This window comes from Pseudomonas sp. MWU13-2105 (assembly GCF_023242315.1).
Classification (GTDB): domain Bacteria; phylum Pseudomonadota; class Gammaproteobacteria; order Pseudomonadales; family Pseudomonadaceae; genus Aquipseudomonas.
This window is the reverse complement of the sequence record NZ_JALLIY010000001.1, coordinates 224817-282112: the sequence shown is the minus strand read 5'-3', so window position 1 is coordinate 282112 and position 57296 is coordinate 224817. Positions and strand designations below refer to the sequence as shown.

Annotated in this window: 52 protein-coding genes and 1 pseudogene (2 of these 53 cut by a window edge); 32 read left to right on the top strand and 21 right to left on the bottom strand. The window is 62.5% G+C overall.

The genetic code is table 11. The annotated features are described in order from the left end of the window. The 5 genes from M5B96_RS01350 to M5B96_RS01330 form a co-directional block, all read right to left on the bottom strand. A protein-coding gene (locus M5B96_RS01350; RefSeq protein WP_248794713.1) for an SIS domain-containing protein crosses the window boundary here: on the bottom strand, window positions 1-168 show its start. The gene continues 855 nt to the left of window position 1, outside the view; the window shows 168 of its 1023 coding nt (coding positions 1-168); it begins with the start codon at window positions 166-168; the stop codon falls past the left edge of the window. Continuing rightward, window positions 149-1255 (bottom strand): N-acetylglucosamine-6-phosphate deacetylase, encoded by a 1107-nt coding sequence (nagA, locus tag M5B96_RS01345; RefSeq protein WP_248794712.1) that lies wholly within the window; start codon window positions 1253-1255, stop codon window positions 149-151. Before nagA ends, M5B96_RS01350 begins: the two co-directional genes overlap by 20 nt. A gap of 19 nt (window positions 1256-1274) precedes the next feature. Then, window positions 1275-2006, bottom strand: a complete 732-nt coding sequence (locus M5B96_RS01340; protein ID WP_100944711.1) for a GntR family transcriptional regulator — start codon at window positions 2004-2006, stop codon at window positions 1275-1277. A 174-nt stretch (window positions 2007-2180) separates the two neighbouring features. Then, on the bottom strand, window positions 2181-2684 hold the full coding sequence (locus M5B96_RS01335) for a L,D-transpeptidase family protein (protein WP_248794711.1): 504 nt from the start codon (window positions 2682-2684) through the stop codon (window positions 2181-2183). Window positions 2685-2726: 42 nt separating this feature from the next. Beyond that, the gene (locus M5B96_RS01330) at window positions 2727-3281 is read right to left on the bottom strand and encodes an NUDIX hydrolase (protein ID WP_248794710.1); all 555 of its coding nucleotides are present in this window, start codon (window positions 3279-3281) and stop codon (window positions 2727-2729) included. Between the two features lie 147 nt (window positions 3282-3428). Here M5B96_RS01330 and M5B96_RS01325 point away from each other — a divergent pair, with 147 nt between their 5' ends. From M5B96_RS01325 to purT, 5 genes are all read left to right on the top strand, one after another. After that, a complete protein-coding gene (locus M5B96_RS01325) occupies window positions 3429-4028 on the top strand; it encodes a CoA pyrophosphatase (protein ID WP_248794709.1) in 600 nt (199 codons plus the stop codon). A 40-nt stretch (window positions 4029-4068) separates the two neighbouring features. Then, entirely contained in the window at window positions 4069-4593 is a 525-nt protein-coding gene (locus M5B96_RS01320; RefSeq protein ID WP_248794708.1) for a gamma carbonic anhydrase family protein, read from the top strand. Beyond that, window positions 4590-4799 (top strand): DUF1289 domain-containing protein, encoded by a 210-nt coding sequence (locus M5B96_RS01315; protein ID WP_248794707.1) that lies wholly within the window; start codon window positions 4590-4592, stop codon window positions 4797-4799. Before M5B96_RS01320 ends, M5B96_RS01315 begins: the two co-directional genes overlap by 4 nt. A 102-nt stretch (window positions 4800-4901) precedes the next feature. Further along, on the top strand, window positions 4902-5369 hold the full coding sequence (locus tag M5B96_RS01310) for a VUT family protein (RefSeq protein WP_248794706.1): 468 nt from the start codon (window positions 4902-4904) through the stop codon (window positions 5367-5369). 116 nt (window positions 5370-5485) lie between these two features. Next, on the top strand, window positions 5486-6667 hold the full coding sequence (gene purT, locus M5B96_RS01305; RefSeq protein ID WP_248794705.1) for a formate-dependent phosphoribosylglycinamide formyltransferase: 1182 nt from the start codon (window positions 5486-5488) through the stop codon (window positions 6665-6667). 53 nt (window positions 6668-6720) lie between these two features. On the opposite strand, the gene M5B96_RS01300 is transcribed toward purT, so the two are convergent. From M5B96_RS01300 to M5B96_RS01290, 3 genes are all read right to left on the bottom strand, one after another. Continuing rightward, entirely contained in the window at window positions 6721-8037 is a 1317-nt protein-coding gene (locus M5B96_RS01300) for an MFS transporter (RefSeq protein ID WP_248794704.1), read from the bottom strand. 322 nt (window positions 8038-8359) lie between these two features. After that, window positions 8360-9604: an HlyC/CorC family transporter gene (locus tag M5B96_RS01295; RefSeq protein WP_248794703.1), complete on the bottom strand. Its 1245-nt coding sequence runs from the start codon at window positions 9602-9604 to the stop codon at window positions 8360-8362. A gap of 15 nt (window positions 9605-9619) precedes the next feature. After that, window positions 9620-10432, bottom strand: coding sequence for an inner membrane protein YpjD (locus tag M5B96_RS01290; protein ID WP_248794702.1), 813 nt, complete (start codon window positions 10430-10432; stop codon window positions 9620-9622). Between the two features lie 197 nt (window positions 10433-10629). Here M5B96_RS01290 and ffh point away from each other — a divergent pair, with 197 nt between their 5' ends. From ffh to M5B96_RS01235, 11 genes are all read left to right on the top strand, one after another. Then, entirely contained in the window at window positions 10630-12006 is a 1377-nt protein-coding gene (ffh, locus tag M5B96_RS01285; RefSeq protein ID WP_248794701.1) for a signal recognition particle protein, read from the top strand. A 252-nt stretch (window positions 12007-12258) separates the two neighbouring features. After that, window positions 12259-12510, top strand: coding sequence for a 30S ribosomal protein S16 (rpsP, locus tag M5B96_RS01280; protein WP_017124058.1), 252 nt, complete (start codon window positions 12259-12261; stop codon window positions 12508-12510). Window positions 12511-12515: 5 nt separating this feature from the next. Further along, window positions 12516-13052, top strand: coding sequence for a ribosome maturation factor RimM (gene rimM, locus M5B96_RS01275; RefSeq protein ID WP_248794700.1), 537 nt, complete (start codon window positions 12516-12518; stop codon window positions 13050-13052). Window positions 13053-13055: 3 nt separating this feature from the next. Beyond that, on the top strand, window positions 13056-13808 hold the full coding sequence (gene trmD / locus M5B96_RS01270; RefSeq protein WP_100944698.1) for a tRNA (guanosine(37)-N1)-methyltransferase TrmD: 753 nt from the start codon (window positions 13056-13058) through the stop codon (window positions 13806-13808). 45 nt (window positions 13809-13853) lie between these two features. After that, window positions 13854-14204, top strand: coding sequence for a 50S ribosomal protein L19 (rplS, locus tag M5B96_RS01265; RefSeq protein ID WP_191485515.1), 351 nt, complete (start codon window positions 13854-13856; stop codon window positions 14202-14204). A gap of 228 nt (window positions 14205-14432) precedes the next feature. After that, window positions 14433-15329, top strand: a complete 897-nt coding sequence (gene xerD / locus M5B96_RS01260) for a site-specific tyrosine recombinase XerD (RefSeq protein ID WP_248794699.1) — start codon at window positions 14433-14435, stop codon at window positions 15327-15329. A 132-nt stretch (window positions 15330-15461) separates the two neighbouring features. Further along, window positions 15462-16193: a DsbC family protein gene (locus M5B96_RS01255; RefSeq protein WP_248794698.1), complete on the top strand. Its 732-nt coding sequence runs from the start codon at window positions 15462-15464 to the stop codon at window positions 16191-16193. 138 nt (window positions 16194-16331) lie between these two features. Beyond that, window positions 16332-17636, top strand: coding sequence for a homoserine dehydrogenase (locus tag M5B96_RS01250; RefSeq protein WP_248794697.1), 1305 nt, complete (start codon window positions 16332-16334; stop codon window positions 17634-17636). 31 nt (window positions 17637-17667) lie between these two features. Further along, entirely contained in the window at window positions 17668-19077 is a 1410-nt protein-coding gene (gene thrC, locus M5B96_RS01245; protein WP_248794696.1) for a threonine synthase, read from the top strand. A gap of 121 nt (window positions 19078-19198) precedes the next feature. Continuing rightward, the gene (locus M5B96_RS01240; protein ID WP_248794695.1) at window positions 19199-22810 is read left to right on the top strand and encodes an ATP-binding protein; all 3612 of its coding nucleotides are present in this window, start codon (window positions 19199-19201) and stop codon (window positions 22808-22810) included. An 88-nt stretch (window positions 22811-22898) separates the two neighbouring features. Further along, window positions 22899-24164, top strand: coding sequence for an EAL domain-containing protein (locus tag M5B96_RS01235; protein ID WP_248794694.1), 1266 nt, complete (start codon window positions 22899-22901; stop codon window positions 24162-24164). Between the two features lie 13 nt (window positions 24165-24177). Here the strand turns inward: M5B96_RS01235 and M5B96_RS01230 are convergent, their stop codons facing one another. Continuing rightward, complete coding sequence (locus M5B96_RS01230; protein WP_248794693.1) at window positions 24178-24858, bottom strand: response regulator transcription factor; 681 nt, start codon at window positions 24856-24858, stop codon at window positions 24178-24180. Between the two features lie 169 nt (window positions 24859-25027). Here M5B96_RS01230 and M5B96_RS01225 point away from each other — a divergent pair, with 169 nt between their 5' ends. Then, window positions 25028-25318 carry a DUF3509 domain-containing protein gene (locus M5B96_RS01225; protein WP_248794692.1) on the top strand — a complete coding sequence of 97 codons (291 nt, stop codon included), beginning with the start codon at window positions 25028-25030 and terminating at the stop codon, window positions 25316-25318. A gap of 161 nt (window positions 25319-25479) precedes the next feature. On the opposite strand, the gene M5B96_RS01220 is transcribed toward M5B96_RS01225, so the two are convergent. After that, the gene (locus M5B96_RS01220) at window positions 25480-26379 is read right to left on the bottom strand and encodes a TIGR02285 family protein (RefSeq protein ID WP_248794691.1); all 900 of its coding nucleotides are present in this window, start codon (window positions 26377-26379) and stop codon (window positions 25480-25482) included. Window positions 26380-26430: 51 nt separating this feature from the next. Then, complete coding sequence (locus tag M5B96_RS01215; protein ID WP_248794690.1) at window positions 26431-27630, bottom strand: CaiB/BaiF CoA transferase family protein; 1200 nt, start codon at window positions 27628-27630, stop codon at window positions 26431-26433. A gap of 139 nt (window positions 27631-27769) precedes the next feature. Between M5B96_RS01215 and M5B96_RS01210 the strand changes: the two genes are divergently transcribed. From M5B96_RS01210 to M5B96_RS01190, 5 genes are all read left to right on the top strand, one after another. Then, on the top strand, window positions 27770-28312 hold the full coding sequence (locus M5B96_RS01210; RefSeq protein WP_100944687.1) for a YaeQ family protein: 543 nt from the start codon (window positions 27770-27772) through the stop codon (window positions 28310-28312). 8 nt (window positions 28313-28320) lie between these two features. Then, window positions 28321-30030 carry a single-stranded-DNA-specific exonuclease RecJ gene (gene recJ / locus M5B96_RS01205; RefSeq protein WP_248794689.1) on the top strand — a complete coding sequence of 570 codons (1710 nt, stop codon included), beginning with the start codon at window positions 28321-28323 and terminating at the stop codon, window positions 30028-30030. Window positions 30031-30298: 268 nt separating this feature from the next. Next, window positions 30299-31405: an NADH:flavin oxidoreductase/NADH oxidase gene (locus M5B96_RS01200; RefSeq protein WP_248794688.1), complete on the top strand. Its 1107-nt coding sequence runs from the start codon at window positions 30299-30301 to the stop codon at window positions 31403-31405. A 194-nt stretch (window positions 31406-31599) separates the two neighbouring features. Continuing rightward, window positions 31600-32112 (top strand): AAA family ATPase, encoded by a 513-nt coding sequence (locus tag M5B96_RS01195; RefSeq protein WP_191485502.1) that lies wholly within the window; start codon window positions 31600-31602, stop codon window positions 32110-32112. A gap of 162 nt (window positions 32113-32274) precedes the next feature. Further along, entirely contained in the window at window positions 32275-32466 is a 192-nt protein-coding gene (locus M5B96_RS01190) for a hypothetical protein (RefSeq protein ID WP_191485501.1), read from the top strand. Between the two features lie 459 nt (window positions 32467-32925). On the opposite strand, the gene M5B96_RS01185 is transcribed toward M5B96_RS01190, so the two are convergent. The 7 genes from M5B96_RS01185 to M5B96_RS01155 form a co-directional block, all read right to left on the bottom strand. Beyond that, window positions 32926-34350, bottom strand: a complete 1425-nt coding sequence (locus M5B96_RS01185; protein ID WP_248794687.1) for a gamma-aminobutyraldehyde dehydrogenase — start codon at window positions 34348-34350, stop codon at window positions 32926-32928. Between the two features lie 256 nt (window positions 34351-34606). Further along, window positions 34607-35434, bottom strand: a complete 828-nt coding sequence (locus tag M5B96_RS01180; RefSeq protein WP_248794686.1) for an ABC transporter permease — start codon at window positions 35432-35434, stop codon at window positions 34607-34609. Then, window positions 35424-36371, bottom strand: coding sequence for an ABC transporter permease (locus tag M5B96_RS01175; RefSeq protein WP_248794685.1), 948 nt, complete (start codon window positions 36369-36371; stop codon window positions 35424-35426). Before M5B96_RS01175 ends, M5B96_RS01180 begins: the two co-directional genes overlap by 11 nt. 1 nt (window position 36372) lies before the next feature. Continuing rightward, entirely contained in the window at window positions 36373-37398 is a 1026-nt protein-coding gene (locus M5B96_RS01170) for an ABC transporter ATP-binding protein (protein WP_248794684.1), read from the bottom strand. A 215-nt stretch (window positions 37399-37613) separates the two neighbouring features. Continuing rightward, complete coding sequence (gene ydcS / locus M5B96_RS01165) at window positions 37614-38765, bottom strand: putative ABC transporter substrate-binding protein YdcS (protein WP_248794683.1); 1152 nt, start codon at window positions 38763-38765, stop codon at window positions 37614-37616. Between the two features lie 86 nt (window positions 38766-38851). Next, window positions 38852-40342: a gamma-aminobutyraldehyde dehydrogenase gene (locus M5B96_RS01160; RefSeq protein ID WP_248794682.1), complete on the bottom strand. Its 1491-nt coding sequence runs from the start codon at window positions 40340-40342 to the stop codon at window positions 38852-38854. Window positions 40343-40448: 106 nt separating this feature from the next. Next, window positions 40449-41363: a LysR family transcriptional regulator gene (locus M5B96_RS01155; RefSeq protein WP_248794681.1), complete on the bottom strand. Its 915-nt coding sequence runs from the start codon at window positions 41361-41363 to the stop codon at window positions 40449-40451. A 142-nt stretch (window positions 41364-41505) separates the two neighbouring features. Here M5B96_RS01155 and M5B96_RS01150 point away from each other — a divergent pair, with 142 nt between their 5' ends. Beyond that, entirely contained in the window at window positions 41506-42141 is a 636-nt protein-coding gene (locus M5B96_RS01150; protein ID WP_248794680.1) for a class I SAM-dependent methyltransferase, read from the top strand. Window positions 42142-42289: 148 nt separating this feature from the next. On the opposite strand, the gene M5B96_RS01145 is transcribed toward M5B96_RS01150, so the two are convergent. Both M5B96_RS01145 and M5B96_RS01140 read right to left on the bottom strand, forming a co-directional pair. Next, entirely contained in the window at window positions 42290-43489 is a 1200-nt protein-coding gene (locus tag M5B96_RS01145) for a DUF4157 domain-containing protein (protein ID WP_248794679.1), read from the bottom strand. A 124-nt stretch (window positions 43490-43613) separates the two neighbouring features. Further along, window positions 43614-45269 (bottom strand): diguanylate cyclase domain-containing protein, encoded by a 1656-nt coding sequence (locus tag M5B96_RS01140; protein WP_248794678.1) that lies wholly within the window; start codon window positions 45267-45269, stop codon window positions 43614-43616. 86 nt (window positions 45270-45355) lie between these two features. Between M5B96_RS01140 and M5B96_RS01135 the strand changes: the two genes are divergently transcribed. The 8 genes from M5B96_RS01135 to M5B96_RS01100 all read left to right on the top strand — a co-directional run bounded on the left by M5B96_RS01135 (window position 45356) and on the right by M5B96_RS01100 (window position 54264). Continuing rightward, window positions 45356-46978, top strand: a complete 1623-nt coding sequence (locus M5B96_RS01135) for a methyl-accepting chemotaxis protein (protein ID WP_248794677.1) — start codon at window positions 45356-45358, stop codon at window positions 46976-46978. Then, window positions 46978-47496, top strand: coding sequence for a chemotaxis protein CheW (locus tag M5B96_RS01130; protein ID WP_248794676.1), 519 nt, complete (start codon window positions 46978-46980; stop codon window positions 47494-47496). Before M5B96_RS01135 ends, M5B96_RS01130 begins: the two co-directional genes overlap by 1 nt. After that, complete coding sequence (locus M5B96_RS01125) at window positions 47493-48767, top strand: CheR family methyltransferase (protein WP_248794675.1); 1275 nt, start codon at window positions 47493-47495, stop codon at window positions 48765-48767. Before M5B96_RS01130 ends, M5B96_RS01125 begins: the two co-directional genes overlap by 4 nt. Beyond that, window positions 48764-49450: a chemotaxis protein CheW gene (locus tag M5B96_RS01120; protein ID WP_248794674.1), complete on the top strand. Its 687-nt coding sequence runs from the start codon at window positions 48764-48766 to the stop codon at window positions 49448-49450. Before M5B96_RS01125 ends, M5B96_RS01120 begins: the two co-directional genes overlap by 4 nt. Continuing rightward, complete coding sequence (locus tag M5B96_RS01115) at window positions 49447-51738, top strand: hybrid sensor histidine kinase/response regulator (RefSeq protein ID WP_248794673.1); 2292 nt, start codon at window positions 49447-49449, stop codon at window positions 51736-51738. Before M5B96_RS01120 ends, M5B96_RS01115 begins: the two co-directional genes overlap by 4 nt. Further along, complete coding sequence (locus tag M5B96_RS01110) at window positions 51735-52745, top strand: chemotaxis response regulator protein-glutamate methylesterase (RefSeq protein WP_248794672.1); 1011 nt, start codon at window positions 51735-51737, stop codon at window positions 52743-52745. The genes M5B96_RS01115 and M5B96_RS01110 overlap by 4 nt, the downstream gene beginning before the upstream one ends. Window positions 52746-52796: 51 nt before the next feature. Then, window positions 52797-53801: a response regulator gene (locus tag M5B96_RS01105; protein ID WP_248794671.1), complete on the top strand. Its 1005-nt coding sequence runs from the start codon at window positions 52797-52799 to the stop codon at window positions 53799-53801. A 178-nt stretch (window positions 53802-53979) separates the two neighbouring features. Continuing rightward, complete coding sequence (locus M5B96_RS01100; RefSeq protein ID WP_248794670.1) at window positions 53980-54264, top strand: hypothetical protein; 285 nt, start codon at window positions 53980-53982, stop codon at window positions 54262-54264. A gap of 338 nt (window positions 54265-54602) precedes the next feature. Here the strand turns inward: M5B96_RS01100 and M5B96_RS01095 are convergent. Beyond that, a pseudogene (locus M5B96_RS01095) lies at window positions 54603-56805 on the bottom strand (type VI secretion system tip protein VgrG). 241 nt (window positions 56806-57046) lie between these two features. On the opposite strand from M5B96_RS01095, the gene prfB reads away from it, so the two are divergent. Continuing rightward, a protein-coding gene (gene prfB / locus M5B96_RS01090; RefSeq protein ID WP_248794669.1) for a peptide chain release factor 2 occupies window positions 57047-57296 on the top strand; the annotation gives its coding sequence in 2 pieces (ribosomal slippage) (window positions 57047-57118 and window positions 57120-57296; 1095 coding nt in all); it runs 846 nt beyond the window's last position.

The following is a 57296-nucleotide window of genomic DNA, read 5'->3' as shown; positions in this document are numbered from 1 at the left end:
GTAGCTGGCGGCGTGGTCGGAGCTGCCGCGGGCGACGGTCATCAGCACCTGCGGCGGTTGCTCGCGCAGCCGCGTACCGAGCGCCATCAGCCGGGTATCGAGTTGCTGCAACTGGCGACTGACCGCCTCGTGGGCCGACAGCGCTTCTTCAAGCATTCTGGAAGTCAACGGCTTCTCCTTCGACCAGGATCGAGGTCAGTGTCAGTGAACGGTCCAGGCGCACGCAGTCGGCCCAACTGCCGGCTTGCAGGCGTCCGCGCTCGGGCAGGCCGAGGTAGTCGGCGGGGAATTGCGACAGGCGTTGCGAGGCTTCGGCCAGTGGCAGGCCGATCTTCACCAGGTTGCGCAGGGCCTGGTCCATGGTCAGGGTGCTGCCGGCCAGGGTGCCGTCGGCCAGGCGTACGCCGCCCAGGCATTTGGTCACGGTGTGGCTGCCCAGCTTGTACTCGCCGTCGGGCATGCCGGCCGCCGCCGTGGAATCGGTGACGCAATACAGGCAGGGAATCGCGCGCAAGGCCACGCGCATGGCGCCGGGATGCACATGCAGCAGGTCGGGGATCAGTTCGGCGTAGCGGGCGTGGGCCAGGGCGGCACCGACGATGCCGGGTTCACGGTGATGCAGCGGGCTCATGGCGTTATACAGGTGGGTGAAACTGGTGGCCCCGGCCTCGAGGGCGGCGACGCCTTCCTCATAGCTGCCCAGGGTATGACCGATCTGCATGCGGATACCCCGTGAGCTGAGGTCACGGATCAATGGCGCGTGGCCGGCGATTTCCGGGGCGATGGTAATCACCCGGATGGGGGCCAGGCGCAGGTAGTCCTCGATCTCGGCGCTGACCGCGGTGTGGGCGAAGTTCGGTTGTGCCCCCAGCTTGCCGGGGTTGATGAACGGGCCTTCCAGGTGTACGCCGAGGACCCGGGCGGTGCCGGGTTGGCGCTGTTCGCAATAGATCCCGAGTTGGCCGAGGATCAGGCTGATTTCCTCGGGCGGCGCGGTCATGGTGGTGGCCAGCAGCGAAGTGGTGCCGAAGCGCAGGTGGGTGCGGGCGATGGTCTCGAAGGCATCGAAGCCCTGCATGATGTCCTTGCCGCCGCCGCCGTGGACGTGCAGGTCGATAAAGCCGGGCAGCAGGTACGGCAGGTCGTTTTCGCTTGGATCGCAGGGCCTGCCCTCGATCCGCGTGACCTTGCCGTGCTGGTGCAGCAGGCGACCGCGAATCCAGCCTTGCGGGGTGAGGATGTTGTCTTCGGACATGGCTGGCTCTCTGAACGGACTAACGCCGCAGTTCGGCGACGAAGTCGTAGTAATCGTTACGGCAGTAGGTGTCGGTCAGCTCGATGGGGGTGTTGTCCTCGAGATAGCCGACGCGGGTCATCAGTAGCATCGCTGTGCCGGGCTCGATGCCCACCAGCGCGGCGAATTCGGCCGAGGCGTTGATCGCGCGAATATGTTGCAGGGCCCGCACCACCGGGCGGCCGATGCTGTCGAGGAAGGCGTAGAGCGAATCGCCGACGGCCTCGGGGTCGGGCAGCAGGGCGGCGGGCAGGGTGCTCATCTCGATGGCCATGACCGTGTCATCGGCGGTGCGCAGGCGCTTGAGCCGGGTGACCTGGTCCCGCGGCGACAAGGCCAGGCGGATCAGTTCCTCGTGGCTCGGCAGGGCGATCTCGCGCTCCAGCCAGCGCGAGCCGGGGACAAAGCCCTTGGCCCGCAGCCGTTCGCTGAAACTCGACAGGCGTGACAGCGGTTGTTCCAGACGTGGGGTGATAAAGGTCCCGGAGCCCTGGCTGCGACGGATCAGCCCCTGTTCCAGGAGAACTTCCAGGGCCTTGCGCGCGGTTACTCGGGAAATGCTCAACAGCTCGCTCAGGTTGCGCTCCGAAGGCAGTGCCTGTTCGGCTTTCCATTGGCCGGCATGGATCGCCGCTTCCAGGTTGCGCGCCAGTTGCAGGTACAGCGGAGTCGGCTGGGACTCGTCGGGTCGCAGGGCGAGGATGTCATTCATGTAAGGGGGTTCCTGTGCGTTTGTTAGAGGTTTTGCACTCGGACAGTGGTAATGAAAGTAATACCACTTGAATACCATGTCAATGCCAATGGTTTCCTTCGAGTGTAATAAAAACGCCCGTCATGCTGGGCATGACGGGCGTCGGCTGAAACAGTGGTATCAGGGTGGTTCGGCTCAGGGGCGGATTTCCACCATCGTGCCGTCCTTGACCAGGCCCCAGACCTCGCGCATGTCGACATTGCGCATGGCCACGCAGCCGTCGGTCCAGTCCAGGGTGTGGAACAGCTGTTCCGGGTACTCCTCGGAGTCCGGGGTGCCGTGGATCATGATCATATTGCCGGGATCCACGCCTTCGCGGCGGGCGCGGACCGAGTCGCTGATGTTGGGGTAGGACAGGTGCAGCGACAGGCTGTATTTGTCACTGGGTTTACGCCAGTCGATCCAGTAGAAACCTTCCGGCGTGCGTCGGTCGCCGGCGATGAGTTTTTGCCCCTTGGGATTTCTCCCCAGGGAAATACGGTAGGTCTTCAGCGGTTTGCCATCACTGATCAGTTGCAGCTGGCGGGCAGACTTGAGGACAAGGATCTTTTCGATAATTTTGCCGTTCAGCGGATCGGCGGCGGAGGCCTGGGACAGAGTGGCGAACGACAGGCAGAGGACAACGAACAACCAGCGCATTAAAACGGTATCCCTGAAGGTAAAACGTTTCTGATTATTGGGTTATTGGGCGATGCCACGTGGCGCCATGGGCGGTACGGCTTCGCTGCGAACCGGGTATTGCTCGCTCCGGCGGTCGGCGAAAAAGTATTCCAGGGTCCGTCCGACGGTCCTGAACGCCAGTTCGGACCAGGGAATCTCGTGTTCTTCGAACAGGCGCACTTCCAGGCTTTCTTCGCCGGCGGCAAACTCCAGGTCCACCAGTTCGGCACGGTAGAACACGTGTACCTGGTTGATGTGCGGCACGTCGATCAGCGTATAGATGCTCAGGTTGCGCACCTGCGCGCAAGCTTCTTCCAGGGTTTCCCGGCGGGCGGCCTGTTCCACGGTCTCGCCGTTTTCCATAAAGCCCGCGGGCAGGGTCCAGTAGCCCCGGCGCGGCTCGATGGCACGGCGGCAGAGCAGGACCCGGGTACCCCAGACCGGCAGGCAGCCGGCGACGATATTGGGGTTCTGGTAATGGATGGTGTCGCAGTGGTCGCAGACGAAGCGCGGGCGCGTGTCGCCCTCGGGTATGCGTTGACTCACCGGTTTGCCGCATTGGCTGCAAAACTTCATGCTGGATTCTCTTGGCGATGCGCCTATCTTCGCGTGGGTGGCGGTCTGTCGGCAAGTTGTGCTTTCGCGACATGGCAACGTCCGGGACTTGGGCCAGTCACTTCTTTTGGTGCATGATGCAGGGTAAGCCGCAAATCGAGATCAGCCATGCTGGACGAGTTACTTCGACGGGTAAGCAGCCATACGCCCCGCCCCCTGGAAACGGATCGTCGTTTTCCCGAGGCGGCGGTACTGGTGCCTATTACACGCAGTGACGAACCGGAGCTGGTGCTGACCCTGCGCGCCAGCGGTCTGTCGACCCACGGTGGCGAGGTGGCCTTTCCCGGTGGGCGTCGTGATCCGGAGGATCCGGACCTGATTTTTACCGCCTTGCGCGAAGCCGAAGAGGAAATCGGCCTGGCCCCGGGGCTGGTGGAAATCATCGGGCCGCTCAGCCCGCTGATCTCCCTGCACGGGATCAAGGTCACGCCTTACGTCGGCGTAGTGCCGGATTTTGTCGACTATCGGGCCAACGACGCGGAGATCGCCGCGGTATTCAATGTGCCGCTTGAATTTTTCCGCCAGGACCCGCGCGAACATACCCATCGCATCGACTACCAGGGCCGCAGTTGGTACGTGCCCAGCTACCGCTTTGGCGAATACAAGATCTGGGGGCTGACGGCGATCATGATCGTCGAGCTGGTCAACCTGTTGTATGACGCGCGGATCAGCCTGCACAATCCCCCGGAACGCTTTATCAACATCTAGAGCCGCCGTTCAGGTGGCCGTGAGCCTTGAGGACAACCCTATGAAATACCGTCTGGGCGATGCCCGGGTCGAGACGCATCCGCAGAGCTGGGTGGCGCCCAATGCGACCCTGGTCGGCAAGGTCCGGCTGGAGGAAGGGGCCAGTGTCTGGTTCAACGCGGTATTGCGCGGTGACAACGAGCTGATCCTGATCGGCCGTAACAGCAATGTCCAGGACGGCACGGTGATGCATACCGACATGGGTTATCCACTGAGCATCGGCACCGGGGTGACCATCGGTCATAACGCCATGCTGCATGGCTGCACCGTGGACGACTACAGTCTGATCGGTATCAACGCGGTGATCCTCAACGGTGCGAAGATCGGCAAGCACTGCATCATCGGCGCCAATGCGCTGATCGGCGAGAACAAGGAAATCCCTGACGGTTCGCTGGTGATGGGTTCGCCGGGCAAGGTGGTCCGCGAGTTGACCGAGGCGCAGAAGAAAATGCTCGAAGCCAGCGCCGCCCACTATGTGCACAACGCCCAGCGTTATGCTCGCGACCTGGCGGTCGACGAGGCATGAGCACGGTCGAGCGTCCGCTGGCCTCGCCCTGTGTGAGTGTCTGTGCGCTGGACGAGCAGGACGTCTGTATCGGCTGCCAGCGTACGGTCGAAGAGATCACTCGCTGGAGCCGCATGGACAACGCCGAGCGCCGCGAGGTGCTGGCGCGTTGCCATGGGCGGGCCAAGGCCAGCGGCTTGTTGTGGATACCGAACGCCAAGACCTGACTCAGCATCAATCAGCAGAGCCTGGCCCAGTGGCTCTTGTGTGATCCCTTTACTGCTTTGGGGTAACCTATATGGCTACATAGACAAGGTAGTCCGTGCCCCATGCTCTTTCTCATCGCCTACATCGCCAGCGTCGTGCTGATCAACTTCGCCTTCTCCGCCGCGCCGCACCTGGACATCATCTGGTCGGCCTGGGGCGGACTGGTGTTCATCCTGCGCGACATGGTGCAGACCCGCTTCGGCCACGGCGCGATTGTCGCGATGATCGCCGCGCTGCTGCTGTCCTACTTCACTTCCGAGCCGGCCATCGCCCTGGCGAGCGCCACCGCCTTCGCCATCTCCGAATGCATAGACTGGCTGGTCTTCAGTATCACCAAGCGCCCGCTGCACGATCGCCTGTGGATAAGTTCGGCACTGAGCATCCCGTTGGACACCTTTATCTTCTTCGGCCTGATCGGCGCGCTGACCCCCGGGGTGATCCTCACCGCCCTGGGTTCGAAATTCGCCGGGGTGACTTGCGTCTGGCTGGCCATGGCCTGGCGGATGCGCAAGACGGCACTTTCCAGCTGAAGCCACGCCCGTTCGGTTCATGTCCCGCTCAGTTCATGTAAAATGCCGGCCTTTCTTCCCGACAGGTGCCGGATTGTCCAGGCGCCTTCGCTGATCTGCTTCCTTGAGGACCTGAAATGACCCGTATCGGAACTCCACTGTCGTCGACCGCGACTCGCGTATTGCTCTGTGGCTGCGGTGAGCTGGGCAAGGAAGTGGTGATCGAGCTGCAACGCCTGGGTGTCGAAGTGATCGCCGTTGATCGTTACGCCGACGCGCCGGCGATGCAGGTGGCTCATCGCAGTCACGTGATCAATATGCTCGACGGCGCGGCCCTGCGGGCGGTGATCGAAGCCGAGAAGCCGCATTTCATCGTCCCGGAAATCGAAGCCATCGCCACCGCCACCCTGGTGGAACTGGAAGCCGAAGGCTTCACCGTGGTGCCTACCGCCCGTGCCGCGCAACTGACCATGAACCGTGAAGGCATCCGTCGCCTGGCCGCCGAAGAGCTGAAGCTGCCGACCTCGCCGTATCACTTCGCCGACACCTTCGAAGCCTATAGCAAGGCGGTCGAAGACCTGGGCTTCCCCTGCGTGGTCAAACCGGTGATGAGCTCCTCGGGCAAGGGCCAGAGCCTGCTGCGCAGCAATGACGACGTGCAGAAGGCCTGGGACTATGCCCAGGAAGGCGGGCGTGCCGGTAAAGGCCGGGTGATTGTCGAAGGCTTTATCGACTTCGACTACGAAATCACTCTGCTGACCGTTCGTCACATTGGCGGTACCACCTTCTGCGCGCCGGTCGGCCACCGTCAGGAGAAGGGCGACTACCAGGAGTCCTGGCAGCCGCAGGCCATGAGCCCGTTGGCCCTGGCCGAGTCGGAGCGGGTTGCCAAGGCGGTGACCGAGGCCCTGGGTGGGCGCGGCATGTTTGGCGTCGAGTTGTTTATCAAGGGCGACCAGGTCTGGTTCAGCGAAGTGTCGCCGCGTCCCCATGACACCGGCATGGTGACCATGATTTCCCAGGACCTGTCGCAATTCGCGCTGCATGCCCGGGCGATCCTCGGCTTGCCGATCCCGTTGATCCGTCAGTTCGGCCCATCGGCGTCGGCGGTGATCCTGGTGGAAGGGCAGTCGACCCGGACCGCGTTCGCCAATCTTGGTGCGGCGTTGAGCGAACCGGATACCGCCTTGCGCCTGTTCGGCAAGCCGGAAGTCAACGGCCAGCGCCGGATGGGCGTGGCCCTGGCGCGGGACGAGTCGATCGAGGCCGCGCGGGCCAAGGCGACCCGTGCTGCTCAGGCGGTTGTGGTAGAGCTGTAACCCCTGTTGTGCCGATCATTCCCACGGCCTGCGTGGGAATGATCGATGGTCTGTCAGCCCACCTTGTTCAAATCGTTGTAGCGCGTTTCCTTCAAGCAGAAAATCGCAATCAGGCTCAGCGCCGCCGCTCCTGATACATACCCGCCGACCCAGCTCAAACCGCCCATCGCCACCAGCTTCTGGGCAAAGAACGGTGCCGCCGAGGCGCCGACGATGCCGCCCAGGTTATACGCCGCCGATGCGCCGGTATAACGCACATGGGTCGGAAACAGCTCCGGCAGCAACGCTCCCATCGGCGCGAAAGTAATCCCCATCAAAAACAGCTCAAGGCACAGGAACAGCGCGACGCCCGTGGTCGAGCCATGGCCCAGCAGCGGCTCCATGGTAAAGCCCGAGAGCAAGGCCAGCACACCGCCGAGAAGCAGCACCGGCTTGCGCCCGAAGCGATCGCTGGCCCAGGCTGCCAGCGGGGTGGCCGCGGCCATGAACAGCACGGCGAAACACAACAAGCCGAGGAAAGTCTCGCGACTGTAGCCAAGGTTGGCCACGCCGTAGCTCAGGGAAAACACCGCCGAGATATAGAACAGCGCGTAACACACCACCATGGCCAGCGAGCCGAGCAGTACCGGTGCCCAATAGCGGCTGAACAGCTCGACCAGAGGCATCTTCACCCGTTCCTGGCGGGCCATGGCATTGGCGAAAATTGGCGTTTCCTCGAGCTTGAGGCGCACATACAGGCCGACCATCACCAGCGCGGCGCTGAGCAGGAATGGAATGCGCCAGCCCCAGGAGCGGAATTGTTCGTCGCTCAAGGTCATGGCCAGGATCAGGAATAAGCCGTTGGCGGCGAGAAAACCGATGGACGGGCCCAGTTGCGGAAACATGCCGAACCAGGCGCGCTTGCCGGCGGGGGCGTTTTCGGTCGCCAGCAGCGCGGCCCCGCCCCATTCCCCGCCAAGCCCCAGGCCCTGGCCGAAGCGCAGCAGGCACAAGAGGATCGGCGCCCAGGCGCCGATGGTCGCGTAGCCCGGCAGCACGCCGATCAGCGTGGTGCACACGCCCATCAGCAGCAACGAGGCGACCAGCGTCGACTTACGCCCGATGCGGTCACCGAAGTGGCCGAACAGGATCGAGCCCAGCGGGCGGGCGAGGAAGGCGATGCCGAAGGTCAGGAAGGCCGAGAGCATCTGCGCGGTGCTGTCGGTCTGCGGGAAAAACACCGGGCCGATCACCAGGGCGGCGGCGGTGGCGTAGACATAGAAGTCGTAGAACTCGATGGCCGTGCCGATAAAGCTGGCGGTCGCCACTCGCGAGGTCGAGTTCAGCGGTTTGCTTGATGTGGCAGTGTCAAAGGTGCTGCTGGAAGTCATTGCGGGCGTCCCTGAAAGTCTTGCGCGTGCGAATTATTAGTATTGAACGCCCAGGGATAAGGGCAGGTTCCGTGCCGCTTGAGGTTCGAGTCGGCGCTGGAGGGTGACGATGTGCGGGGCGGAGGGGCGGGCTGCGGGTAAGCAGGCGTTCCGACGAGGCTGGGTAAGCCGGCTCGATTATAGGAAGGCGCCGAGGGATCAAACAAGAGCGAAGGTCGCGCGGTGCGCGTGGCTGGCCTGAGGTTGGCGAGACTGCAGGAGCTGGCTTGCCGGCCTCATCGCCGGCAAGCCGGTTCCCACAAGGTCATGCGGCGATTTTGAATTATGCGGAAGGCATTACCGGTGGGGTGGAACTCGTATGCCAGACCAGCACCCGGCTGACCCGATTGTCCTCGGTTTCAAGGATTTCCAGGCGGTAACGGCCGATCTTCAGGCATACGGCACTTTCCGGGATGGTCTCCAGCGCTTCGGTGACCAGGCCGTTGAGGGTCTTCGGACCGTCGCAGGGCAGGTGCCAGCCCAGGCTCTTGTTCAGTTCGCGAATCGATGCGGCGCCTTCGATCACCAGCCGACCGTCGGCCTGGGGATGGATATGCGGGTTGTCGAGACTGTGTTCGCTTTCGAATTCGCCGACGATTTCTTCCAGGATATCCTCCAGGGTGACGATGCCCAGCACTTCGCCGTATTCGTCCACCACCATGCCCAGGCGTCGCTGCTGCTTGTGGAAATTCAGCAGTTGCAGTTGCAATGGCGTGCTTTCCGGGACGAAGTACGGCTCGTGGCAGGCGGCGAGCAGGGCGGCTTTGGTCAGTTGGGCATCGAACAGCAGATTGAGGATCTGGCGGGTATTGATCACCGCCTCGACCTGGTTGATATCGCTGTGGAACACCGGCAGGCGGGTGCGACGGTTCTTCAGCAACTGCGCGGTGATTTCCTCGATGGAATCGTCGAGATTGATCCCATCCACCTCGCTGCGCGGTACCAGGATGTCGTTGACCGTGATGTTGTCCAGCGCCTTGATGCTCGATAGCGACGGGTTGCGTGGCGGGTGTTCCGGCTCGTCTTCCGGGTCGAGGGGCGGCTGGTCCTCATCACTCTGCTTGACCGCGTTGGCTTTGCTGATAAAGGGCCGCAGCAACAGTTGCGCGATACCGTTCAGCAACCAGGCCGCGGGGTAGATGATTTTCAGCGGAATCCCCAGCAGGGCATTGCCGGTGGCCAGGATCGGTTCGGGATAACGGACAGCGAGCAGGCGCGGCAGGTAGTCGGCGAAGACCAGCAGCAGTACCGTGGCCCCCAGGCAGGCCAGCCAGGGCCCGTGCTGGCCCCACAGCAGGATCGACAACAGAGTGCCGAGGATGACCACGACGACCCGGCACAGGGTATTGCACAGGATCAGGCTGTCTCGGGGGAATTTCAGCCGGGCCGCCGGTTTTTCACCCGAGCGTGAAGCGGGGCGCAGGGCGGCGAGTTGTTGCTGGGCGACTTCAACGGCGGTAAACAGCGCCGACCAGAGAATCAGCAGGGCCAATACGGCGAGCATTGGCCCGGCGGGCAGGTTGTCCATGGTCTTGTATGCCCGTCAGATATGCAGGATGTATTCGCGGACCAGCTTGCTGCCGAAATAGGCCAGCATCAGCAGGCAGAAACCGGCCAGGGTCCAGCGGATCGCCTTGTGCCCCCGCCAGCCGAGACGGTTGCGCCCCCACAGCAGCACGCTGAACACCACCCAGGCGAGGAAGGCCAGCAGGGTCTTGTGCACCAGGTGCTGGGCGAACAGGTTCTCGACGAACAGCCAGCCGGAGATCAGCGACAGCGACAGCAGGCTCCAGCCGGCCCAGAGGAAGCCGAACAGCAGGCTTTCCATGGTTTGCAGCGGCGGGAAGTTACGGATCAGCCCGGAAGGGTGCTTGTTTTTCAACTGGTGGTCCTGCAGCAGCAGGAGCAGGGCCTGGAACACCGCGATGGTGAACATGCCGTAGGCCAGGATCGACAGCAGGATATGCGCGAGTATGCCCGGTTCCTCATCGATGACCTGCACCGTGCCCGAGGGCGCGAACTGCGCCAGCAGCACCGTCAGCAGGCCCAGTGGGAACAGCAGGAGCAGCAGGTTCTCCACGGGGATGCGCGAGCAGGCCGCCAGGGTCAGGGCGATCACGGCGACGGCGATCAGGCTGGCGGCGTTGAAAAAGTCCAGGCCCAGGCCGATCGGGGTCATCAGGTGGGTGAGCAGGCTCGCTGCGTGGGCGATCACGGCGATCACGCCGAGCCCGACCAGCAGGCGTTTGTTCGCCTTGGCGCCCTGGCGCAGGCGGGAGCCCTGATAGAGGGTCGCAGCGGCGTAGACGAAAGCGGCGGCGAGGCTGGTCAGCAAACTGGGTGACAAAGGGAGCATAAGTCCTGTTAGGCAAGCCCGAAAGACGCTGAGTTTGGCATAGAACCCCCGGTCCACGAAAGACCGTGGCGCTAGTGGCGGCATGCAGTCTCCGCTATAATCCGCGACCTGCCCACGCCGCAGGCTCGCCAGGCGCTGTTTTTCCTTGTTCCGGCAGCCATCACTTCGGTCTCCATGAGGGCCTCAAAGGATCGCGCATGTTTGAAAACCTGACCGACCGTCTCTCGCAGACGCTGCGCCATGTCACCGGCAAGGCCAAGCTGACCGAGGACAACATCAAAGACACCCTGCGTGAAGTACGCATGGCGTTGCTCGAAGCCGACGTCGCCCTGCCGGTGGTGAAGGACTTCGTCAATTCGGTCAAGGACCGTGCGGTCGGCACCGAGGTGTCGCGCAGCCTGACCCCGGGCCAGGCGTTCGTGAAGATCGTCCAGGCCGAGCTCGAAAGCCTGATGGGCGCCGCCAACGAGGACCTCAACCTCAGCGCCGTGCCGCCCGCGGTGGTGCTGATGGCCGGTCTGCAGGGTGCGGGTAAAACCACCACCGTCGGCAAGCTGGCGCGCTTCCTCAAGGAGCGCAAGAAGAAAAGCGTGATGGTGGTCTCGGCCGACGTCTACCGTCCGGCGGCGATCAAACAGCTGGAAACCCTGGCTGGCGACATCGGCGTGACCTTCTTCCCGTCCGATCTCAGCCAGAAGCCGGTGGACATCGCCGAAGCGGCGATCAAGGAAGCCCGCCTCAAATTCATCGACGTGGTCATCGTCGACACCGCTGGTCGCCTGCACATCGACGACGAGATGATGGCCGAGATCAAACAGCTGCACGCGGCGATCAAGCCCGTGGAGACGCTGTTCGTGGTCGACGCCATGACCGGCCAGGACGCCGCCAACACCGCCAAGGCGTTTGGCGATGCGCTGCCGTTGACCGGGGTGATCCTGACCAAGGTCGACGGCGACGCCCGTGGCGGTGCCGCGCTGTCGGTACGGGCCATCACCGGCAAGCCGATCAAGTTCATCGGTATGGGTGAGAAGAGCGAAGCGCTCGAACCGTTCCACCCGGAGCGGATCGCCTCGCGCATCCTCGGCATGGGCGACGTGCTCAGCCTGATCGAGAAGGCCGAACAGACCCTCGACAAGGAAAAAGCCGACAAACTGGCTAAAAAGCTGAAGAAAGGCAAAGGCTTCGACCTCGAAGACTTCCGCGACCAGCTGCAACAGATGAAGAACATGGGCGGCCTCGGTGGTCTGATGGACAAGCTGCCGAATATCGGCGGGGTCAACCTGGCGCAGATGGGCAATGCCCAGGGCGCGGCCGAGAAGCAGTTCAAGCAGATGGAAGCGATCATCAACTCCATGACCCCGGCCGAGCGCCGCGACCCTGAGCTGATCAGCGGTTCGCGCAAACGCCGGATCGCCATGGGCTCCGGCACCCAGGTGCAGGACATCGGACGCTTGATCAAGCAGCACAAGCAGATGCAGAAGATGATGAAGAAATTCTCCGCCAAAGGCGGTATGGCCAAGATGATGCGCGGCATGGGCGGTATGTTGCCCGGCGGCGGCATGCCGAAAATGTAAGGAATTCGCGTCGACCTGACGGTCGGCGCTACCCCCGCAGGGATGTGGGGGATCGCCAGTAAACCCGCGTTTAGCGGGAGCTGACCTGCCGTCTTGACGACGGCTCTATGGCAAATCCTGATTGCACGGCGCCGGGCGCCGGAAAAAGTCATTTGCAAAAGTCCGTATATTCCTTAGAATATGCGGCCTTTCGGGCACCCATGCCCGCTGTGCATTTAGATTTGCAGCACCGACTACAGGAACGATGTTCACATGCTAACAATCCGTCTTGCCCTTGGCGGCTCCAAAAAGCGCCCGTTTTACCACCTGACCGTAACCGACAGCCGCAACGCTCGTGACGGTTCGCACAAAGAACAAGTGGGTTTCTTCAACCCGGTTGCTCGTGGTCAGGAAGTTCGTCTGTCCGTGAACCAAGAGCGCGTAGCCTACTGGCTGAGCGTTGGTGCACAACCTTCTGAGCGTGTTGCTCAGTTGCTGAAGGAAAACGCTAAGGTTGCGGCCTGAGCAATATGAACGCGGCGCCGGCTTCTACCGATGATTTGATCGTTATCGGCAAGATCTACTCTGTGCATGGCGTTCGCGGCGAAGTGAAGGTTTATTCCTTTACCGACCCGATTAAAAACCTGTTGGACTACAAAACCTGGACGCTCCGGCGCGAAGGCAGCGTGAAACAGGTAGAGCTGGTCAGCGGACGCGGGAACGATAAGTTCCTGGTCGCAAAGCTCAAGGATCTCGACGATCGTGAAGAAGCCCGTCTTCTGGCCGGTTATGAGATCTGCGTGCCGCGCAACCTGTTCCCGGAACTGACCGACGGCGAGTACTACTGGTACCAGCTGGAAGGTCTCAAGGTCATCGACACCCTCGGACAATTGTTCGGGAAAATCGATCACCTGCTCGAGACTGGCTCGAATGATGTCATGGTGGTCAAGCCTTGCCCGGGCAGCCTGGATGATCGCGAACGCCTGTTGCCCTATACCGAGCAATGCGTGTTGGCTGTTGACCTGGCCGCTGGCGAGATGAAGGTGGATTGGGACGCGGACTTCTAAGCGATGGCTAGCCTGCGCGTAGAAGTGATCAGTTTGTTTCCCGAAATGTTTTCCGCCATCAGCGACTACGGCATCACCAGTCGTGCGGTGAAACAGGGGCTCTTGCAGTTGACCTGTTGGAACCCGCGGGACTACACGACGGATCGACATCACACTGTGGATGATCGCCCATTTGGCGGTGGTCCGGGCATGGTGATGAAGATCAAGCCCCTTGAGGACGCCCTGGTTCAAGCCAAGGCAGCGGCAGGGGAGGCGGCGAAGGTGATTTACCTGTCGCCCCAAGGCCGACAACTCAATCAGTTGGCGGTACGCGACCTGGCGAAAGAGGAAGCCTTGATCCTCATTGCAGGTCGTTATGAAGGCATTGACGAGCGCTTTATAGATGCTCATGTCGATGAAGAGTGGTCGATTGGGGACTATGTTCTTTCCGGTGGCGAGCTGCCGGCGATGGTCCTGATAGATGCGGTTACACGGCTGCTGCCTGGAGCTTTAGGGCATGCGGACTCCGCGGAGGAAGATTCCTTCACGGATGGTTTGCTGGATTGCCCGCACTACACCCGTCCGGAGGTGTATGCGGATCAGCGTGTTCCCGACGTGTTGCTCAGTGGCAACCACGCACATATCCGGCGTTGGCGTCTGAAGCAGTCCCTTGGCAGGACCTCGGAACGACGCGCCGATCTTCTGGAAAGCCGCTCGCTTTCTGGAGAAGAGAAGAAGCTGCTCGAGGAATACATCCGCGAGCGGGACGATAGTTAACAACGTATCGATGGTAGATCGGACGATTTACCTTAGGAGCACAGCATGACTAACAAAATCATTCTGCAACTCGAAGCCGAGCAGATGACCAAAGAGATCCCTACCTTTGCCCCGGGCGACACCATTGTCGTTCAGGTGAAAGTGAAGGAAGGCGACCGTTCGCGTCTGCAAGCGTTCGAAGGCGTGGTAATTGCCAAGCGTAACCGCGGTGTGAACAGCGCGTTCACCGTACGTAAAATCTCCAACGGTGTTGGCGTAGAGCGTACTTTCCAGACCTACAGCCCGCAAATCGACAGCATGGCTGTCAAGCGTCGCGGTGACGTACGCAAGGCCAAGCTGTACTACCTGCGTGACCTGTCGGGTAAAGCAGCTCGCATCAAGGAAAAACTGGTTTAAGTCCAGCTTCCGATGCAGAAAAAAGCAGCCTCCGGGCTGCTTTTTTGCATTCCGGGTTTTGAAAAAGCCGCTTGCCGCTGTCACAGTCGGCTGCAATGAATACCCTGTAGGAGCTGGCTTGCCGGCGATGACGTCCTGACAGGCGCTACGTGCCTCAAGGGCCTTATCGCCGGCAAGCCAGCTCCTACAATGTCCATCTGCTTATCGCCTTTTGTTTTTCGAGCCCTTATGCCCGCCATCGATCACCCGCTTATCGACCAGTTTCTCGACGCCCTGTGGCTGGAGAAAGGTCTTTCCGACAACACCCGGGATGCCTATCGCAGCGACCTGGCATTGTTCAACGGCTGGTTGCAGGACAAAGGCCTGGAACTGGCGAATGCCGGCCGCGAGCTGATCCTCGATCACCTGGCCTGGCGCCTGGAACAGGCCTACAAACCGCGCTCCACCGCGCGCTTTCTTTCCGGTGTGCGGGGCTTCTATCGTTACCTGTTGCGTGAAAGGCTGATTGCCGTCGATCCGACCTTGCAGGTCGAGATGCCGCAGTTGGGTAGGCCATTGCCCAAATCCCTGTCGGAGGCGGATGTGGAGGCGCTGCTGGCCGCCCCTGACCTGAGCGAAGCCATCGGCCAGCGCGACCGTGCCATGCTCGAAGTGCTCTACGCCTGCGGGCTGCGGGTTACCGAACTGATCAGCCTGACCCTGGAACAGGTCAATCTGCGCCAGGGCGTGTTGCGAGTCATGGGCAAGGGCAGCAAGGAACGCCTGGTGCCGATGGGCGAGGAGGCGATTGTCTGGGTCGAGCGTTATCTGCGCGACGCCCGTGTCGAACTGCTCGGCGGGCGCCCCAGCGATGTGCTGTTTCCCAGCCAGCGTGGCGAACAGATGACCCGCCAGACCTTCTGGCATCGGATCAAGCACCAGGCCAAGGTGGCGGGGATCGGCAAATCGCTGTCGCCGCATACCCTGCGGCATGCCTTCGCCACCCACCTGCTCAATCACGGTGCCGACCTGCGGGTGGTGCAGATGTTGCTCGGTCACAGCGACCTGTCGACCACGCAGATCTACACTCATGTGGCCCGTGCGCGCTTGCAGGATATGCACGCCAAACACCACCCGCGCGGCTAAGCCACACAGGGGTTCGGCCCCGCCGGGCTTATGTGATAGGCTCTATCGGTTTGCAAAGCGGGCGCTTGAAACCGATCGGTTTTCCAGTGGTCGTAACAGCCTCGACCCCTTTGCCCGCCTTCAGGAGTTCCCATGCGTTTGACCCAGATTTTCGCCGCCGCTGCCCTCGCCCTGGTCAGCTCCCTGGCCTTGGCCGACGACACCGCCGAGCAGGCGATTCGCAAGAGCCTCGAGAGCCTCCAACTGGAAACCCCGGTGGAGAGCATCAGCGCCAGCCCCCTGGCCGGGCTCTATGAAGTCAAGCTCAAGGGCAGCCGCGTGCTCTACGCCAGCGCCGACGGCCAGTTCGTCATGCAGGGCTACCTGTTCCAGCTCAAGGACGGCAAGCCGGTCAACCTCACCGAGAAAACCGAACGCCTGGGCGTGTCCAAGCTGATCAACGGTATTCCGGTGGCCGAGACCGTGGTCTATCCGGCCATCGGCGAGACCAAGTCGCATATCACCGTGTTCACCGACACCACCTGCCCGTACTGCCACAAGCTGCATGCCGAAGTGCCGGCACTGAACAAGATGGGCATCGAAGTGCGCTACGTCGCGTTCCCGCGCCAGGGCCTCGGCTCGCCGGGCGACGAGCAGTTGCAGGCGGTCTGGTGCTCGACCGACAAGAAAGCGGCGATGGACAAGATGGTCGAGGGCGATGAAATCAAGGCAGCCAAGTGCGCCAACCCGGTTTCCAAGCAGTTCGCCCTCGGTCAATCGATTGGTGTCAATGGCACGCCGGCAATTGTTTTGGCCGATGGTCAGGTAATTCCGGGCTACCAGCCGGCGGCGCAAGTTGCCAAACTGGCACTGTCCGCCAAGTAATCCAGCCTCGTCATGCTCAACCTTTGACGAGCATGGCCCGCGGAACGGGTTCCCGGGTCATCAATAGCGAGCTGCTGGCAGTCCAGCGGCTGTTTTCCACGGCCGACCTCGTGTCGGCCGTTTCATGGGGAGTTCAGAGTGAAACCGGTCAAAGTAGGCATCTGTGGGTTAGGTACCGTCGGTGGCGGCACCTTCAACGTACTTCAGCGTAACGCCGAGGAGATTGCCCGCCGTGCCGGGCGTGGAATCGAAGTGGCTCAAATTGCCGTGCGTACGCCAAAGCCTCAGTTCCAGACCACCGGTATTGCGATTACCCACGATGTCTTCGAAGTGGCGAGCAACCCTGAAATCGATATCGTCGTCGAGCTGATGGGCGGCTACACCGTTGCCCGCGAGCTGGTGCTCAGCGCCATCGAGAACGGCAAGCACGTGGTCACCGCGAACAAGGCGCTGATCGCCGTGCACGGCAACGAAATCTTCGCCAAGGCCCGCGAGAAAGGCGTGATCGTCGCGTTCGAAGCCGCGGTGGCCGGTGGCATCCCGGTGATCAAGGCGATTCGCGAAGGCCTCTCGGCCAACCGCATCAACTGGGTCGCCGGTATCATCAACGGCACCGGTAACTTCATCCTCACCGAAATGCGCGAGAAGGGCCGTACCTTCGAGGACGTGCTGGCCGAAGCCCAGGCCCTGGGTTACGCCGAAGCCGATCCGACCTTCGACGTCGAAGGCATCGACGCCGCGCACAAGCTGACGATCCTGGCGTCCATCGCCTTCGGCATCCCGCTGCAATTCGACAAGGCCTACACCGAAGGCATCACCAAGCTGACCACCGCCGACGTCAACTACGCCGAGGCCCTGGGCTACCGCATCAAGCACCTGGGCGTAGCCCGTAGCACCGCCGCCGGTATCGAACTGCGGGTGCACCCGACGCTGATCCCGGCCGATCGCCTGATCGCCAACGTCAACGGCGTGATGAACGCGGTGATGGTCAACGGCGATGCTTCCGGTTCGACCCTGTTCTACGGCGCCGGCGCCGGCATGGAACCGACCGCCTCGTCGGTGATCGCCGACCTGGTGGATGTGGTTCGCGCCATGACCAGTGACCCGGAAAACCGTGTGCCGCACCTGGCCTTCCAGCCGGACTCGCTGTCGGCCCACCCGATCCTGCCGATCGAGGACTGCGAAAGCGCCTACTACCTGCGCATCCAGGCCAAGGACCATCCGGGCGTGCTGGCCCAGGTCGCGAGCATCCTGTCGGAACGCGGCATCAATATCGAATCGATCATGCAGAAGGAAGTCGAAGAGCACGACGGCCTGGTGCCGATGATCCTGCTGACCCATCGCGTGCGGGAGCAGCATATCAACGACGCCATCGCGGCGCTGGAGGCCCTGCAAGGCGTGGTCGGCCCTGTCGTGCGGATCCGCGTCGAGCACTTGAACTAAGCCGGCGCCGCCGATCAGAGAGGAATTTTTCATGCGTTACATCAGTACCCGCGGCCAGGCACCGGCCCTGAACTTCGAAGACGTGCTGCTGGCCGGCCTGGCCAGCGACGGTGGCCTGTACGTGCCGGAGAACCTGCCACGTTTCACCCAGGAGGAAATCGCTTCCTGGGCCGGCCTGCCGTATCACGAGCTGGCGTTCCGGGTCATGCGCCCGTTTGTCACCGGCAGCATTCCGGATGCCGATTTCAAGAAGATCCTTGAGGAAACCTACGGCGCGTTCTCCCACGGCGCCGTGGCGCCGTTGCGCCAGCTGAACGGCAATGAATGGGTGCTGGAGCTGTTCCACGGCCCGACCCTGGCGTTCAAGGACTTCGCCCTGCAACTGCTCGGTCGCCTGCTCGACTACGTGCTGGCCAAACGTGGCGAGCGCGTGGTGATCGTCGGCGCGACCTCGGGTGACACCGGTTCGGCCGCCATCGAAGGCTGCAAGCACTGCGAGAACGTCGACATCTTCATCCTCCACCCGCACAACCGGGTGTCCGAGGTGCAGCGTCGGCAGATGACCACCCTGTTCGGCGACAACATCCACAACATCGCCATCGAAGGCAACTTCGACGACTGCCAGGAAATGGTCAAGAACAGCTTCGCCGACCAGAGCTTCCTCAAGGGCACGCGGCTGGTGGCGGTGAACTCGATCAACTGGGCGCGGATCATGGCCCAGATCGTCTACTACTTCCACGCGGCCCTGCAGTTGGGCGGCCCGGCCCGTTCGGTGGCGTTCTCGGTGCCGACCGGCAACTTCGGCGATATCTTCGCCGGCTACCTGGCGCGCAACATGGGCCTGCCGATCAACCAGTTGATCGTCGCGACCAACCGCAATGACATCCTGCACCGCTTCATGAGCGGCAACCAGTACGTCAAGGAGACCCTCCACGCGACCCTGTCGCCGTCCATGGACATCATGGTGTCATCGAACTTCGAACGCCTGCTGTTCGACCTGCACGGGCGCAACGGCGCGGCCATCGCCGGGTTGATGGAGACCTTCAAGCAAGGCGGCGGTTTCAGTGTCGACCAGGACCGCTGGACCGAAGCCCGCAAGCTGTTCGACTCCCTGGCCGTGGACGATGCGCAGACCTGCGAGACCATCGCCGAAGTCTTCGCCCAGAGCGGTGAAGTCCTCGATCCGCACACCGCCATCGGCGTGCGCGCGGCCCGCGAATGTCGACGCAGCCTGGACACCCCGATGGTGATCCTGGGAACCGCGCATCCGGTCAAGTTCCCTGAGGCAGTGGAGAAGGCGGGCGTAGGAAAAGCGCTCGAACTACCTGCGCACCTTTCCGATTTGTTTGAGCGAGATGAGCGTTGCACCGTCTTGGCCAACGACTTGAAAGTCGTGCAGGCCTTTGTCAGCCAGCATGGCAACCGTGGTAAGCCGCTCTGACAGACTAGAAAGGTCACACAATAAAGCCCGCCCCTTGGCGGGCTTTATCATTTTCGCATGTCAAACTTGCCCTGTTTTTTGCCATTTCCTGAAATGGACCGAAGGGGGCAGGTAGTTCGTCATGGTGTTTTTGGCTCGATCCATACAATCCGTTCTGGCCAGGCTGTGCTGGTGGTTGCTGCTGTATCTGCCCGCCAGTGCGATAGCGGCCCAGGGCCTGCCGTTCAGCCTGCCGCCTTCGTTCGTCGAGGTCGATCGCCTGTCCCTGAGCCCGGAGGAGGAGCAATGGCTGGGGCCCGAACGGACCTTGCGGGTGGGGATTTCGGTGGCCGACTATGAGCCCGTCGATATCACCAATGACCGCAACCGCTACCAGGGTATCAGCGCCGATTACGTCGGGCTGATCCGCGACCGCCTGGGAGTGCGGGTCCAGGTGCTCGGCTTCGGCGAGCGCGACCAGGCGGTCGAGGCCCTGCGCAGCGGACAGATCGATATCCTCACCAGCGCCAACGGCTACGAGCGCGGCGTGCCCGGGCTGAGTTTCTCCAGCGACTACATGCCGGATCGTTCGGTGATCGTCGGGCGCGCCGGCGGTCACGGCCTTCACGATCTCAATGGCAAGAAGGTGGTGCTGCTCGATGGCTACGCCGATGCGCAGGTCGTGCATGCCACTTATCCGCAGAGCGAGATCATCCTCGCCCCGACCCTCTACAGTGCCCTGGAAGCCCTGTCCCAGGGCGAGGTCGAGGCGTTTATCGGCAACGAGGTGATTGTCCGCGCCTACAAGAGCCTGCGGCCTTACATGGGCGTGCACATCAAGGACAAGAGCGACTTGCCGCCGATTGGCTTCGCCTTTGCCACGCGCCAGTCCGATCCGGTGCTCAGCGGCTTGGTGGAGCGCGTCCTGGACAGCATCGACAACGCCACGCGACGGGAGATCCTCGCCCGCTGGACCACCGGCTTCGGTTCGGACATCGCCCAGCAGCGCATCAGCCTCACCGCGGCGGAACTGGCCTGGATCGACCGCAACCCCAGGGTCACGGTGGTGGCCCAGCCGTATCCGCCGCATATCTACAAGGATGGTCACAACCGCTGGGTCGGCCTCAATCCGGACCTGCTGTCGCGCATTTCGCGGATGACCGGCCTGCAGTTCGAGTACAAGGAGACCGCCTCCACCGCCGAGAGTGTCGAGCTGCTCCAGGCTGGCAAGGCGCAGATGAGCACGACGCTGGCCGAGAGTGTCGAGCGCAAGGCCTTCCTGAATTTCACCTATGCCTTTGGTGGCAGCGCCTGGGTGTTCGTGGTGCGGGTGCACGATTCGCCCCTCGGCTCGCTCTCGCAGTTGTCCGGGCGGGTGCTGGTGCTGCCGGAGAAACACGCCCTGGAGCCGATGATCCGCAGGGGCTATCCGGACATCGACCTGCGCACGGTCAGGACCCCCGAGGAGGCCAGGGCGATGGTCGAGCGCGGCGAGGCAACCGCGACGATCCAGAGCGATACCCGGGCCTACCTGTATCCGCCCGGGCGGCTGAAGGTCGGGCGCAGCGTCGAAGGGTTGTGGTCGGCGGACAGTTTCTCGGTGGTCAAGAGCGACCCGGAGCTGCTGAGTATCCTGAACAAGGCCCTGGAGGCGTTCCCCGTGGCTGAACTGCGCGCGTTGCGCATCAAGTGGCATGGCGCGATCGGCCTGGCGCCGATGCGTCCGGTCTGGGAGCGCGTGCCGCGCTGGGTCTACGGTTTGACGGCGGTGATGATCCTGCTGGGGGGCGTGTCCCTGGCCTGGAACCGCCGGCTGAATATCCAGATTCGCCAACGCCGCCGGGCCGAGCAGGAACTCAGCGATCAACTGGCCTTCCAGCGCGCCTTGCTGGACGGTATTCCCAATCCGATTTTCGTGCGCGACCTGGACGGGCGGCTGATGACCTGCAACCGCAGTTACGAGGAACGCTTTGCCACCACCCTGGAGCAAGTCCAGGGCCGGCGGATCACCGAAGTGGATATCTTGCCCCGGGCCACCGCCGAGCAACTGCACGCCGAGTTCATCCAGCTGTTCGAAACCCAGCAGCCGCTGTTCCAGGATCGCCAGCTCGACTTTGCCAGCGGCCGGATCGATATCTACCAATGGATGGTGCCGTTCTACTCGGCGGAGGCGCAGTTGCAGGGGCTGCTTGGCGGCTGGATCGATATTACCGAGCGCAAGCGGCTCGAAGCCCAGTTGATGGAGGCGCGCCAGCAGGCGGAGCAGGCCAGCCAGGCAAAGAGCGCGTTCCTGGCAACCATGAGCCATGAGATTCGCACCCCGATGGTCGCCATCATCGGCCTGCTCGAACTGGAGCGTGAACAGGCCCGCGCCAACGGGCAGGACTTCTCCCAGGCGTTGCACGTGGCCTATCAATCGGCGCAGGAACTGACGGCCTTGATCGGCGATAGCCTTGATCTGGCCAAGATCGAGGCCGGCGGCATGCACCTGGCGTTGCGCGCCGGCTCCCTGGTCGGGCTGCTGGAAAGCGTGCGGCAACTGTTCGAGGCGGTGGCGCGCGGCAAGGGCGTCGAACTGAGCCTGGAGGTGGCGCCGGGGCTGGCGGGCGATTACTGGTTCGACCCGCTGCGTTTGCGCCAGGTGCTGAACAACCTGATCGGCAATGCGCTGAAATTTACCGCCGAAGGCTTTGTCAGTATTCAGGTGCGCAGCCTGTCGTCTACCACGGAGCTGGAAACCCTGTGCATCAGCATCGAAGACAGCGGCAAGGGGATCGGCCTCGAACAGCAGCAGAAGCTCTTCGCCCCCTTTGTCCAGATCCGTGGTCAAGCCGATGAAGAATATGGCGGCACTGGCCTCGGCTTGAGTATCTGCAAGCAACTGGTGGAGTTGATGGGCGGCAGCATCGCCTTGCTGAGCCAGCCGGGAGAGGGGACCCGTGTGCGTATCGAGCTGGCGCTCAAGCCGGTGGTACAAGCTCCGGCCCCGACCGTAACGGTCGCGGTGGAAGATGACAGGCCTCGGCTGGCGGCACTCAAGGTGTTGATTGTCGACGACCTGTCCGCCAACTGCCTGGTGCTCAACCAGCAACTGCGTTTTCTCGGCCAGCAGGTGGTCGCCTGCCAGAGTGCCGAGGCGGCGTTGCAAGCCTTGCGGCAGGAGCCTTTCGACCTGGTGATCACCGATTGCAACATGCCGGAGATGAGCGGTTATGCACTGGCCGAGGCGATACGCCGGATCGAGGCCCGGGAGCAGCGTCCGCCGTGCCCGGTGGTCGGCTGCACGGCCAATGCCATGAGCGACGAGCGCGAGCGCTGCCAGCAGGCCGGAATGACCGAGCTGCTGGTCAAGCCGGTGTCCCTGGATGAGCTGGCGCGACTGTTGGCGAGCATCCTGCCCGAGCGTTCCTTCGATATTCACGCCCTGAGTGCCATGACCTGTGCCAACGCCGAGGTCATGCGGCGCATGTTGCTGGAATTGCGCAAGAACCTCGAACAGGAGCGTGGGGCGCTGGAAGTCGCGGTGGGCTTGGGCAACTGGAAGGGTTTGGCGGTGGCGATCCATCGGCTCAAGGGGATCGCCTGCCTGATCGATGCCATCGCCCTGGCGCGTGCCTGCGCCGACCTGGATGGCTGCGTGCGGCTCAAGTCCGACGAGCGGCTGGTCACCGACTGGCAGGTCCTCAAGCAGGCCATCGAGTGCGTGCTGGAGGATATCGAAGCGCATTTGCAGGCAGATATTCCGGCATTTTAGGACTTGTCCTATGGGGCACGGATGGGGCGGTTGCTTAAAGTCGAGGGTCATTGCGGACCCCGGCCGCCTCATTTTGCGGAGACCCTCGATGCGCGCACTCAAAGTCCTGATTCTTGAAGACAACTCTTTTCAACTGATGGCCTTGCACCAGATGCTCAATGCCACCGGTGTCTTTGATGTGCTGACGGCGGAAAATGTCGAGAACGCCCGGCAGTCGTTGGCCAACCGTGGCCGGATCGACGTGGCCATCTGTGATCTGCACCTGGAGGAGGGCGATGGTCTGGAACTGATTCGTTCCCTGGCCGCGGGGCAGGAGGCCCAGGCCCTGATCATCCTCAGCAGTGCCGAGCCGGAGGTACTCGAGGGCGCCGCGCTTATGGCGCGCCAGCAGGGCTTGCATGTCCTCGGCTGCCTGCGCAAGCCGGCGTCGGCCGCGGCGCTGGCGGAACTGCTGGCGAGCTACCAGCAACGTTTCGCCCGGCAGCGCCCCGGGCTGCCGCTGGCCCAGGTCTGTGAGCTGCTGTCGCTGCACGAACTCCAGGCCTGTGCCGGGACCCCGGCCATCGAGAAGTACGCGACCGCGCATTTTCAGCCCAGGTTGACCCATGACGGTCGTGTCGTCGGGGTCGAGGTGCTGCCGCGCTGGCAACATCCGGAACAGGGCCTGCTGCTGCCCGGCAGTTTCATGCCGGTGCTCGAGTATGCCGGGCTGGCGCAGGCGCTGATCTGGCGGGTGCTGGAGCTGGCCGTCAGCCTGTCGGCCGAGGTGCGTTTTGCCACCGATGAAGCCTTGCCGGTCGCCCTGGGCATTCCGGGGCCCCTGCTGGAGCAGGCGGACTTTGCCGACCGGCTCAGAGCCTTGCTGGAGCGCTTCGAGTTGCCGCCCGAGCGGCTGACCCTCGACCTGCGGGAAGGCGCCGAATTCAACAGCGCCAGTGCGCTGACCGAAGGTTTGCTGAGAGTGCGTCTGCTCGGCTGCCAGTTGTCCGTCGGCGATTTCGGCATGGGCGGCGGCAGCCTTCAGCGGCTGCTCGAGTTACCCTTCAGCGAGTTGAAGATCAGTTCGCCCTTCCTTGTCGGCATGGCGGCGGATCCGCGCAAGTCGGCGATCGTCGCCGGCGTCCTGCGCATGGCGCGGGGCATGAGCGTGCAGGTGGTCCTTGGCGGGATTGCCAGCGAGAGCGACTACCAGGCGGTCATGGCCCTGGGCGAGTCGGTGATCCAGGGCGACTTCATCGTGCCGTCCATGGGCCGCGCCGAACTCCTGTCCTGGTTGGAAGTGGCGGGTTTCGGCCCGGTTCACCGGTTGTCCGGGACCTTGCAATGCGCGGCCACGAATAGCGTCAACCTCTAGCGGTTGCAGGCGCTCAGGCCAAGCCATGTTCCTGGAGGTAGAGAAACAGCGCCGCATCGTTGGACAGGCCGAGCTTGCGCATGGCGCTGACCTTCTGCGCACTCACCGTTTGCTTGCTCCGGCACAGCTGGATGGCGATCTCACCGACGGTGCGTCCCGCCGCGAGGAGGCGCGTCACCTCCAGCTCGCGGGGTGAAAGCTGTTCCTGGTCGCCCAGGCGATGCTCGCCGACCTCGCCGGCCAGTGCCAGGGTCTGGCGAATCGAGTTGGCCACGTAGGGTCGGCTGCGGCGGACCTGGGCGATGGCGTCCGGCAGCTCGGCGGCCAGGCTGGCCTTGCTCAGCAGTCCCATCACCCCGAGATCGAGAATGGAGCGGAACAGCCCGGCGTTGTTGAGCATGGTCACCACCACGATCGGCAACCGCGGGTGTTGCCGGGTCACGCTTTCGAGCATGCGCAAGCCGTCGCTCTGCTGTTCGACCGGCATCATGAAGTCGGTGACCAGTACCTCGCAGGCACAGTCTTGCAGAAGCGCCAGGAGCTCCAGTGGCGAGCTGGCCTCGCCGACGACGCTGAGTCCGGGATCGTGTTCGAGGACGACGCGCAGTCCGATCAGGAAAATCGGATGATCGTCCGCGAGGATGATGCGCAAGGGCGGTGGGGACGCTGGATTTCGTTGTTTTCTCTCTGTCATCTTTCTCGTTCATGCTCGCAATGGAACGCTGGGCGCAGCCGCTTGATGCTCGGTCTCCAGCGATATCAGGTTAGCTGGCCTGACGCACTTTCTTCTCTGACTGGCGGTTCCTGACGCCAGCCCCTTTGTTTTTGACCTGTCGGGTTTTGACTATTGAGTGGTGATCGAGATGGAAAGTATCAGTCTGTTGCTGAATGAAGCATTGAGTCCTTATCCCGTCACCCTGACCCCATCGGGGAGCCACGGTGAATGCCTGTTGACCGTGAACAGTCGCGCGGGTCTGGTCCTGCTGAGCCGTGAAATCAGCCATGCGCAATTGAACGACAAGCGTTTGTTGACCGATGTGGTCGATGGCTTGCACCGCGACCTGCGCATTGCCGAAGGGCGTCTGGAACCCTCTGTCATCGCGGCCCTGCGTCACGCCGCCCAGGACAAGGTGTTCCGTTCGGCTGCCGTGTAGAGTTTTTCGGGAACCATTTTTCCGAAAGGGTTGTCAGATTTATAACGGCAGGATCAAGCATTGTGCTCCGGTGCTTGTAGCTTGTCGTACTGGTCTTTGTAGGCCACGTTTAACCCCGAGTTGTTTCCCCACTTCTCGGGGTTTCTTTTGCCTGGCGTTTGTCACTGGTCCTCAGGGGCGAGGAAAAACTGCTTGGCATCCTCCCGATAGGCGTCCCGTTGTTGCGGGTCGAGCCATTGCACATAGAAGTCGAGCAACTGGTGCTGGCGCAGTTCACGCAGGATCTGGTTGATGTGGGTAATGGCCGTGCGTCCCTGTTCCGTATTGGAGCAACCGACGCGGATAAACTGGTATTTGTCGACGCCCTTGATCGGATAGAACGCCAGGTCCTCGGTCACGATGCCTTGTTGTTGGGCCTGATAGCGGATTTCCGTCCAGTAGCCGAGTAGCGCGGTGAGGCGTCCCAGGCGTTGCATTTGTAACAGGCTACCCAGGGCATCGTTGCCGTAATGCGGGGCCAAGCGTTCCGTGGGGGTCTGTTTCAACAGGTCGTCGATCAGTCGGCCGTAGCTGCGTTCGGCGACAATCCCCAGCTTCAGGCGCTCGCTGGCCAGCAAGGCGGCGAGGTCGACCTGGCCGTCCTGCACAAACGGCGCGATCAGCGCGCGGTCGGCCTGGCGTACCACCAGGCCATTGCTGACCTGGCCAAGGCTGGGAATGGAGAAGACGATGGTTTTCGTCCGTTCGGCCGTCCAGAGCAGCATCGGGTCGCAGGTGAACGAGGGCTCGGCCAGCATCTGCATGGCTCGCGCGCGGTTGACCCGCATGCTCGTGTGTTCGTACTCGGGCATGGCGGCGTCCAACAGCGGCCGCAATTGATCGATGGCTCCCTGGCCTTTTTGCGGGCCGTCGAAAATGCTCAGCGGCGGCAGGTCCCGCAGCAGCCAGATCAGTGTGTCCTTGGCCTGGGCAGCCGTCGACAGCGCACAGGCCAGCAGTACCAGCAAGGCGAGGGCGGGGCGTCGACAGAGCACGTGTTGCCAGAGAAATCGAGGACTCATGAGGTCCATACCTTCTGCGCGATCAGGTCAAGGTCTTGCCGCCCTGGCACGCTAGATAGCGCCACTTTCACGCAGGCGGGCAATCTGCGTGGCGTCATAACCCAGGCTAGCCAGTACCAGGCTGTTGTGCTCGCCCAGTTCCGGTCCCACCCATTCGCTGGAACCCGGGGTCTGCGACAGTTTTGGCACAATCCCCGGCATCTTGAAAGCCTTGCCGTCGGGCAGCTTGGCCTGGATAAACATTTCCCGGGCGAGAAATTGCGGGTCGCTGAACATGTCTTCGGCGCTGTAGATGCGGCTGGCCGGCACTTCGGCCTGGTTCAGGGCGGCGAGTACCGCCTCCAGCGACTGGCTGTTCACCCAGCGATCGATCACACCATAGAGTTCGTCACGCCGGCTGTCGCGGCCGTCATTGCTGGCCAGCGCCGGGTCGTCCGCCAGGTCGTCACGGCCGATGGCCTGCATGAAACGCTTGAAAATCGCATCGCCATTCGCGCCGATCTGCACATGCTTGCCATCGGCCGTGGTGTGGATCGAAGAAGGGGTGATCCCCGGCATGATGTTGCCGCTGCGCTCGCGGATAAAGCCGAACACGTCGAACTCCGGGACCATGCTTTCCATCATCGCGAAGATCGCCTCGTACAAGGCCACGTCCACCACCTGGCCGTCGCCACCGTTGACTTCGCGATGACGCAGGGCCATGAGCGCGCCGATCACGCCCCACAGCGCGGCAATCGAGTCACCGATGGAAATCCCGGTGCGTACCGGCGGGCGGTCCTCGAAACCGGTGATGTAGCGCAAGCCGCCCATGGACTCGCCGACCGCGCCGAAGCCCGGTTGATCCTTCATCGGCCCGGTCTGGCCGAAGCCCGACAGGCGCACCATCACCAGCTTGGGGTTCAGCGCGTGCAGGGTTTCCCAGCCGAGGCCGAGTTTTTCCAGCACGCCGGGGCGGAAGTTCTCGATGAGGATGTCCGCGTCGCTGAGCAACTGCTTGAGGATGGCCAGGCCGTCGGGGTGTTTCAGGTTCAGGGTCAGGGATTGCTTGTTGCGGGCCTGGACAAACCACCACAGCGAGGTGCCCTCGTAGAGCTTGCGCCATTTGCGCAGCGGGTCGCCGCCGTCCGGCGATTCGACCTTGATCACCTGCGCGCCGAATTCGGCGCAGATACGCGAGGCGAAAGGACCGGCGATCAGGGTACCGAGCTCAATGACCTTCAGGCCGGAAAGGGGTTTGGCGGTGAGCGGCATGGCAGATCCTGTAGGGCAACACGGGGGCAGTAGGGCTTTTTATCATGGCTGGCGCCATCCGCATAACTGCGAGCAGTCGTTGCTTGCCCTGCGTATCGGTTAGACTGGCCGCCTTTCCTCGTCCTTAGAAGCCCTGTTCATGGCCCAGCCGTCCACGACCTACAAATTCAACCTGAACCTCACCGACCTGGATCGCGGGGTCTACGAGAGTGTCAACCAGACCATTGCCCGCCACCCGTCGGAAACCGAGGAGCGCATGACCGTGCGTCTGCTGGCCTACGCCTTCTGGTACAACGAGCAACTGTCCTTTGGTCGGGGTCTGTCAGAAGTGGATGAGCCGGCACTGTGGGAAAAGAGCCTGGATGATCGCGTGTTGCACTGGATCGAAGTCGGCCAGCCGGACGCCGATCGCCTGACCTGGTGCTCCCGTCGCACCGAGCGCACCAGCCTGCTGGCCTACGGCAGCCTGCGGGTCTGGCAGACCAAGGTGGTCGACGCGGTGAAGAACCTGAAGAACGTGAATATTGCCGCCGTGCCGCAGGAAATCCTCGAGACCCTGGCCAAGGATATGCCACGGGTGATCAAGTGGGACGTGATGATCAGTGAAGGCACGATCTTCGTCACCGACGATCGTGGCCAGCATGAAGTCCAGCTGGAATGGCTGATGGGCGAGCGCGGTTAATTATTCCCATGCGTATCGAACCCCGCCCGCTGCCCGCCACGCTACCTTTTCTCGGTGATCTGCCGCCATTGTTGACCCGCCTCTATGCCGCTCGCGGCGTGGTGTCCGAGGAGGAATTGGACAAGAGCCTGGCGCGGCTGATTCCCTTCCAGCAACTCAAGGGCATCGACGCGGCGGTGGACCTGCTGGTGACGGCGCTGGAGCAGCGCCAGCGGATCCTGATTGTCGGTGATTTCGATGCCGACGGCGCCACCGCCAGTACTGTCGGGGTGCTGGGCCTGCGCTTGCTGGGGGCGGCGCATGTCGACTACCTGGTGCCGAACCGCTTTGAATACGGCTATGGCCTGACCCCGGAGATCGTTGCGGTGGCCTTGCAGCGCGAGCCGCACTTGCTGATCACCGTGGACAACGGCATCTCCAGCATCGAGGGCGTGCAGGCGGCCAAGGCGGCCGGGCTCAAGGTGCTGGTGACCGACCACCACTTGCCGGGTAGCGAATTGCCGGCGGCCGATGCCATCGTCAACCCGAACCAGCCGGGCTGCGAGTTTCCGAGCAAGGCCCTGGCCGGCGTCGGGGTGATTTTCTATGTGCTGATGGCCTTGCGTGCGCGTTTGCGCAGCCTCGGCCATTACGCCAGTAAGCCGCAGCCGAACATCGGCGAACTGCTCGACCTGGTGGCGTTGGGCAGCGTCGCCGACGTGGTGCCGCTGGATGCGAACAACCGCATCCTGGTGCACCAGGGCCTCGAGCGGATTCGCGCGGGGCGTGCGCGGCCGGGGCTCAAGGCGATCCTCGAGGTGGCCAAGCGCGAGCATTCGCGGCTGACTTCCACCGACCTGGGTTTTATCCTCGGCCCGCGTCTGAACGCGGCGGGGCGCCTGGACGATATGAGCCTGGGCATCGAATGCCTGCTCTGCGAAGACCCGGCCCTGGCCTTGGAAATGGCCAGTCAGCTCGATGAAATGAACAAGGATCGCAAGTCCATCGAACAGGGCATGCAGCGCGAAGCGCTGGCCCAGCTCAAGGACCTGCCGCTGGAGTCGATGCCGTTCGGCCTGTGCTTGTTCGAGCCGGACTGGCACCAGGGGGTGATCGGGATTCTCGCCTCACGCATGAAAGAGCGTTATCACCGCCCGACCATCGCCTTTGCCGATGCCGGCGACGGCATGCTCAAGGGCTCCGGGCGTTCGGTGCCGGGCTTCCATATTCGCGATGCCTTGAGCGTGGTGGCGGCGCAACACCCGGACCTGATGGGCAAGTACGGCGGGCACGCCATGGCCGCCGGCCTGAGCCTGGCGCAGGAAAACCTCCCGCTGTTTGCCGCAGCCTTCGATGCTGAAGTGCGTCGTCAGCTTAGCGAAGACGACCTGACCGGGCGCCTGCAGACCGATGGTTCGCTGGCCATCGAGGAGTTCAACCTGGAGCTGGCCCGGGCGCTGCGCAATGCCGGTCCCTGGGGGCAGCATTTTCCCGAACCGCTGTTCCATGGCGTGTTCCAACTGGTGGAAAAGCGCATCGTCGGCGAGCGCCACTTGAAGGTGGTGCTGAAAAGCGAATGCGGTTCGCTGAAACTTGATGGCATCGCCTTCGGCATCGACCCGGAGCTGTGGACCAATGCGCGGGTCGACTGGGTGGAGCTGGCCTACAAGCTCGACCTCAACGAGTTCCGTGGCAAGGAAAGCGTGCAGCTGATGATTGCCCATATCGAGCCGCGCTGAGGTATTTCGAGGGCGCTTTGTGGATACCGTGTTGGCTGGTTTTCTCGGGTCAGGCTCCAGGGGCGAGTTACAGGCGATTATGCCGGTTTAAATCCGCTGAACCCTCCCGCCCGTGCCTTTGTCGACTAGTCTGTAAGCACTGTCTGAATGGTCTTGTGACGTCGTCCTGTTTTTTTACCCGCTGGGGGGCGGTTCTCCACCACTCTTGTCACTTGCCGACGTTCTAACAGAACCCTGGAGCCAGCCCACTTGATTTGAGAGGTGCCCCATGAGTCTGCTGCTCGAACCCTATACCCTTCGCCAATTGACCCTGCTCAATCGCATTGCGGTCTCACCCATGTGCCAATACTCCAGCGTCGACGGCCTGGCCAACGATTGGCACCTTGTCCACCTGGGCAGTCGGGCGGTGGGCGGTGCCGGACTGATTTTCACCGAGGCCACCGCGGTCACCGCAGATGGCCGGATCACCGCCCAGGACCTCGGCCTGTGGAACGACGAACAGATTGAACCGCTGCAACGCATCACCCGCTTTATCAGCGCCCAGGGCGCGGTGGCGGGTATCCAGTTGGCCCATGCCGGGCGCAAGGCCAGTACCCATCGGCCGTGGCTCGGCAAGCATGGCAGCGTCAAGCCCGAGGACGGCGGCTGGACTCCGGTCGGCCCTTCGTCGATAGCCTTCGATCCGCAGCACACGTCGCCCACTCCCCTGGGCGAGAGCCAGATCGCCGAGGTGATCCAGGCCTTTGTCGCGGCTGCCCAGCGGGCCTTGATCGCCGGCTTCAAGGTGGTCGAAGTGCATGCGGCCCACGGTTATCTGTTGCACCAGTTTCTATCGCCATTGAGCAACCAGCGTCGCGACCAATACGGCGGCTCCTTTGAGAATCGTATCCGCCTGGTCTTGCAGGTGACCGAAGCGGTGCGCGCGGTCTGGCCTGAAGAGCTGCCGCTGTTCGTCCGCGTGTCGGCCACCGACTGGGTGGAAGATGGCTGGAATCCGGACGAAACGGTGGAGTTGGCGCGGCGTCTGAAAGCCTTGGGCGTCGACCTGATCGATGTGTCTTCGGGTGGTACCGCCGCCAATGCGGAAATTCCCACGGGCCCCGGATACCAGACCCGTTTCGCCGAGCGCGTACGCAAGGAGTCCGATATCGCCACCGGTACCGTCGGACTGATTACCGAGCCGGCCCAGGCCGAGCACATCCTGCGCACCGGCCAGGCGGATATGATCCTGCTGGCCCGCGAGTTGTTGCGCGACCCTTATTGGCCGTTGCATGCCGATGATGACCTGGGCGGGCGCAAGGCGATCTGGCCGGCGCAGTATCAGCGGGCGACCCATCGCGATCAGCCGATTCACGAGTCGAATTTGCGTGAGTGAAGGGTTGAGGCTTGCCGTCAGACGTTTAAGTGAATAGGGTCAGTTTCATGAACTCACAGCAGAACATCGCGATTATTCCCACCTTCGATACGAGGGTGGGCTGACGCGTGTTCTGAAAACACCCGAAACCCGCCCACCGAGGCGGGTTTTTTCTGGCCGCCTTCCTGGGTATTGGACGTCAAAAGGAGATTGAAATGTCGCCACCTGAAACCCGCGCCCCCGGCGATAGCGTTCCGACCCTGCATCTGGTCTGTGGAAAGATCGGCTCGGGGAAGTCGATGCTGGCACAACGCCTGGCGGCAACCGCCTCGACCGTGTTGATCTGTGAGGACGTCTGGCTTGCCCGGCTGTATCCGGGCGAGATCACTGCAATCGCTGACTATGTGCGCTGTGCCGGCCGCTTGCGCGGGGTCTTGGCCGAGCATCTCGTTGCGCTTTTGCACGCTGGGGTCTCGGTGGTCCTCGATTTTCCGTCCAATACCGTGGCCAGCCGGCTTTGGGCGCGTTCGGTCTTTGAAAGCGCGGGGGCTGCCCATCGGCTGCATTTCCTCGATGTGGCTGATGAGCTGTGCAAGGCCCGTCTGAAGGTCCGTAATGAGGCGGGTGATCACCCGTTCAAGACCAGTGAGGCCGAGTTCGAGGCGATTTCCCGCTATTTCGAAGCTCCGGCGCTGGAAGAGGGGTTTGAGGTGGTGCGGTATGAATAGGCGTACCCCGGGTGTTTATCACGGGCTCTTGCCAGGATGACTTGAGTTTTCTTGCTGGAAATTTCGAAATGTTCTTAGCCTGATTCGGACTGTTCCTACGCTTAAGGCAATCCTGAGCGGTTCGTTCAGGCGGGGCAGGTCTATCCAGCGAGGAAAGTGGTCATGGCAAAGGCGCGGAGCATTGTCGGTTTCATGCTGTTCCTCTGGACGTTCAGGACCTCATCCCGGCCCAGGGCGCGCAAGCTCAGCGCTGAAGAGCAACAATTGCTGGAACGCTATCGCGCGTTGTCGGCCGAGGACCGCAATGCGATGCGCTGCCTGTTGAATGTGATGGAGGGTGTTTCGCGGTTTTGAGTCGCACAAGTCGTCATGCCCGCCAGGGACGCGCTGAGGAATGCTGGCCGGTAGGAATCCTCGGCGCGGATATCGAAGGTGTTGAACAGCACGCAGAGCGGTTGATGGCGCTCGAACACCCGCTGTCGGCCGCTGCGCCGAGGTGGGGTTGTGCACTCATGACGCTGTTGCTCCAGAAAATCGGCAGATTTCAGGTGTCCGAAACCGTGGCCGGGCCATGACGGCCCGTCCCGGTTCGGTATTGTTGTGGTGGATCTGGATTGCGGGTAGATATCTTGAATGGTGGTGCTTGTTCTGGCCTCTTCGCGGCTGTGCGGCGTCCCGACAAGCTCCGCTGCCACAATGACCGCGTCGAATTTACTTTTCGCAGGCGACCGATAACCTGTGGGAGCGGAGCTTGCCCGCGAAGAGGCCCTCAAGACGAACGCCTGCTTCGCGGACAACCCAGGTATTGATGTGTCAGTGCTTGAACATCACATGCCGCACGGTGGTGTAGTCCTCCAATCCGTACATCGACATGTCCTTGCCATACCCGGACAGCTTCTGCCCGCCATGGGGCATTTCGCTGACCAGCATGAAGTGGGTGTTGACCCAGGTGCAGCCGTACTGCAAGCGGGCCGCCAGGCGATGGGCGCGACCGACATCGGCGGTCCACACCGACGACGCCAGGCCGTAGTCCGAATCGTTGGCCCAACCCAGCACCTGGGCTTCATCGTCGAACCGGGTTACCGAGACCACCGGCCCGAACACCTCGCGCCGGACGATTTCGTCATCCTGCAGGGCGTCGGCCAGGACCGTCGGTTCGAAGAAGAAGCCGTTGCCGGGCACCGCCTTGCCGCCCGTGACCAGGCGGATATGTGACTGGGCCAGTGCGCGCTCGACGAAACCGGCCACGCGATCACGGTGCTGGGCGGTGATCAGCGGGCCCAGCTCGGTTTGCGGATCATCCTGCAAGCCATACTTGATGGTGCTGACCGCCGCGCCGAGTTTCTCGACGAACTTCTCGTAGATCCCGGCCTGGGTATAGACCCGACAGGCGGCGGTGCAGTCCTGGCCGGCATTGTAGAAACCGAAGGTGCGGATGCCCTCCACGGCGGCATCGATATCGGCGTCGTCGAAGATGATCACCGGGGCCTTGCCGCCCAGTTCCATGTGCATGCGCTTGACGCTGTCGGCGGTGCTGGAAATGATCTGCGAACCGGTAGCGATGGAGCCGGTCAGCGACACCATGCGTACTTTCGGGTGGGTCACCAGCGGGTTGCCCACGGTCGGGCCGCGGCCGAAGACCAGGTTGAACACGCCGGCCGGGAAGATCTGCGCGGCCAGTTCGGCCAGGCGCAAGGCGGTCAGCGGGGTCTGTTCCGAGGGCTTGAGTACCACGGTATTGCCGGCGGCCAGGGCCGGGGCGATTTTCCAGGCGACCATCATCAGCGGGTAGTTCCACGGCGCGATGGAGGCGATCACGCCCACCGGGTCGCGGCGGATCATCGAAGTGTGGCCGGGCAGGTATTCGCCTCCCGCCGAACCGCTCATGCAACGGTTGGCGCCGGCGAAGAAACGGAACACGTCGGCGATCGCCGGGATCTCGTCGTTGAGGGCCGCGCTCAGGGGCTTGCCGCAGTTGTCCGACTCCAGTTTCGCCAGTTCCGGGCCATGGGCCTCGATGGCGTCGGCCAGTTTCAGCAGCAGCAGGGAGCGGTCTTTCGGCGCGGTCTGCGACCAGCTTTCGAAGGCGCCGTCGGCGGCGCGCACGGCGGCGTCGACCTGGGCTTCGCTGGCTTCGTTGATATCTACCAGGACCCGGCCCAGGGCCGGGTTGAACACGGATTGGGCCGGGCCTTCGCCGTTGACGAGTTGGCCGTTGATCAGCAGTTTGGTTTGCATGGTCATGTCCTCATGGAGCAATCAGGTGGTTCTGTAGACACCGAATTTTTCGGAGTTTGTGGGAGCCTTCGGATGGATGGGAGTCTCCTTGTGGGGGCGGAGCTTGTCCGCGAAGCTTTTAGTGCCCTCAAGGGCCCCTTCGCGGGCAAGCTCCGCTCCCACGGTCCAAGTTCAAGTTCAAGTCCAAATTCCAGTCACAGCCTCAGTTCCAGTTCCGATTTAGCTTTCAATTTCGGTAGCCGGCCTCGGTCTTCGCTTATTTGCCGCCACTGCCGGCCACGCTTTCGCCGCCGCGGGTCAGGTAGTAGGCGCCGAGTATCGGCAGCATCGTGACCATCATCACCAGCATGGCGACCACGTTGGTCACCGGGACGTCCCGTGGCCGGCTGAGCTGGTTGAGCAGCCAGATCGGCAAGGTGCGTTCATGCCCGGCGGTAAAGGTAGTGACGATGATCTCGTCGAACGACAGGGCGAACGCCAGCATGCCGCCGGCCAGCAGCGCCGAGCCGAGGTTCGGCAGGACGATGTAGCGGAAGGTCTGCCAGCCGTCGGCACCCAGGTCCATCGAGGCTTCGATCAGGCTGTGGGAGGTGCGCCGCAAGCGGGCGATGACGTTGTTGTAGACGATCACCACGCAGAAGGTCGCGTGGCCGACGATGATGGTGAACATCCCCGGCTCTATCCCCAAGGTCTTGAAGGTCGCGAGCAAGGCGATCCCGGTGATGATCCCCGGCAGGGCGATGGGCAGGATCAGCATCAGCGATATGCCCTGCTTGCCGAAGAAGTCGCGGCGATACAGGGCGGCCGAGGCCAGGGTGCCGAGCAGCATGGCGATCAGCGTGGCAATCGCGGCGATCTGTAACGACAGCTTGATGGCTTCCAGTACGTCCGGTCGGGCGAAGGCCACGCTGAACCACTTCAGGGTGAAGCCCTGGGGCGGGAAGCTGAAGGCCGCGTCTTCGGTGTTGAAGGCGTAGAGGAAGATGATCAGGATCGGGAAGTGCAGGAACACCAGCCCGCCCCAGGCCGCCAGGCGCAGGCCGAGTGAAGCCTGGTCGCCGTGTTGTTGTGCATTAGAGCGCATCGAAGGCCCCCAGACGTTTGACGATGGACAGGTACACGGCTATCAGCACGATCGGCACCAGGGTGAAGGCCGCCGCCATCGGCATGTTGCCGATGGCGCCTTGCTGGGCGTAGACCATGCTGCCGACGAAGTAGCCGGGCGGGCCGATCAGTTGCGGCACGATAAAGTCGCCCAGGGTCAGCGAGAAGGTGAAGATCGAACCCGCCGCGATACCTGGAATCGACAGCGGCAGGACCACCTGCATAAAGGTCTGGCGCGGTTTGGCGCCGAGGTCCGCGGAGGCTTGCAGCAGCGACGGCGGCAGGCGTTCCAGGGAGGCCTGGATCGGCAGGATCATGAACGGCAGCCAGATATAGACGAACACCAGGCAACGGCCCAGGTGCGAGGTCGACAGGGTACTGCCGCCGACCCCGGGAATCCCCAGCACGAACTGCAACAGCGGCTCCAGCCCGAGGTGCTGGACGAACCACTGGGCGACGCCGCCCTTGGCCAGTAGCAGGGTCCAGGCATAGGCCTTGACGATATAGCTGGCCCACATCGGCATCATCACCGCGATGTAGAAGAACGCCTTGGTCTTGCCCGTGGTGTAGCGCGCCATGTAGTAGGCGATGGGGAAAGCGATGCAGCCGGCGACGATCGAGACCACCACGGCCATGCCCAGGGTGCGCAGGATGATGTCGAAGTTCGACGGCGCGAACAACGCGGCGAAGTTGGCCAGGGTCAGGTCCGGGGTGACCGCCATGGTGAAGTCGTCGAAGGTGTAGAAGCCTTGCCAGAGCAGGGTCAGCAGCGAGCCGAGGTAGATCGCGCCGAACCAGATCAGCGGCGGCACCAGCAGCAGTGCCAGGTAGAGATTGGGGCGGCGGTACAGCAGGTTGGCGAAGCGTCGCATCGGCGAGCCGGCCGAGTTGGCCTGGGGGAGGGCGAGGGTGTTCATCTCAGGCCTCGCTCGCCAGCACGGTCATGGCTTCCCGCGCCCAGCGCGCGGTGAGGCGCTGGCCGGCCTGGTGCCCGTTGCTGCTGGTCTGCCATTGGGTATTGGGCTGGCTGATGTTCAGGGTCTGGCCGTTGTCCAGTTTCAGTTCGTAGCGGGTGGCGCTGCCCTGGTACTGGATATCGTGGAGCAGGCCGCTGATCTCGACTTCATGGCCTTGCACCGGACCGTCGGCGAAGCGCACGTGTTCCGGGCGGATCGACAGCGGCAGGTCGCTGCCGCAGAGCTGTTTGGCCAGCTCGCCGCGAAGCACGTTGGAGGTGCCGACGAACTCGGCGACAAACACTGTGGCCGGTTTCATGTAGAGGTTGCGCGGGCTGTCGACCTGCTCGATGCGGCCCTTGTTGAACACGGCCACGCGGTCGGACATGGACAGGGCTTCAGTCTGGTCGTGAGTGACGAAAATGAAGGTGATGCCCAGTTGCCGCTGGAGCTTTTTCAGCTCGCCCTGCATCTGTTCGCGCAGCTTGAGGTCGAGCGCGCCGAGGGGTTCGTCGAGCAGCAGCACGCGGGGGCGATTGACCAGGGCGCGGGCCAGGGCCACGCGCTGGCGCTGGCCGCCGGAGAGTTGTACCGGCTTGCGCTCGCCGTAGCCGGCCAGGGCGACCATACCCAGGGCCTCTTCGGCGCGCTCCAGGCGTTCGCTCTTGCCGACGCCTTTGACTTTCAGGCCGTAGGCGACGTTGTCACGTACGTTCATGTGGGGGAACAGCGCGTAATCCTGGAATACCGTGTTCACGTCGCGCTGATAGGGCGGCAGGCCGGCGGCTTCTTCGCCATGGATGCGGATCGAGCCGGCGCTGGGTTGTTCGAAGCCGGCGATCAGGCGCAGGCAGGTGGTCTTGCCCGAGCCGGAAGGGCCGAGCATGGAAAAGAACTCGCCGTCCTGGATATCGATGGAAACCCGGTCGACGGCTTTCACTTCGCCGAACTGACGGGAAACGTGGGTGAACTGGACTGCAAGCGTCATGATGCGGTGCTCCGAGAAGGCGTGGGTGGCCGCAGCGGCCCGGCCTGGACTTCTGAAAAATCCGAAACGGTGGATGGTGGTCTGACTAACACCGCGAACCCGTGTAGGAGCTGGCTTGCCGGCGATGGCGTCCGGATAGGCGATGCAAGGCTCAAGGGCCTTATCGCCGGCAAGCCAGCTCCTACAGGTTCATCATTAGCCTTCAAACTGGATGATTACCGACCACCCATGATCGCGATGTAGTCCTGGGTCCAGCGGCTGTACGGCACGAACTTGCCGCCCGCGGCCTGCGGGGTGGTCCAGAAGGCGATCTTGTCAAAGTGGTCGAAACCGTTGGTCTTGCAGCCTTCGGCCCCCAGCAGCTCGCTTTCCTTGCACGCCGCCGGTACCGCCGGCAACGAACCGAACCAGGCCGCGACATCGCCCTGGACCTTGGGCTGCAACGACCAGTCCATCCACTTGTAGGCACAGTTCGGGTGCTTGGCATCGGCGTGCAGCATGGTGGTGTCGGCCCAGCCGGTGACGCCTTCCTTCGGAATGGTCGAGGCCACCGGCTGCTTGTCCGCCTGCAGGCCGTTGACCATGTAGCCCCAGGAGCTGGAGGCCGCAACGCCTTCGTTCTTGAAGTCACTCATCTGCACTGTGGCGTCATGCCAGTAGCGGTGGATCAACGGCTGCTGCGCGCGCAGTAGGTCGAGCACGGCCTTGTACTGGGTTTCGGTCAGTTCGTAGGGGTTCTGGATGCCCAGTTCCGGTTTGGCCGACTTCAGGTACAGCGCCGCGTCGGCGATGTAGATCGGACCGTCATAGGCCTGCACGCGGCCCTTGTTCGACTTGCCGTCCGGCAGGTTCTGCGCATCGAAGACCACGCCCCAGCTGGTGGGGGCCTGCTTGAATACATTGGTGTTGTACATCAGCACGTTCGGGCCCCACTGATAAGGGGTGCCATAGGTCTGCTTGTTGACCACATACCACGGTGCATCCTTGAGCCGCGGGTCGAGGTTCTTCCAGTTCGGGATCAACGCGGTGTTGATCGGTTGCACGCGCTTGCCGACGATCAGTCGCAGGGAGGCGTCGCCCGAGGCGGTGACCAGGTCATAACCGCCCTTGGCCATCAGACTGACCATTTCATCGGAGGTGGCCGCGGTTTTCACGCTGACCTTGCAGCCGGTTTCCTTCTCGAAACCCGTCACCCAGTCGTAGGCCTTGTCGCTTTCGCCGCGTTCGATGTAGCCGGGCCAGGCGACGATATCCAGTTGGCCTTCGCCCGCACCGACGGCTTTCAGCGGCTCGGCGGCCTGGATCGAGACGCTGGCCAGCAGCGCGGTGGTCATTGCACTGAGGAGTGCGGTCTTGTGCACGAACATGGGGATTCCCTCTTCTTTAATTATGGTCGGGGCAGTTGAACGTGATGCAGCGTGCCGTTGCGGGCTGGTTATTAGAGTAGAGCGTGTTACAGATGCTGGCCGTGGCGCGCCATGATGTGGCGTACCACGCTGTAGTCCTGAAGCGAATCGCTGGACAGGTCCTTGCCATAACCGGAGCGTTTCAGGCCGCCGTGGGGCATTTCGCTGACCAGCATGAAATGGCTGTTGATCCAGGTGCAGCCGTATTGCAGGCGCGAAGCCACCTGCATGGCCTTGTCCAGGTTCTGGGTCCAGACCGACGAGGCCAGGCCGTATTCCGAGTCATTGGCCCAGTCCACCGCCTGGCTCAGTTCGTCGAAGCGGGTCACGGTGACCACCGGGCCGAACACTTCGCGCTGGACGATTTCGTCGCTCTGCCTGCAACCGGCAAGCAGGGTCGGCTGGTAATAGAACCCGGCCCCGGAGTGCACGGCGGCGCCGGTGACCCGTTCGATATGCGGCTGGCCGAGGGCGCGCTCGACGAAGCTGGCGACACGGTCGCGCTGGCGGGTACTGATCAGCGGGCCGATTTCATTGTCGGCGTCGCGCTTGCCGGCAAACCGCAGGCTGCTGACCGCCGCGCCGAGCTCGGCGACCAGTTTGTCGTGAATCCCGGCCTGGGCGTAGATCCGGCAGGCGGCGGTGCAATCCTGCCCGGCGTTGTAGTAGCCGTAGCTGCGCACGCCTTCGACCACGGCTTGCAGATCGGCGTCGTTGCAGACAATCACCGGGGCCTTGCCGCCCAGTTCCAGGTGGGTGCGTTTCACACTCTTGGCGGCGGCCTGGAGGATTTTCTGGCCGGTGACGATATCGCCGGTCAGCGACACCATGCGCACCTTCGGGTGGCTGACCAGATGGCTGCCGACCCCTTCGCCACCGCCGCAGACGATATTGATCACCCCCGCCGGCAGAAGCTCGGCGAGCATCGGCGCCAGGGCCAGGATCGACAGCGGCGTGTGTTCCGAGGGCTTGAACACCAGGGTGTTGCCGGCGGCCAGGGCCGGGGCGATCTTCCACGCGGCCATCATGATCGGGTAGTTCCACGGTGCAATGGAGGCCACCACGCCAATCGGGTCGCGGCGGACCATGCTGGTGTAGCCCGGCAGGTATTCGCCGGACAACTGGCCGGTCTGGCAGCGCACGGCACCGGCGAAGAAACGGAATACGTCGACGGTGGCACTGAGGTCGTCCTGGCGGGCCAGGTGCAGGGGCTTGCCGCAGTTCAGCGATTCCAGGCGGGCGAGCAGGTCGGCGTTTTTCTCCACCGCGTCGGCGATGGCCAGGAGGCTATTGGCGCGTTGCTGCGGAGTGGTCCGCGACCAGCCGGCAAAGGCCCGGTGGGCGGCGAGGATGGCGCTTTCGACCTGTTCGGGGCTGGCTTCGGCGATATGGGTGAGCACCTCGCCCGTGGCCGGGTTGAGGATTGGCTCGACAAAGCCCTGGCCGGCAACGAGTTCACCGTCGATCAGCAAAGCAGTGAACAGTGGGGTCGGGTGCGCGCCAGCCATTTTACGAGTTCTCTTTTCTTGTGTGGCCATGGAGCTTCCCCTATCGCTGGAGTCCGGCCTTTCTCTAGATGGATGGCAAGAGACTAGTGGGCGGACGGGAGGTCGACAAATACTAAATACTGAATGCAGCGTTCGATTAAATAGATGGCTTGCGCCCGCCCTGGGGTTGTTCACGGGCCACGGTCAGGAACGGGTCCACCAACGGCGGCCGGGCGGTGCCCCGGCGCCAGGCCAGGCCGACGTCGAGGGTCTGGCTGAGGTCGGCCAGTGGCCGCGCTTCGATGATGTCGCCTTCCAGCGACCAGGGCCGGTAGGTCATGTCCGGCTGGATCGATACCCCCAGCCCGGCCGCCACCAGGCTCCGTACCGCCTCGGTGGACGCGGTGCGCAAGGTGATCCGCGGTTGCAGGCCGGCACCGCGCCACATGCGCTGGGCATTGCGGTCCATTTCATCGACATTGAGCTGGATCAGCGGCTCGCGGGCGACGTCGGCCAGGTTGATGCTGTCGTGTTCCAGCAGCGGATGCTGGGCCGGCAGCCACAGGCGATGCGGCGAGTGGGTCAGGACTTCGGTCTGCAGGGCATGGCGGTCCTCCAGGTTGGAGAGGATCAGCACGCCGACATCGATCTCGCCGCTGACCAGCAAGTGTTCGATATAGGGCCGCTCGTCTTCCATCACGCGGATCTCCACATTGGGGTAGGCGCGCTGGAAGCGGGTCAGCAGGTCAGCCAGGTAGTAACCGGCCACCAGGCTGGTCACGCCGATGGTCAGTTGTCCGGCGACCTGGTCGGTGCTCTGTTGCAGGCTGCGCTTGGCGTTGTCGACGGTGGCCAGGATCAGGTGGGCCTGGCGCAGGAACTGGTGGCCCTGGTGGGTCAGGGTCATGCCCTTGGCGTGGCGGTTGAACAGGCTGACGCCGATCTCCTGCTCCAGCTGCTGGATCGCCAGGGTCAGGGTCGATTGGGAAATGAACACTGCCTGGGCGGCGGCCGAGATCGAGCCGGTCTCGGCCACGGCGATAAAGTGACGGATCTGACGCAAGGTCATCATGGGCTGTGCACCGCTGCCGGTTTCCGGTAGGTTGTTTTTATGGATGCGAACCAGTGTATATCTTTTTAATCGATGGCCTTGCCGTCGCCGGGCCCTGGTCTTTGACCGTGGGCATCTCTAATGGAACTGACGGGTTCGGCAGATGGTTAACCTGATTGAGAAGGCGACACTGATGCATTTTCACCGTCATCGCATTGCCGAGCATTCAAGGGGCTCGACCAAGGCGTTGGGCTGGAAAGACCAGCACAGCCAGGATGCCCGCTTTGCGGTGTTGGCGCGGATTGGCCCGCTACAGGGCTGTACAGTGCTGGATGTCGGTTGCGGGCATGGGGATTTGAAGGCCTATCTGGATCGTATTGCGCCGGACGCTGCCGCTCTCGGCGCCTATATCGGGGTTGATCTGCTGCCCGAGTTTATCGAGACGGCCCAGGCGCGCTTTTCCGGACAAGACAATGTGGCGTTTTATCAGTGCGACTTCAGCCAGTTGATACTGCCCGAGGTGGATTATGTGTTTGCCAGCGGAGCGCTGAGTTATCGCAGTACCGAGGTGGACTATTATCAGCGGATGATTGCGAAGTTTTATCAGGCGGCGCGGCATGGGCTGGCATTTAATATGCTGGATGCGGCACTATTTCCTGAACATCCACTATTGGTGGGGCATGATCGGGCGGGGGTGCTGGCGTATTGTCAAAGCCTGTCGGGTAATGTGGAGGTGGTGGATGGGTATCGGGTGGACGATTTTACGTTGTTGATGTGGAAGTGTGAGCGGGTGGTTTAACTGTGTGCGGGCGTTTGAGTGAAGGTTTTTCGCAAGACACTCGTATTTACCGTGCTCTATGTGGGGAAGGTTTTTTTGTCGTGCAAGTGAAACTGAGGTGAGGTTACCAGACCCTATAGGTGCGTTGACTTCGAGGGGGTGTTTGTTTTCAAGGCATCTGTCCGGTTGCCTGTTTATAAGTGTGCTCTATTTTTTCTTGCGAATAGGTGTCGTGACTCAGGGCAACTGTTCCACCAGAAGGATGTGTACTGGCTATCTCAACGATATTTCCGTCGGCGTCTTTTTTATATGTGACTTCAAGGTGATAAGCGCCCTCGCTGGCCTCAAGTGAACCGCCATGCTCTGTCACATTAATATCTTTTAGTTTGCCTGCATCTTTTTTGATGTTTCTCAAGGCCTTTCTGAAAGCTAACATTTTTTCTTTTTCGAGAAAAAAGTAATCTATTTTTCCGGTCTGGGATTTAACAAGAGGACCACTGGCGTGCTGTTGCCTGATTCGCCCGCTGTCGTTGTTGCCGGCTGTTTTAAAATATAAGGTTGGCAGCCTGTCGGGCGATGTTGTCAAGAACTTGAGGTTGTCCTTGTGGTACAGGCCAGAGGGACTGAAATGATTATTTTTTTTGTCGAGTTCTTGTTGGCTCTTTGCACGCTCTATTGCTTCTAAAAGAGTAGCTTCGTCTGGGAAGTGGTGGAGGGTTTTTGAGGTGTCCCAGTTTCTTAGAACGGCTATGTCACCAGGCTCCAATTCACCCTGCTTTTCGATGTCTTGTGCCGTTTTGCCGCCTGCTATGACGACACGCTGAACAGTTTTATTTTCAGCGCTTGGGGGCGTCGGGGTAACCTTCATCTTCGTCTGCGCTATCATTTGCGCGGCCTGATCACCCATCACGTCAGCTTCTCGTTCCAACCTCCGATCATCATTCACCCCAACGTTTCCCTTCATTTGCATTGTCGGTTTCACCCGACCCTGTGCCTGCTGCACCACATGCCAGGCTTCATGCGGTAAATGTTTTTCCTGCCCTGAGGCCAGGTGAATCTGACTGCCTTGCGCATAAGCATGGGCATTTAGCTGGGCGGGTTTATTTGAGTTGTAGTGGACGTTGACATGATCCATGTTCATGCCTGACAGTGACTCTATACCGGCTTTAAGCTGATCCGGCAGACCCGTATGATTGGACTCTGCGACAGGTGTCCGGGCTAACTGCGCCGATGTCGGGCGCGCATCATGTAATACCCTGCCTTGCTGCGATTGCGCACGATTATCTTTTAATACCACCGATTTGCGTTGGCTGACCGTATCGTCGGGATTGCGCCGTTGCTTTCTGCCTTGATAAGTCTGGTCAGCCATCGTATTTCGCTCTTCATTCCATTGATTTGAATCGCTTCATTATTCTTGCAGTGGTCAGCGTATACCATAAAAGGCGTTTCGCTAGTGCAGCAAGCAGCGCGGGCCGTCCGCTCAACGCAAGCCGTCAGCCTTTTACCGCCTCATGAAAATGCGCCTGGCCCTTGCCCGCATGCTTGGCGCGGTACAGGGCCTGGTCCGCGAGGCCCAGCACGTCGCTCATGTCCGGGGCATCCGGGGGCCACAATGCGCCGCCGATGCTGCAGCCGATCCACGCAGGGGCATCGTGCACCCGGAACGCTTGTCCCAGGCTGGCCAGTACCCGCTCGGCAACGCTGCGTGCCTGGTCGATGGCATCGTGGCGGGGCACCTGCAGGACCATCAGGAACTCATCGCCGCCCAGGCGCGCCACCAGGTCGCCTTCGCGCAGACAGACGCGCAAACGACTGGCCACTTCCCTGAGCAACTCATCGCCGCCGGCATGGCCGAACTGGTCGTTGATCGGCTTGAAACCGTCCAGGTCCAGATACAGCACGGCCAGGTAATGATTCTGCGCCTGGCTGCGTTGCTGGGCCCGGGGCAGGTATTTCTCCAGCGCGGCGCGGTTCGGCAAACCGGTCAGGGCGTCGTGGTGAGCCAGGCTCTCCATCAGGCCCAGGGCGGTCTGGTGATTGCTCAGGCTGTCCACCAGATGGCGGATCGACTGGCTCAGTTGAGCGATTTCCCGGGTGCCCTTGATCTCGGGAATCTCCATGGATTCGCCCAGGCTCAAACGGTCGGCGGCCCTGGCGATGTCATGCAGCGGTCGGGTAAACCAGGTAGCCAACAGCCAGCCGACAAAGGCGGTAACCACCGCCAGGGCAATGCCCCAGACCAGGATATCGCGCTGCAATTGATTGGTTGGGGCGTAGGCCTCGTCGAGCGTCTGGCGCGCGACCACGGTCCAGCCCAGTCCGCTATAGCTGCCGTAGCCGCGACTCACGGCAATGCCCGTGAGGTAGTCCTTGCCGTCCGGCCAGCGCTGGACGCCCCAGCGGGTCTGTTGGCCGCCGGGGTCATCGAGCAAGGGCAGGGGCAATGCCTGGCCGATCGAGTCCTTGGGACCGAGGATGAGCTGGTGGTTGGCGGCAAGTACGAAAAATTCAGCTTTACGCCGGATCTGCCGGGGTTCGTACAAGGATTGACGCAGCTCTTCGGCCCAGTCCCAGGAGAGGTGTGCCGCGAGGACCCCTACTTTATTTTGTGATGGTATGTTGCTGAGTTCGTCGCTGAGCACCGGCAAGCTGATGTCCACGAACTTCATGGGCTCGCCACTGGGGTTGGGCAGCAGTTTGGACAGTCGCTTGGCGTCATGCACATCACCGACGAACAACTGCTCGCGGCCCTGGCTGAACACGGGGCGTTCGCCGATATTGGCCTGTTCGAGAATGCCTTGGGTCGCCGCCTTGACCACGCCGTCGGGCGCGACGAAGCCGACCCAGGCGAGGCTGGGGAACTGCGCCTGCAAATGATTGAGCAGGTGCCGGATCTGCCGGGTGTCCGAGGCTTGCTGTATGACCTGGAGCCGACTGATGACACTCAGCAGGTGGATCCGGCTGGCCATGTCACGGTCCAGTCGATCGGACATCTGGTAGGCATTTTCGGCCAGATCCTGGCCAATTTCGCGCATCATCCGGGAACTGGAGTCGTGGCTGATCAATGCACCCAGCAACCAGCTCAGCAAGCCGACCAACAAGGCAATCATCAACGCAAAACGGCTGCGCAGGCTGGGCAGGACGGGCATGAACAAGGTTCCTGGGATGGATGGCTCAAGGATGACACACGCTCGGCTATACTGCCCTTCATTTGAATGGCTCTAGAGGACTGCGAGTGAAGAACTGGACGTTGCGCCAACGAATACTGGCAAGCTTTGCGGTAATCATCGCGATCATGCTGCTGATGGTCGTCGCCGCGTATTCCCGGCTGCTGTCGATCGAGTCCAGCGAGGAAAGCGTGCGCACCGACGCCCTTCCCGGGGTTTACTACAGCACCATGATCCGCAGCGCCTGGGTCGACAGCTATGTGCTGACCCAGCAACTGTTGGGGTTCACCGCCGACGGCAACATCAGTGCCGCCGACCAGGCGCAGTTCAAGGACTTTGAAAACCGCCTGAGCGCGCAGATCGACAACTACCAGAAGACCATTTTCACCCAGGAAGACCAAGCGGCCTTCGACGCATTCAAACGTGATCACGTGGCTTACGACAAGTTGCTGACCAGCGTGCTCGATCTCTACCAGCACAAGCAGAACGACCAGGCTATCCGGATGTTCAACGAACAACTGGCGCCTGCCTGGTCCGCCGGTCGCAATCAACTCAATGACATCATCAACCAGAACAAGGATGTCGCCGACCAGGACACTGCCTCGATTTCCGCCGCCGTGTCCGCGGCGAAACTCAGCATGGGCATTTCCTTGCTGATCGCGCTGGTGGCTGCCGGCCTCTGTGGCCTGCTGTTGATGCGGGCGATCATGGCGCCGATGCAGCGAATTGTCGAAATCCTCGAAATCATGCGCACCGGTGACCTTAGCAGCCGCCTGAACCTGGAGCGCAAGGACGAGTTCGGCGCGGTGGAAACCGGCTTCAACGACATGATGACCGAGCTCACGGCCCTGGTTTCCCAGGCCCAGCGTTCCTCGGTGCAGGTCACCACCTCGGTCACGGAAATCGCCGCCACCTCCAAGCAACAGCAGGCCACGGCCACCGAGACCGCCGCGACCACCACCGAGATCGGCGCGACCTCGCGGGAAATCGCCGCGACCTCCCGCGACCTGGTGCGGACCATGACCGAAGTCTCCACCGCCGCCGACCAGGCCTCGGTGCTGGCCGGTTCCGGCCAGCAAGGCCTGGCGCGCATGGAGGAAACCATGCATTCGGTGATGGGCGCCGCCGACCTGGTGAACTCCAAGCTGGCGATCCTCAACGAGAAGGCCGGCAACATCAACCAGGTGGTGGTGACCATCGTCAAGGTCGCCGACCAGACCAACCTGTTGTCCCTCAATGCCGCCATCGAAGCGGAAAAGGCTGGCGAGTACGGCCGCGGTTTTGCCGTGGTCGCCACCGAAGTGCGGCGCCTGGCGGACCAGACCGCCGTCGCCACCTACGATATCGAGCAGATGGTCCGTGAGATCCAGTCGGCGGTGTCCGCCGGGGTCATGGGCATGGACAAGTTCTCCGAGGAAGTGCGTCGCGGCATGTTCGAAGTGCAGCAGGTCGGTGAGCAACTGTCGCAGATCATCCATCAGGTCCAGGCCCTGGCCCCACGGGTGCTGATGGTCAACGAAGGCATGCAGGCCCAGGCTACCGGCGCCGAGCAGATCAACCTCGCCCTGGTGCAACTGGGCGACGCGAGCAGCCAGACCGTCGAATCCCTGCGCCAGGCCAGTTTCGCCATCGACGAGCTGAGCCAGGTCGCGGTGGGCCTGCGCAGCGGCGTCTCGCGTTTCAAAGTCTGATGAGCGAGTGGGTGGCTAAACGCGTTGCCAGCGCGCAGCCCGGGAACAGCCTGTTCCTGGTCTTTCGTATCCAGGGCGAACGCTATGCCCTGGAGGCCGTCGAAGTGGCCGAAGTGCTGCCGCGCCTGCAACTCAAGCCGATTGCCCAGGCCCCGGCCTGGGTCGTGGGGGTGTTGGCCCATCGGGGGGCGATGGTGCCGGTGATCGATGTCAGCGCCATGACCTTTGGCACGCCGGCGGCGGCGCGCACCAGCACGCGCCTGGTACTGGTGCATTACCGTCCCGCCGGCGAGGTGCCCGGGCGCTTGCTCGGGCTGATTCTCGAGCAGGCCACCGATACCCTGCGCTGCAACCCGGCGGACTTCCAGCCCTATGGCCTGGATAATCGCGCGGCACCCTACCTGGGACCGGTGCGTGAAGATGCCCAGGGCCTGCTGCAACGTATCCGGGTCAATGACCTGCTCAGTGCCGAGGTGCGCGCGCTGCTGTTTCCAGCCGCGGATGAGGCGCCGGCATGAGTGACGACCCACGCTTTTTCGACTTCCTCAAGCAGCGCATCGGTCTCGACGTGGCCTCGGTCGGCCCGGCGATTATCGAGCGTGCCGTGCGCCAGCGTTGTACCCAGTTGCAGATGCCGACGGCGGAGCACTACTGGACCCGGCTGCTGGCCAGCGGCGACGAGCAGCAAGCGCTGATCGAAGCGGTGATCGTCCCGGAAACCTGGTTCTTCCGGTACCCGGAGTCCTTTTCCACCCTGGCACGCCTGGCCATCGAGCGGCTGGCGCAGCTCAAGGGCATGCGTGCCTTGAAGATCCTCAGCCTGCCCTGTTCCACCGGCGAAGAGCCCTATTCGATTGCCATGGCCCTGCTCGATGCCGGCCTGGCGCCGCACCAGTTCAAGGTCGACGGCATTGACGTCAGCCCGCTGTCGGTGGAGCGGGCCAAGCGCGCGGTGTACGGCAAGAACTCCTTTCGCGGCCAGGGCCTCGAGTTTCGCGAACGGTATTTCACCGTGGTGGCGGACGGCTACCGGCTCAGCGAGCGGGTCCGCGAACAGGTACGTTTGCAAAGCGGTAACCTGCTCGATCCTGAGTTGCGGGCAGGCGAGGTCTATGACTTTGTGTTCTGCCGCAATTTGCTGATCTATTTCGACCTGGCCACGCAACGCGAGGTTTTCGAGATACTCAAGCGTCTTACCCATGTCGACGGGGTGCTGTTTATCGGCCCGGCCGAGGGCAACCTGCTGGGGCGGATAGGCATGCGTTCCATCGGTGCGGCGCAGTCCTTTGCGTTTCGCCGGCAGACGGAGGTGGCGCCCGAGCCTCTGCCGGTGTTTGTGCCGCCGCCTTTGCCGCTGCGTGTGTCGCCCGCCGTCGGCGCGCCGGTGCAGCCGCTGCGTCGACCGTTCTCCTCCAACGCCGCATTCGCGCCCCCCGCGCCAGCGCCGCTGGCTTCGGACGATGCGGCCAGCCTGCTGGCGCGGATTGCCACCCTGGCCAACGAGGGCAACGGCGTCCAGGCACGCCAGGCCTGCGAAACCTACCTGCGCCGACACGAGCCGGTGGCCCAGGTCTTCTACTGGCTGGGCCTGCTGAGCGACGTGGCCGGCAGTGCGCTGGAGGCCCAGGGCTTTTATCGCAAGGCCTTGTACCTGGAACCGCAACATCCCGAGGCCCTCGTGCACCTGGCCGCCCTGCTGGCTTCCCAGGGTGATGCGGCAGGTGCCCGGCGATTGCAGGAGCGCGCCGCCCGGAGCGAGCGCACCGCTGACAGTGAGCGTAAACGATGAGTGGTTTGACAGACTTGAACCTGACCCACCATGACGCCGAGAAAATCGACGATTGCTGGAACCGCATGGGTATCCACGGCGACAGGTCCTGCCCGTTGCTGGCCGAGCATATCCACTGCCGCAACTGTGCGGTGTATTCCGCCGCCGCCACGCGCCTGCTCGACCGTTATTCGTTGCAACAGGAGCGTGCCGAGCAGGTCGCGACGGTCGAGGTCGACAGCGATATCGTCACCCGTTCGTTGCTGATGTTCCGGCTCGGCGAAGAATGGCTGGGCCTGGCCACCCGCTGCCTGGTGGAAATTGCGCCGCTGCGGCCGATTCATTCCCTGCCGCACCAGCGCTCACGGGCCTTGCTCGGTGTCGCCAATGTGCGCGGGGCCCTGGTGGCGTGCCTGTCGTTGGTGGAGTTGCTTGGGCTGGACGCTTCGGTGACGCCGCCAGCGGGCGCTCGGATCATGCCGCGTATGCTGATCGTCGGCGCCCAGGGCGGTCCGGTGGTACTACCGGTGGACGAGGTGGACGGTATTCATGGCATTGACCAGCGCCTGCTCGACAATGCCAGCGCCGCCGGCCCCCAGGCCAGCGCGCGGTTCACCCGTGGTGTACTGCCGTTCAGGGGGCGCAGCCTGCGTTGGCTGGATGAAGAGCAATTGTTGTCGGCCGTGACCCGGAGCCTCACATGACCCCCGATCAAATGCGCGACTCGTCGCTGCTGGAGTTGTTCAGCCTGGAGGCCGAGGCCCAGACCCAGGTGCTCAGCGCCGGCCTGCTGGCCCTGGAGCGCAATCCGACCCAGGCCGACCAGCTCGAGGCTTGCATGCGTGCGGCCCACTCGCTCAAGGGCGCGGCGCGGATTGTCGGCGTGGATGCCGGGGTCAGCGTCGCCCATGTGATGGAGGATTGCCTGGTCAGCGCCCAGGAAGGTCGCCTGTACCTGCAGGCCGAACATATCGACGCCTTGCTGCACGGCACCGACCTGTTGATGCGCATCGCTACGCCCAGCGCCAAGGTCGGGCCGCAGGAGATCGAGGCTTATGTCCTGCGATTGCAGGTGTTGCTCGATCCTGCCGCTGGCGTTGCCCGGACGGAGCCCGGCCTGCCAAGCGTGGCCGCGCCGCTGGAGCCTGTGGTGCCGCCGCCCGCGCCCCTGGACCAGGACCTGACGCCTGTTGAGGCGGCGTCGGTGGAACTGACGCCCCCGGGGCGTCGGGTTGCCGAAGGCGGCGAGCGGGTATTGCGGGTTACCGCCGAACGCTTGAACAGCCTGCTCGACCTGTCGAGCAAGTCGCTGGTGGAAACCCAGCGCATCAAGCCTTACCTGGCGAGCATGCAGCGCGCGCGGCGGATACAGAACAAAGGCCTGCGCGCCCTGGACCAACTCAGCGATCACTTGAGGAGCGTCGGCTTGAGCCTGGAAGCCGAGGAGGCCCTGGCCGATGCCCGGCGCCTGCTGGCCGAGTCCCAGCAGATGCTGACGGCGCAAGCCGTGGAGCTGGACGAGTTCGGCTGGCAGGCCAGCCAGCGTGCCCAAGTCCTGTATGACACGGCACTGGCCTGCCGCATGCGGCCCTTTGCCGATGTGCTCAGTGGCCAGGTGCGGATGGTCCGCGACCTGGGCCGTAGCCTGGGTAAACAGATACGCCTGGAAATCGAAGGGGAGAAAACCCAGGTCGACCGCGACGTGCTGGAGAAACTCGAAGCGCCGCTGACCCACCTGCTGCGCAATGCCGTCGACCATGGAATCGAAAGCCCGGAACTGCGGGTGCTGGCCGGCAAGCCGGCGGAAGGCCTGATTCGCCTGCGCGCCTCGCACCAGGCCGGCTTGCTGGTGCTGCAATTGAGCGATGACGGCGCCGGCGTGGATCTGGAGCGGGTCCGGCGTAGCGTTATCGAGCGCCAGCTGTCCCCGGCCGAGACCGCCGCGCAACTGAGTGACGAGGAGCTGCTGAGCTTTCTCTTCCTGCCGGGTTTCAGCCTGCGCGACAAGGTCACCGAAGTCTCCGGGCGCGGGGTTGGCCTCGACGCGGTGCAGCACATGGTCCGCCAGTTGCGCGGTGCGGTGGTGCTGGAGCAGACGACGGGGCAGGGCAGTCGTTTCCACCTTGAAGTGCCGCTGACCTTGTCGGTGGTGCGCAGCCTGGTGGTGGAAGTCGGCGGCGAGGCCTATGCCTTTCCCCTGGCCCATATCGAGCGCATGTGCGACCTGGCCCCCGAGGACATCGTCCAGCTCGAGGGGCGCCAGCACTTCTGGCACGAAGGCCGGCATGTCGGGCTGGTGGCGGCCAGCCAGTTGTTGCAGCGCCCGGCCAGTGAACACCCTGATGGCAACCTCAAGGTCGTGGTGATCCGCGAGCGCGAGGCGGTCTATGGGGTCGAGGTGGAGCGTTTTGTCGGCGAGCGCACCCTGGTGGTATTGCCGCTGGACCCACGGCTGGGCAAGGTCCAGGATATTTCCGCCGGAGCCTTGCTCGATGACGGTTCGGCGGTGTTGATCGTCGATGTCGAGGACATGCTGCGCTCGGTGGACAAGCTGCTCGATACCGGTCGCCTGGAACGTATCGACCGGCGCAAGCGCCAGGCCAGCGAGGCGGTGCGCAAGCGCGTGCTGGTGGTCGACGACTCCCTCACTGTGCGCGAATTGCAACGCAAACTGCTGCTCAACCGCGGGTACGAGGTGGCGGTCGCGGTGGATGGCATGGACGGTTGGAACGCCCTGCGCGGCGAAGACTTCGACCTGTTGATCACCGATATCGACATGCCACGAATGGACGGGATTGAATTGGTCACACTCTTGCGTAAAGACGCGCGCTTGCAATCGCTGCCGGTCATGGTGGTGTCCTACAAGGACCGTGAAGAAGACCGTCGCCGTGGGCTGGACGCCGGAGCCGACTATTATCTGGCCAAGGCCAGTTTTCATGACGACGCCTTGCTCGATGCCGTGGTCGAGTTGATCGGGGGAGCCCAGGGATGAGGATCGCTATCGTCAATGATATGCCCATGGCGGTGGAAGCATTGCGCCGTGCCCTGGCCTTCGAGCCGGCGCACCAAGTGATCTGGGTCGCCGGCAATGGCGCCGAAGCGGTGCAGCACTGTGCCGAGGACACCCCGGACCTGATCCTGATGGACCTGATCATGCCGGTGATGGATGGCGTCGAAGCCACCCGGCGGATCATGGCCGAGTCGCCGTGTGCCATCGTCATTGTCACCGTCGACCGGCAGCAGAACGTCCACCGGGTGTTCGAGGCCATGGGCCACGGCGCCCTGGATGTGGTCGACACTCCGGCCATCGGCGCCGGCAATCCGAAGGAAGCTGCGGCGCCATTGTTGCGCAAGATCCTCAATATCGGCTGGCTGATCGGCCAGCGTGGCAGCCAGGTGCGCAGCGTGAGCGCGGCGATCCGGGACAACAGCCCGCGGCAGAAACTGGTGGCCATCGGCTCTTCAGCCGGGGGGCCGGCGGCCTTGGAAACCCTGCTGAAAGGTTTGCCTGCTAATTTCCCCGCCGCCATCGTCCTGGTCCAGCATGTCGACCAGGTATTCGCCGCCGGTATGGCCGAATGGTTGAGCGGTGCCTGCGGCCTGCCGGTGCGCCTGGCCTGCGATGGCGAGGCACCGCAGCCTGGCAGCGTACTGTTGGCCGGGACCAACCACCATATCCGGTTGTTGAAAAACGGGACCCTGGCCTACACCGCCGAGCCGGTGAACGAGATCTATCGGCCTTCCATCGATGTGTTCTTCGAGAGTGTCGCCAGTTACTGGAATGGCGATGCGGTGGGTGTGTTGTTGACGGGCATGGGCCGCGACGGTGCCCACGGGTTGAAGCTGATGCGCGAGCACGGCTACCTGACCATCGCCCAGGACCAACAGAGCAGCGCCGTATACGGCATGCCCAAGGCGGCGGCGGCCATCGACGCCGCCGTTGAGATTCGCCCACTGAACAAGATCGCGCCACGCTTGCTGGAGATATTTCCGACATGAGTTCTATAGTCAGCAATCCTGGTTTGAAAGCAGTATTTCAGGTGACCGCGTATGAATGATTTACAGCTATATGATTTCAAGACCACTGACGAAAACGCCGCGATGGTGTTGCTGGTTGACGATCAGGCCATGATCGGCGAGGCGGTGCGGCGCGGGCTGGCCACTGAGAGCAATATCGATTTCCACTTCTGTGCCGATCCGCACCAGGCGATTGCCCAGGCGATCCGCATCAAGCCGACGGTGATCCTGCAGGACCTGGTGATGCCCGGGCTCGATGGCCTGAGCCTGGTGCGTGAATACCGCAATCACCCGGCGACCAAGGACATCCCGATCATCGTGCTCTCGACCAAGGAAGACCCGCTGATCAAGAGCGCGGCGTTTGCCGCCGGGGCCAATGATTACCTGGTCAAGTTGCCGGACAACATCGAACTGGTGGCACGCATTCGCTATCACTCGCGCTCCTATATGACCTTGTTGCAGCGTGATGCGGCGTATCGCGCATTGCGGGTCAGCCAGCAGCAATTGCTTGACACCAACCTGGTGCTGCAGCGCTTGATGAACTCTGATGGCTTGACCGGCTTGTCCAATCGCCGGCACTTCGACGAGTACCTGGAGCTGGAGTGGCGACGAGCGCAGCGCGAGCAGATGCAGATGTCATTGCTGATGATCGATGTGGACTATTTCAAAGCTTTCAATGACAGCTTTGGTCATCTGGCGGGCGATGAAGCCCTGCGCAAGGTGGCGGAGACAATCCGTGAGGCCAGCAACCGGCCTTCGGACCTGCCGGCGCGTTATGGCGGTGAGGAGTTTGCGTTGGTCCTGCCGAACACTTCGCAAGGCGGTGCGCGACTGGTCGCGGAAAAACTGCGGCAGACCGTGGTGGGGTTGAAGATTCCGCACAATATGCCGGGCGAGGGGGCGGTGCTGACGGTCAGCATTGGGGTGTCCACGGTGATACCGCAGCAGGGCAGCAACTGTCGCGATCTGATTTCGGCGGCGGACAAGGGGCTGTATTCGGCGAAGAACAGTGGGCGTAATCAGGTGGGGGTTGGTTGAGGCGGATAAATCGCCATTACTGGCATCCGCAGTGGCTCGTATTTCAAGCTGTAAAAGCGGCGACTATTCGGCGAGCGGTTGGACTATAGTTCGGTCGTCACCGATGCGTCGGTGATCGATCTTAGCCGGTCGAAATTCCTGTCGGAGCGTAAATACCTCTATGTAAGGATTTTCATCGATGACCCAATATCGCCCGCTACAAAGCAACCTCACCGAAGTCCCCATTCTCTCCCTCAATCTCGATGCCCCGGTGCGTGACCTGTATGAGTGTGCCATCCAACGCATCAAGGCCGCCCGTGACCTGAGCTACAGCCTGACCTGCATGAGCATCGGCAACACCTGCGACCGTGATCTTCAGCACTTCGCCAGTGCCTCTTACCTGCTGTTGCAGGATGGCCGCGACGCGCTGGACGCGATGCAGGGCCGCTTCACCGACCGAACCCGCAGCGCCACGGTTTCCTGACTGAACATCACCCGTGTGGGGCCGGCTTGCTGGCGAAGACTTCCTCAAGGGCAGTGCAAGGCTCAAGGGCCTCTTCGCGGCGGTGCGGCGTCCCGACAAGCTCCTCTCCCACAGGCTTTGTGTCGTACACAATATCCGGGGGCGATTCAAATACTGTGGGAGCGGAGCTTGCCCGCGAAGGCGTCAGTTCTGGCGATGCAAATCTTGAGCGTCTTATCACCAATAAAGCCGGCTCCGACACGAGCCGGCGTTGGCCTGAAAGGTTGTGTGAGTCAAACGTCCAGCCCGCGCTCACGTTCCTCGGGTATTGGTGGTGCATGTGAGGATTGGATCTGCGCTCATTGCTTGCGACTCCTTTCGTAACTGTCAGCGCCTTCCGGGACATGGAATTTGTCCCAGTTCAGAAATGCCTTGAGGTCCTGGGCGGTTTGGGTCTTGATGCGGGGGAGAAGTCCGTCGACGTCGCTGGTGACAACCAGAGGGGCGCTTTCTCCAGGCACTGCAACGGTGACCTTGATCCCTTTCAGCGGCATGCCGGAGCGGCTGAGCAGTTGCATCTGCTCGTCGTGGGCTTCTTGGGGTGAACTGCCGGGCATGCGATGTGTGGTTCCGGCCTGTCCTACGGCGGCGGGGTTGAGGGCCGTCAGCACGGCAACTCCCGCTCCCGTACCTGCGATCCCATCGGCGTCGGGGCCTACACGACTGATACCGTTGCCGTCGAGCTTGATGAAGTGACTACCCACCTTGATCGTCAATTCGGTACCGGCCTCGATAACGATTTTTTTGCCTGCATAGAGGTGAATCTCCTGACCAGCCTCAACGAGGTGGCCCACCCCCGCCTTCACCTGCTGGCTTCGTCCCACCGTCAGATGATCATCCCCCTTCACCTCGCAACGTCGATCCTGATGAACCGTGTGATGCTCTTCGGCCCTGAACTCGGCATAGCTGTTGGCTTCAACCCTTTCATGCCGCTCATGGCCGACCTGTACGTGCTGGTCGTGTTCGATGTGCTGCTCGAAATCCCGTTGGGCATGCACATAGATCTGCTCCTGGCCCTTGAGGTCCTCGATGCGGATTTCATTACTGCCACCGCCACCCGGACTGCTCTGGCTTTTGAACACGCTGCGGGTCTTGTGCGCCGGCAGAGGGTAGGGCGCTTGCTGCACCGCGTTGTTCAGGCAACCGACGATCAGCGGTTGGTCCGGGTCGCCTTCGAGAAAGGTCACCAGCACTTCCATGCCGACACGAGGCAGGCTGACGGCGCCATGACCCGGCCCGGCCGGACGCCACCCGCAACCAGCAGCTGCTGTGGGCGCCGGTTTCGTCGGAACGGTCCCAGTGAAACTTCACCTTCACCCGACCGTATTCGTCGCAGTGGATTTCTTCCCCGGGCGGCCCGGTGACGATAGCGGTCTGGGCATTCAGGCGACGAGATTCGTGCGCTTGCAACGGCGGCCGAAAGAACACATCCCGTGGTGTGGCGAGAAAGCTGTTGCGGTAGCCCTGGCGGAAATCGCCGTCGGCGCCGCTCGGGCTCGGCACCGACTCCTCCAGCACCTGCGGCTGTTTACCTTCGTGGGTCAGGTGGGTCAGCAGCCAGAGATCATTCCCGTCCGGCTGCGGATGGTCGCTCAGGGTCAGGAGGTGACCGCTGGCCAATTGTGGCGCATTGCTTTTGCCCGAGGCCTGTCGATAGTCGGCGCGATGGCGTTCCAGTTGGCGGCGATTGAGTTGTTTGCCGGCGTCGTCATGCTTGAAACGGCCGGGATAGCAATAGTCCTCCAACTCCGGTTTTGGTGTTGAATCAGTGCAGTGGGTGGTCCGCTCCAGCAAGGTATGCGGTTTTTCGAAGTCGTAATCACGCAAGGCCGCATGACTGCTGCGAGTCTCCAGGCGCAGGTCAAAGGACTTGATGCTTGCGGTCGCGGCCACGGTGCCACCGTCCGGTACATAGGGCACGGCGTTGGCCAGCCGGCGAAAGAGGGTCTGGTCATCGCCGAAGGCCAGGTGATGGTCGGCCGGGCTGTGCTGGAAGTGGTAGTGCAGGCCGTCTTCAGCACACAACCGCTGGATGAACTCCAGGTCGGACTCGTTGTACTGCACGCAGTACTCGCGGGCTGGCAGGGGCGTGGCGAGATTGAAACTGAAGGCATTGCCGAGGATGCCGTGGTCCTTGAGCACCCGGGCGATGATCTGCGGTACGGTCTGGTTCTGGAAGATGCGCTGGTTGAAGCGATGGTCCAGGTAGGTCAGTTGCGGTACGAGGGTGAGCTGATAGTGGGTCCAGCGCCGGCCGCTATCGCCCTGGCCGATGCTGTAGACCTGGCCGTGGATGCCCGCGCCGCTGTCGTCGAAGGCGAGGAAACCCTGGCGGTGCAACAGTTCGTCGAGGTTCAGGTCCGCGCGGCGGCTGACCAGTTCCAGCTCGAAGCGGTAGGGCTGGCTGATGGCTTCACTGCCTTTGAAGGCCAGCACCTGGAGTTCAGGGGCAAGGCCCGGGAGGGTCAGGGTAAAGCGGTTTGACGGCGCTGAAATGAACATTCGTAGTCCCTTACTCAAGCGGTAAGGGGGGAGTCTGCTTGTCCTTGGCGGTGCGTTTGAATAGTGCGGTGAAAAAATTGAAAAGCCTTACGCATGAAGGTTTTAAAGACCTACGCAGTCGGTAATTTTTTCGCTGGGATCATGACTTTGTGCCCTCACCCCGCCAAGCGGGCTGCCGGGACGCGCACAACTCGGTTATACTCGCCGGCTTTCAAAAGTTCACCGACGAGTGCTGCCCGCCATGGAAATCAACCCGATCCTTAACAGTATCAAGGACTTGTCCGAGCGCTCCGAAACCATTCGGGGGTATCTTTGACTACGATCAAAAGCATGAGCGCCTGACCGAAGTCAATCGCGAGCTTGAAGATCCGGCTGTCTGGAACAACCCCGAATACGCGCAGAACCTCGGCCGCGAGCGCTCGGCGCTGGCGCTGATCGTCGAGACCCTGGACGACATGTCCAGCGGCCTGAGCGATGCCCGCGACCTGCTG

Coding starts and splice junctions, on each gene's coding strand:
- M5B96_RS01180 (WP_248794686.1), bottom strand. CDS start 35,434: ATGCGCTCTAATGCACAACAACACGGCGACCAGGCTTCACTCGGCCTG.
- M5B96_RS01240 (WP_248794695.1), top strand. CDS start 19,199: ATGGTGTTTTTGGCTCGATCCATACAATCCGTTCTGGCCAGGCTGTGC.
- nagA (WP_248794712.1), bottom strand. CDS start 1,255: ATGTCCGAAGACAACATCCTCACCCCGCAAGGCTGGATTCGCGGTCGC.
- M5B96_RS01235 (WP_248794694.1), top strand. CDS start 22,899: ATGCGCGCACTCAAAGTCCTGATTCTTGAAGACAACTCTTTTCAACTG.
- ydcS (WP_248794683.1), bottom strand. CDS start 38,765: ATGTTCGTGCACAAGACCGCACTCCTCAGTGCAATGACCACCGCGCTG.
- M5B96_RS01120 (WP_248794674.1), top strand. CDS start 48,764: ATGAGTGGTTTGACAGACTTGAACCTGACCCACCATGACGCCGAGAAA.
- M5B96_RS01125 (WP_248794675.1), top strand. CDS start 47,493: ATGAGTGACGACCCACGCTTTTTCGACTTCCTCAAGCAGCGCATCGGT.
- M5B96_RS01105 (WP_248794671.1), top strand. CDS start 52,797: ATGAATGATTTACAGCTATATGATTTCAAGACCACTGACGAAAACGCC.
- M5B96_RS01200 (WP_248794688.1), top strand. CDS start 30,299: ATGAGTCTGCTGCTCGAACCCTATACCCTTCGCCAATTGACCCTGCTC.
- M5B96_RS01210 (WP_100944687.1), top strand. CDS start 27,770: ATGGCCCAGCCGTCCACGACCTACAAATTCAACCTGAACCTCACCGAC.
- M5B96_RS01195 (WP_191485502.1), top strand. CDS start 31,600: ATGTCGCCACCTGAAACCCGCGCCCCCGGCGATAGCGTTCCGACCCTG.
- rpsP (WP_017124058.1), top strand. CDS start 12,259: ATGCTAACAATCCGTCTTGCCCTTGGCGGCTCCAAAAAGCGCCCGTTT.
- M5B96_RS01130 (WP_248794676.1), top strand. CDS start 46,978: ATGAGCGAGTGGGTGGCTAAACGCGTTGCCAGCGCGCAGCCCGGGAAC.
- thrC (WP_248794696.1), top strand. CDS start 17,668: ATGCGTTACATCAGTACCCGCGGCCAGGCACCGGCCCTGAACTTCGAA.
- M5B96_RS01300 (WP_248794704.1), bottom strand. CDS start 8,037: ATGACTTCCAGCAGCACCTTTGACACTGCCACATCAAGCAAACCGCTG.
- M5B96_RS01185 (WP_248794687.1), bottom strand. CDS start 34,350: ATGCAAACCAAACTGCTGATCAACGGCCAACTCGTCAACGGCGAAGGC.
- M5B96_RS01255 (WP_248794698.1), top strand. CDS start 15,462: ATGCGTTTGACCCAGATTTTCGCCGCCGCTGCCCTCGCCCTGGTCAGC.
- M5B96_RS01175 (WP_248794685.1), bottom strand. CDS start 36,371: ATGAACACCCTCGCCCTCCCCCAGGCCAACTCGGCCGGCTCGCCGATG.
- M5B96_RS01290 (WP_248794702.1), bottom strand. CDS start 10,432: ATGCTCCCTTTGTCACCCAGTTTGCTGACCAGCCTCGCCGCCGCTTTC.
- M5B96_RS01340 (WP_100944711.1), bottom strand. CDS start 2,006: ATGAATGACATCCTCGCCCTGCGACCCGACGAGTCCCAGCCGACTCCG.
- M5B96_RS01230 (WP_248794693.1), bottom strand. CDS start 24,858: ATGACAGAGAGAAAACAACGAAATCCAGCGTCCCCACCGCCCTTGCGC.
- M5B96_RS01335 (WP_248794711.1), bottom strand. CDS start 2,684: ATGCGCTGGTTGTTCGTTGTCCTCTGCCTGTCGTTCGCCACTCTGTCC.
- rimM (WP_248794700.1), top strand. CDS start 12,516: ATGAACGCGGCGCCGGCTTCTACCGATGATTTGATCGTTATCGGCAAG.
- M5B96_RS01140 (WP_248794678.1), bottom strand. CDS start 45,269: ATGCCCGTCCTGCCCAGCCTGCGCAGCCGTTTTGCGTTGATGATTGCC.
- M5B96_RS01155 (WP_248794681.1), bottom strand. CDS start 41,363: ATGATGACCTTGCGTCAGATCCGTCACTTTATCGCCGTGGCCGAGACC.
- M5B96_RS01330 (WP_248794710.1), bottom strand. CDS start 3,281: ATGAAGTTTTGCAGCCAATGCGGCAAACCGGTGAGTCAACGCATACCC.
- M5B96_RS01150 (WP_248794680.1), top strand. CDS start 41,506: ATGGTTAACCTGATTGAGAAGGCGACACTGATGCATTTTCACCGTCAT.
- trmD (WP_100944698.1), top strand. CDS start 13,056: ATGGCTAGCCTGCGCGTAGAAGTGATCAGTTTGTTTCCCGAAATGTTT.
- M5B96_RS01100 (WP_248794670.1), top strand. CDS start 53,980: ATGACCCAATATCGCCCGCTACAAAGCAACCTCACCGAAGTCCCCATT.
- ffh (WP_248794701.1), top strand. CDS start 10,630: ATGTTTGAAAACCTGACCGACCGTCTCTCGCAGACGCTGCGCCATGTC.
- M5B96_RS01145 (WP_248794679.1), bottom strand. CDS start 43,489: ATGGCTGACCAGACTTATCAAGGCAGAAAGCAACGGCGCAATCCCGAC.
- M5B96_RS01325 (WP_248794709.1), top strand. CDS start 3,429: ATGCTGGACGAGTTACTTCGACGGGTAAGCAGCCATACGCCCCGCCCC.
- M5B96_RS01320 (WP_248794708.1), top strand. CDS start 4,069: ATGAAATACCGTCTGGGCGATGCCCGGGTCGAGACGCATCCGCAGAGC.
- M5B96_RS01315 (WP_248794707.1), top strand. CDS start 4,590: ATGAGCACGGTCGAGCGTCCGCTGGCCTCGCCCTGTGTGAGTGTCTGT.
- purT (WP_248794705.1), top strand. CDS start 5,486: ATGACCCGTATCGGAACTCCACTGTCGTCGACCGCGACTCGCGTATTG.
- M5B96_RS01310 (WP_248794706.1), top strand. CDS start 4,902: ATGCTCTTTCTCATCGCCTACATCGCCAGCGTCGTGCTGATCAACTTC.
- recJ (WP_248794689.1), top strand. CDS start 28,321: ATGCGTATCGAACCCCGCCCGCTGCCCGCCACGCTACCTTTTCTCGGT.
- M5B96_RS01215 (WP_248794690.1), bottom strand. CDS start 27,630: ATGCCGCTCACCGCCAAACCCCTTTCCGGCCTGAAGGTCATTGAGCTC.
- M5B96_RS01225 (WP_248794692.1), top strand. CDS start 25,028: ATGGAAAGTATCAGTCTGTTGCTGAATGAAGCATTGAGTCCTTATCCC.
- M5B96_RS01190 (WP_191485501.1), top strand. CDS start 32,275: ATGGCAAAGGCGCGGAGCATTGTCGGTTTCATGCTGTTCCTCTGGACG.
- M5B96_RS01160 (WP_248794682.1), bottom strand. CDS start 40,342: ATGGCCACACAAGAAAAGAGAACTCGTAAAATGGCTGGCGCGCACCCG.
- M5B96_RS01220 (WP_248794691.1), bottom strand. CDS start 26,379: ATGAGTCCTCGATTTCTCTGGCAACACGTGCTCTGTCGACGCCCCGCC.
- M5B96_RS01115 (WP_248794673.1), top strand. CDS start 49,447: ATGACCCCCGATCAAATGCGCGACTCGTCGCTGCTGGAGTTGTTCAGC.
- rplS (WP_191485515.1), top strand. CDS start 13,854: ATGACTAACAAAATCATTCTGCAACTCGAAGCCGAGCAGATGACCAAA.
- M5B96_RS01295 (WP_248794703.1), bottom strand. CDS start 9,604: ATGGACAACCTGCCCGCCGGGCCAATGCTCGCCGTATTGGCCCTGCTG.
- xerD (WP_248794699.1), top strand. CDS start 14,433: ATGCCCGCCATCGATCACCCGCTTATCGACCAGTTTCTCGACGCCCTG.
- M5B96_RS01110 (WP_248794672.1), top strand. CDS start 51,735: ATGAGGATCGCTATCGTCAATGATATGCCCATGGCGGTGGAAGCATTG.
- M5B96_RS01170 (WP_248794684.1), bottom strand. CDS start 37,398: ATGACGCTTGCAGTCCAGTTCACCCACGTTTCCCGTCAGTTCGGCGAA.